This window comes from Rhizobium sp. RU20A (assembly GCF_900155885.1).
In the GTDB taxonomy this organism is placed as follows: domain Bacteria; phylum Pseudomonadota; class Alphaproteobacteria; order Rhizobiales; family Rhizobiaceae; genus RU20A.
The window spans coordinates 223,122-278,516 of the sequence record NZ_FTMB01000003.1 but is presented as its reverse complement, the minus strand read 5'-3'; the positions used below and the strand labels follow the sequence as shown (position 1 = coordinate 278,516).

The window sequence follows — 55,395 nt, the reverse complement described above, 5'->3', positions numbered from 1 at the left end:
GATGCATGTGGAGACCAGCGTGCGCGACAAGAGCCTCGACCTCGTCTCATCCTGCCGCACAGGAGCCAGCTCCTGAGAATGGCGCAGGTAGCGCCGGGCGGTTCAGGGGCTCATCGTCGTCTCGAACAATGAAAAGGCCATCGCCCGGGGAGGGCGATGGCCTTTGTTTTTCCTGTAAAATGCCCGACGTATCAGACGACATCGCCCGGGGCCGGAGCCCGTTTGCGGCCCGAGATCATCGCCGCCACCAGATTTTCATTGTGGCGGATGCTCTCGAAGACGACGCCGCACAGATGCACGGCAACGGCCCCCAGCATCAGGTTCGCCAGCGCCTCGTGCAGCTCTTCCACCCATTCGACGCCCCAATAGGCATCCGTGGTCTGCAGCCAGCCGGTCAGTGCAATGCCGCCCATGGCGAGGATGAGGACCATCACCATGAGCCCACCCAGCGGATTGTGGCCGATATAGCGGCGATCGCGGTGGCGGATCATGCTGCGCAGGTAGGACACGACCTCCACCGGGCTGCGCAGGAACTGGCGGAAGCGGGCATAGGGCGAGCCGGCAAAGCCCATGACGAGGCGAGTGGCGATGAGGCCGCCGGCAACATAGCCGGCCACCTCATGCACGTCGCGGATATCTTCCGCAGTCAGGAAGGCGACCGCGAAACTGCCGACGAGCCCCCAGTGGAAGATCCGGACCAGGGGGTCCCAGACCTTCACCGTGGCAAGGGTCTGCATGGGTCAGTCCTCGCTCTTCATGTCGACCGCCACGAAGGTCTTGGGATCGAAATAGGCTTCGACCTTTTCGCCCTTTGCATTCAACGCATAGGCCTCGTAGCAACCGTCCTCGCTGCGGATGGAGCGGACCTTCCAACCCTCTCCCTCAAGCTTGGTCTGCAGCGCCTCCCGCGGCTGCCAGTCGGTCATCGGGACGCGGCACTTTTCGGAAGCGGTGGCCGCGCCGGCCAGAAGAAGCGTGCCGACAATGGTGGAAAGGATCATCTTCATTGCAAGTCTCCATTTGTTGAGAAGAATGAGGACGTTATTTCCGTCCTTCCTGACGGCCCCCTGAAGCCCGCGCACAGAGCAAAGAAAGTCCTTGGCGCGCATTCAGCACTCCGTCAGGATCGCTCGAAACAGAACAAGGGTGGCCGGACCGTCACAAAAGTCCGAAGCCGGCAAAGAAAGGGAAAGCGGTGCGCATCCTGCTCGTCGAAGACAACGAAATCTTGGGCGATGCGGTGCGTGCCCATGTGACGGCAGCCGGCCATGCCGTGGACTGGATGAAGACCATCGCGGATGCCGAGATCGCCGCCCGCACGGCCGCCTACGGCCTCCTCCTGCTCGATCTGCGCCTGCCTGACGGCTCTGGCATCACTTTTCTCAAGGACCTGCGCGGGCGTGGCGATACGACGCCAGTCATCATCCTCACGGCCCATGATCAGCTCTCCGACCGCATCGAGGGTCTCAACAGCGGGGCCGACGACTACCTCGTCAAGCCATTCCATCTCGATGAGTTGACGGCGCGAATGCTGGCGGTGGCCCGGCGCTATGCCGGGCAGGCGCGGCCGGTCATCGTCATCGGTGCCCTTACCATTCACCCCGCCGACCGCGCCGTGCAGCTGTCCGGTGCCGATATCGTTCTTTCGAGCCGTGAATGGGCCGTGCTCGATGTTCTGGTCGCCCGCCCCGGCGCGATCATCTCCAAGCAGCAGATCGAGGAAGCGCTCTACGCCTTTGGCCAGGAGGTGGAGAGCAACACGGTGGAGGTCTATGTCAGCCGCCTGCGCAAAAAGCTCGGCAAGGACATTGTGGAGACGGTGCGCGGCATCGGCTACCGGATGGGCAAGGCATGAGAGGCCGCGATAAGAGCATGGCCCAGCGCCTCGTCGTCTGGCTGACCGCAACACTCACCTGCTTCTGGCTGGCTGCCACCGGGCTCGGCGCCTATGTGATGCAGGAAGAGTTCGGGGAAATCTTCGACAGTGCGCTGGAGGAAACCGCCGCGCGCCTTCTGCCTCTCGTGGTCGATGATCTTTTTCAGCGCAGCGACGACCAGGGCCCGCTGAACTTCCAGCAGGCGGCGCCGCTGAGCGAAGAGGAATATGTGACCTACCAGGTCCGCGATGCCAGCGGAAAGGTGCTGATGCACTCGCATGACCAGGCGCGGGAACCGTTCAACGCGCCGTTGAAGAGTGGTTTCTGGGATGGAGATGGCCACCGCGTTTATACGCTGGCGGCAATCAGCAACACGATCTTCATTCAGGTGGCCGACCCGCTCGGCCACCGCCGGGAGGCCCTGCGCGAAGGCGCGGCGGCGCTGCTGCTGCCGCTGTTCCTGCTCGTCCCCGGCAGCGTGCTGCTCGTCTGGCTCATCGTGCGCCGCGTCATGGCACCGGTGGAGGACCTGCGTGCCGCTATCGGCGTGAAGGACAGCGGAAATCTGGCCGACATGTCCGTCGACGCCCTGCCGCGCGAGTTGCAGCCGATCGTGCTGTCCGTCAACGCCCTGCTTGCCCGGCTGCGAACGGCGCTCGATGCGGAGCGCGAATTCACCGCCAACAGCGCCCACGAATTGCGCACGCCGCTGGCCGGTGCGTTGGCGCAGACCGAAGTCCTGATCGCACTTCTTGGCGATGGACCGGCCCGCGACCGCGCCAGGCAGGTCGAGCATGCGCTGACCCGCCTTGCCGGCCTGACCGAAAAGCTCCTGCAACTGTCGCGCGCGGAGGCAGGCATCGGCGCGGCAGACCGGGCAATCGATCTCCTTCCGGTCATCGATCTCGTCGTCACCGATTTCCGGCGCCGCATGGACGACCCGGGCCGGCTGGAAGTGCTGCGCGCACCGGACGCCCGCCTCTTCGAGCCCGCCGATCCCGATGCTTTCGCCATTGTCCTGCGCAACCTCGTCGAAAACGCGATACGCCATGGCGCAAGCGATGAGCCCATCACCCTTCGGATCGAGGAAGGGGCAACGATGTCAATTGCTAATGGTGGCCCTGTCCTTGCCACGGAGGAATTGGCTGCGATCCGCCGCCGCTTTGGCCGCGGTCGCACGCAGGCACCCGGCTCGGGCCTTGGCCTGTCGATCGTGGAGCGTCTGTTGCAGCAGATGAACGCCGAGCTTGTCCTGTCCTCTCCGGCAAGCGGCCGCGACAGCGGCTTCGAGGCCCGCATCCGCTTCCTGCACCGCGCCGCGGCGGTGATGGCCGGTGGTTAGGGAAACAGGGCGGGCAGCTACGCGCCGGCTCTCGACGAGGCCTATGGGATGGAACCTTGTGAGGAATGCGCCCGGTTCACCGCTCAGGTGCTGGACAGAAGCAGGCTCGTCTCGCTGTTGGATACGCCGTCGATCATCCGGACCTCGCGCAGCACCCGGTCGAAATCCGCAAGGCTCGCCGCGCGGATCGTGGCGACGAGGTCCCAGTTGCCGTTGGTGGTGTGCAGCGACACGATCTCCGGCAGGCCGCGCAGCCGGCGAATGGCTTGGTTGGTGGATTTGCCCACCACCTCGATCATCATGATCGCCTGCACGGTTTGTGCGTCATAGTCCTCGCGTACCCGCACCGTAAAGCCGAGCAACGTCCCCGTCGCCACCAGTCGGTCGAGCCGGTTCTGGACCGTCCCGCGCGCCACGCCCAGCGCCGCCGAAAGCTTCGACAACGACGCTCGCCCATCGACCCGCAGATGCGCAATGATCCGCCGATCCAGCTCATCCGGAATATATTTGCTTGTCTCCACCGGCCGCCTCGCACCGCATCCCATCAGACCCGACCCATACCCCAATTCCAACCGTCCGTCGCGCGGGAAGCTGTGTCTGCGGAAGACGGGCGGTGGCTTGGACAGCGCAAACGCGTGTCGATTGCCGGACCGTTCCGGCGTATTGACCAACGCAGACCGGAAGGAGTCAAAATCGCGGTAGAAACTTGAATTGAATGGCGGACAGGGAGGGATTCGAACCCTCGGTACGCTTTCACGTACACACGCGTTCCAGGCGTGCGCCTTAAACCACTCGGCCACCTGTCCGTATAAAGCCGCGATCGCCGGTTGGTGCGAGGCGGAAAAGCGCTGTCTTGCGCCTGTCACGGTTGGCGTGACCGGCGCGGTATATACCGAGGTGCTCTTTCGGATCAACTGATTTCTGAGAGAAATATGCGCTGTCCGCGCTTGTGCCATCGAGCAGCCTTCCGGCGGCACGGCGGACGCCTCAGCCCGTCTTGCGGCAGACCGGCGGATACCGACTGTTGGGCGTATGGGCTTGTGACGCAGCCGGGGCGAGAAGGGGCATTGCAGGAGGGACGCGGCATGCCTATCTTTGCCGGGCAGGGCGGCCTTTTCGTCGAAGATGCGGGGGAGCATCGGCATGCGGCTCATATTCAGGCTGGCAAGTTTTTTCGCCCTCGTGGCGGCGGTGCTTCTGGCGACCGTGGATGCGGTTCAGTCTGTGTCGGCCGGATCGACCATTCTGGTCCGCTTCGGTGATGTCGTAACCGGTCTCGATCCTTCGCTTCCCGGCCGGCTCGCGGCCTTTCCGGGATCCCTGGCCGGTGCCTTCGGTGAAGGCGGCGCCAATCTCGGCCGGACGGTGATGCAGTGGTTGCTGGATCGCCCGGCCGCTGCGGTGATGCTTGGCCTAGCTCTGGTCTTCTGGATCATCGGCTACCGGCGCACGCCGCGCATCACGGGCATGCCCACGGCCTGAAGGCGTGGGAAATCGCCGTCGCCCCGGGCGGGGGGCAACGGACAACAGAAGACGACAGATCAAACCGATGGCGCGGCGCGGTTTCGAGCGCCGGCGCCGAGCGCATGCGCGAGGAGCGCAGGAAGGACAGCACGATGTTTCTCAGTGACCTTTTCAATCGCAAGACCGCGATGCCGACCGCCGAGACCGCCCTGCCGGGGCGCGCCGAGCCGATCCCGACCGCCGAGCACCATTTCGTCAATGGCCGGGCCCTGAAGGGCCCGTTCCCCGAAGGACTGAAGACCATCTATCTGGGTCTCGGCTGCTTCTGGGGCGCCGAGCGCCTGTTCTGGCAGCTGCCGGGCGTCTACGTCACGGCCGTCGGCTATTCGGGCGGACTGACGCCCAATCCGACCTATCAGGAAACCACGACGGGTCTGACCGGCCACGCCGAGGTGGTGATGGTTGTCTATGACCCCGGGCAGGTCGCCCTTGAAACCCTCTTCAAAGTGTTTTTCGAAGAGCATGACCCGACCCAGGGCATGCGCCAGGGCAATGATGTCGGCAGCACCTATCGCTCCGCCATCTATACGCTTGACGATGCCGATCTGGAGGCCGCGAGAAAGGCCGCCGCCGGCTATCAGAAGGCGCTGGATGCGGCCGGTTTCGGCGCGCGGATCACGACGGAGATCGCGCCCGTCGGGCCCTTCTACTATGCCGAGCCTTATCACCAGCAATATCTCGCCAAGAACCCCGGCGGCTATTGCGGGCTCAAGGGCACGGGCGTGGAATGCGTCGGCTGAGGCCGGCGGATCGACTGCAAGGCAGGGCCTCGCGACCGCGTCGCGGGGCCTTTGCGTTTTTTTGACCGGATGAAAAAATTCCGGGTGAATTTTGCCGGGAGCCATGCAAGGATGCCGCGCGTCCGGCAGGTCTGACCCGCCGGACAGTTCCGCAGACAGGCCTCCAGAAGAGAGGTCTGCGGGAGGACCCCGCAAGATCAATAGCAACAACAGGGCTGCAAGATGAAGAAATCCCTCCTCGGACTCCTTGCCTTCTCCTTGATGTCCGCGACCGCCTATGCGGCCGACATCAAGCCGGCGATCATTTACGATCTCGGCGGCAAGTTCGACAAATCCTTCAACGAGGCGGCCTTCAATGGCGCCGAGAAGTTCAAGACCGAGAGCGGCATCGAATATCGCGAATTCGAAATCGCCAATGATGCCCAGCGCGAGCAGGCACTGCGCCGCTTTGCCGGCGATGGCAACAACCCGATCGTGATGGCCGGCTTCTCCTGGGGCGCGGCGCTTGAAAAGGTCGCCGCCGAATATCCCGACACCAAGTTCGCCATCATCGACATGGTCGTCGAAAAGCCGAACGTGAAGTCGGTGGTGTTCAAGGAGCAGGAAGGTTCCTACCTCGTTGGCGTTCTCGCCGGCCTCGCCTCCAAGACGAAGACCGTCAGCTTTGTCGGCGGCATGGACATCCCGCTCATCCACAAGTTCTCCTGTGGCTATATTGGCGGCGCCAAGTCCACCGGCGCTGATGTAAAGGTTCTCGAGGCCTTCACCGGCACCACGCCGGACGCTTGGAACGATCCGGTCAAGGGCGGCGAAATCACCAAGTCGCAGATCGACCAGGGCTCCGACGTCGTTTATCACGCCGCTGGCGGCACGGGTGTTGGTGTTCTCCAGGCGGCTGCCGATGCCGGCAAGCTGGGGATCGGCGTTGATTCCAACCAGAACGGCCTGCATCCGGGCAAGGTCCTCACCTCGATGCTGAAGCGTGTCGACGTTGCCGTCTACGACGCCTTCAAGAGCGCCAAGGACGACACGTTTGCCCCCGGCATCTCCGTGCTCGGCCTGAAGGAAGATGGCGTCGGCTTCGCGCTCGACGACAACAACAAGGCCCTGATAACGCCTGAGATGATGGCCGCAGTCGAAAAGGCCAAGGCCGACATCATTGCCGGCACCGTTCAGGTCCACGACTACATGACGGACGAAGCCTGCCCCTATTGATCGGGACGGGATGGTTCGGTTCGACACCATCAGGCCGCCGGGTGAAAGCCCGGCGGTTTTGTTTGGGGGACGCGGCCTAGTAGTGCGGCGGACGCTGCACGGGGATGGCTTCGGCCGACTGCTCCTCCAGCGTCAGGAAGCGTTCGGTCAGCCGATCCAGCTTGGCGCGCGTCTGCTCGATGACGGTCCATTGCCGGGCGATCTCCTCGGACAATTCCTCGATGACATGCGTCTGGTAGGCGACCGTTTCCTCCAGCCGGATGATCCGTTCGTCCTGCGTCTGCTGTTCGCTATCGCTCATCGCCATGCTCCGCTTTCAGGTCGCTTCAGATGACCGCTCAGGCGGCCGAGCGCAAGGTGGAAGGCGGTGCCTTTGCGATACTCTTGTAGAGGTGCACCATGAGGCCGGCTGCAAACAGCGGCGTCAGAAGGTTGACGATGGGGATCGCGAGGAAACCCGCGATGAGGAAGCCGGCAAGCGTGACGCGGCCGGCATGGCGCGCCCGCAATTCCCGGGCCGCTTCCGGCGAGAGGTGCCGCATGGCGGCGAACTCGAAGAACTCCCGGCCGAGCAGATAGCCGTTGACGACGAAGAAGGCGATGAGGTTGACGCCGGGCACCAGCAGCAGGAGCAGCGCGACGATGTTACCGAGGATAACGATGCCGAGGAATTTCGCGCCTTCGACGATCGCCGCTCCCAAGGGCATGGCGCGGCCGGGGGGAAGTGCGGGATAGTCGCGCTTTTCGATCACCTCGGCCACATCGTCGAGAAACAGGCCGGCGATCAGGGCGTTGATCGGCGCCAGCAGCAGGGCAAGGCCGAGCGCGAGGCCTATGCTGGCGAAGAGGCCGACGAAGAAGGTCACCCAGCCCGCCCATTCCGCGCCCGCCGCCGGCCAGGCGGCCGCGATCCACGGCAGGACATAGGCGTAGAACAGGCCGCGCAGCGCAAACCACACGGCGATCAGGCAGAGCAGCGTCAGCCCGATCACCTTCCAGAACACCGACCGGGTCTCGGGTGCAAAGAGATTGCGGAGCGAAAGCCGCGCGGCCGTGAGGATCATGAAGGGCTCCTTGGGTCCGGCAGGGACGGCCGGTTCGCTCAACATCTAGGAAGGCGGCGGCTCCGGCTCAAGACGGAGGACAGCCGGCGGCGCGACGTTGATGCGTCGTCGTTTCGCACGCTGCGCCCGCAGTCATTGTCGTGTCACGAGGCAAAGCCGGAGGACAAGGCTTGCTGCCCGCCCCACCGGCTGAAGGGAGTGCTCCTTGACCGTAGCCCTCAGTGCGCCTCTTCCCAGTTCATCGCGGCCCTTGCGTCCACCTTCAGCGGCACGCGCATGTCGAGCGCCGGCATGGCGGCGTTTTCCATGACCTCGGTGACGAAGGGGATGGTGCGCGCGACCTCGGTGTCTTCCACCTCGAAGATCAGTTCGTCATGCACCTGCAGCAGCATGCGGGCCGAAAGCTTTGCCTCGAGAAGCGCCGGCTCCATGCGGATCATCGCGCGGCGAATGATGTCGGCGGCCGAGCCCTGAATAGGGGCGTTGATCGCGGCGCGCTCGTTGAAGGCGCGCACCGAGGGGTTGGAGGAACGGATTTCCGGATAGTGGATGCGCCGGCCGAAGATCGTCTCCACATAGCCCTTGTCGCGCGCCGTCGCCTTGGTCGCGTCCATATAGTCGCGAATGCCGGGGAAACGCTCGAAATAACGTTTGATATAGTCGCCGGCTTCCGAGCGCTCTATGGAGAGCTGGTTGGCGAGGCCAAAGGCGGAAATGCCGTAGATGATGCCGAAGTTGATCGCCTTGGCGCGTCGCCGCACCTCGCCCGGCATACCCTCGACCGGAACGCCGAACATTTCCGACGCCGTCATGGCGTGGATGTCGATGCCGTCGGCAAAGGCCTGCCGCAACTGCGGAATATCGGCGACATGGGCGAGAACGCGCAGCTCGATCTGGCTGTAGTCGGCCGAAACCAGCTTGTTGCCGGGTGTCGAGACGAAGGCGGTGCGGATCTTGCGGCCCTCGGCGGTGCGCACCGGGATGTTCTGCAGGTTCGGATCGGAGGAGGAGAGGCGCCCCGTTGTGGTCGCGGCGAGCGCGTAGGAGGTGTGGACGCGCTTGGTGTGCGGATGCACGAAGCCGGGCAGGGCGTCGGTATAGGTGGATTTGAGCTTGGTCAGCTGACGCCAGTCGACGATCTTGCGGGGCAGGGGATGGCCTTCCGCCGCCAGGTCTTCCAGCACCTGCGCGGAGGTGGACCACTGGCCGGTCTTGGTCTTGGAGCCGCCCGGAAGGCCCATGCGGCCGAACAGGATGTCACCGAGCTGCTTGGGCGAACCGATGTTGAAGGTCTCGCCCGCCAGCTCGTAGATATCGGCCTCGAGGGCAGCGGCACCCTGGGCCAGCTCGCCGGACAGGCGCGAGAGGATCTGCCGATCGACTGTGATGCCGCGCTCTTCCATGCGGGCCAGAACCGGCACCAGCGGCCGTTCCAGCCGCTCATAGACGGACACGAGGCCATTGGCGGCAAGCCGTGGCTTCAGGATATGCCAGAGGCGCAGCGTGACGTCGGCATCCTCGGCGGCATAGGCCGTCGCGCGGTCGATCTCCACGAGATCGAAGGTGACCGCCCCCTTGCCGCTGCCGGCAACATCCTTGTAGGCGATCGGCTTGTGGCCCAGCCAGCGCTCCGACAGCGTGTCCATGCCGTGCGTCGTCGCACCTGCATCGAGAACGTAGGAGAGCAGCATCGTATCGTCGAAGCCCGCGACCTCGATGCCGTGCCGCTTCATGACGAGATAGTCATATTTGAGGTTCTGCGCGACCTTGAGGACGGAAGGGTCTTCGAGAAGATCCTTCAATCGGTCGAGCGCTTGGCCGAAGGGGATCTGCCCCTCGACCAGCTCGCCGCCCCCTAGGAGATCGCCGACGCCGTTGCGATGCCTCAGCGGCACGTAGGCGGCCCGGGTCACGAGGCCGCGCGGATCCGTGCCCTGTTCGGCAAAAGCCAGCGAAAAGCCGACCAGTTCGGCCTGCATGGGATCGAGCGAGGTCGTCTCGGTGTCGAAGGCGACGGTGCCGATCTCACGGGCCGCCGCAATCCACGTCTCCAGCGTTGCAAGGTCGCGGATCGTGGCATAGCCACTGCGGTCCACAGGCTGGGCGCCGAGCGTTTCGGCGCGGGCTGCCGCAAGCGCTGACGGGTTTTCTCCTGCGGGGGAGGCCGAAGCCGATGCGACAGGCGCAGCTCCGGTTGTCGAGACGGGGGCGGCACTTGCCTCGCCCTTGTCGAGATCGGGGCCGTGCGCTCCGGCGCCGCGCTCGACCGGCACCTGCGCGGGCTCCACCGCCTCCGCATCGGTTTCGGTGGCGGCGGCAACGCGCCGGGTCAAGGTGTTGAATTCCATGGCTTTCAGGAAGGCAACCAGCTTAGGCCCGTCCTGCGGCTCGAGGCGCAGCTCTTCGAGCGGCACGTCGATGGGCGTGTCGATCTTCAGTCGCACGAGGTCGCGCGAGAGGCGGGCAAGATCGGCATTGGCGATGATGGTCTCACGCCGCTTCTGCTGCTTGATCTCGCCGGCACGCGACAGCAGCGTGTCGAGATCGCCGAACTCTTCCAGAAGCTGCGCCGCCGTCTTCGGACCGATGCCGGGAATGCCGGGCACGTTGTCGACGCTGTCGCCGACCATGGCCTGCAGATCGATCATCTTTTCCGGCGGCACGCCCCACTTCTCGATCACCTCGGGAATGCCGATCTGCTTGTCTTTCATGCTGTCATACATGGACACGCGCGGCGTCACGAGCTGCATCAGGTCCTTGTCGGACGAGATGATGGTGACATCGGCGCCCGTCGCCTCGGCCATCCGCGCATAGGTCGCGATAAGGTCGTCAGCCTCGAAGCCCTCCTTTTCGATACAGGGCAGATTGAAGGCCCGCGTGGCGTGGCGGATCAGGCCGAATTGCGGGATGAGGTCGGCCGGCGGCTCGGGCCGGTGGGCCTTGTACTGGTCGTAAAGCGCATTGCGGAACGTCTTCGACGAGAAGTCGAAAATGACCGCGAAATGCGTCGGCGTGACCCCGACGGACGTGTCGCGTGCATCCGTCAGAAGCTTCCACAGCATGTTGCAGAAGCCCGATACCGCATTGACGGGCAGGCCGTCGGATTTGCGGTTGAGCGCGGGAATGGCGTGGAAGGCGCGGAAGATGAAGCCCGAGCCGTCGACGAGGAAGAGATGATCGCCTGTTTTCATGGGTGGAAGGGATAGCGCAGCCACCCGCCAGCGTCCATGCCGCCGGGGACTGGAAAGGCAGATTTCACCGCGGTGGCCGAATGCCTCTCCACTCACGCGAACCTTACGAATTTGTAATCGAACAGGCCGGTCCTCTTCCCTTGAAAAGCCATATTTGGCCGCACATTTCTTAAGTCAACGGCGCCGCAAACCCGCCGTCGTCTGGTACCGGCCTGTCCCCCGCCGCACCGGATGCTGGACAAAGGCCTCATCCCCCCTCTCCGGGCCTTTGTCCGTTCTTAACGAAACCGCCATGGGCTCCGCCACCCCATGGCGGTTTTCGTGTCTTCATCGCCTGCGATCCATCTTGTCTGGCAGTGGCTTCGGGCGTACCGATAGGCATGGGCTTCAAACACACCGAATCGGCGACGCATCTTGCGGGTCTCTTGGCCAAGGTCAGTGCCCGGGCGTTGCACGAGCGGGGCCAGGCGCTCGGTTTTGCGCCCGGCCAGTTCCCGGTTCTGCTGGAGCTCTGGCAGGAGGACGGCCTGACGCAGCGCCAGCTGCTGGACCGGGTCGATATCGAGCAGGCGACCATGGCCAATACGCTCGCCCGCATGCAGCGCGACGGGCTGATCGAGCGCCGCCCGCATCCGAGCGACCGCCGCGCCCAGCTGGTTTTCCTCACCGACAAGGCCCGCGCCATCGAGGAGGAGGCAAAGTCGGCGGCCCGCGCCGTTGAGGACGACCTCTTCAAGGGGTTCCGCCGCTTCGAGCGGGAGCTGCTGCTGCAATACATGCGCATGGCGCTCGCCAATGCAGAGGGCGACGAGAGCGCTGACACGGTGCGCCATCCCATCGCCCCTTAAGCGCATCGGCCGCCTTCGTTCCGCGGTTTTCTCCCGGCGCGCGCTTGTGTAGGGTCGCGCCAACAGGAAGGATTCGCCACCATGACAGCTTCGATCGACCTCACCGCCACCCTTTCCCGCGCCGATGCCAATCTTGAGGCCAGCCTCGAGCGGATGTTCGCGCTGGTTCGCATCAAGTCGATCTCCACGGATCTGGCCTACAAGGACGATTGCCGGAAGGCAGCCGAATGGCTGGTCGGCGAACTCTCGGACCTCGGCTTCGAGGCCTCGGTGCGCGACACCCCCGGCCATCCCATGGTCGTCGCCCATCAGGCCGGCCCGGCCGGTGCGCCCTCAGTGCTCTTCTACGGCCATTACGACGTGCAGCCCGTCGATCCGCTCGGCGAGTGGTCGAGCGATCCCTTCACCCCCGGCATCGTCGAACGTGACGGGCGCAAGGTCATCACGGGACGCGGCACCTCCGATGACAAGGGGCAGCTCTTGACCTTCGTCGAGGCCTGCCGTGCCTATAGGGATGTCCATGGCAGCCTGCCGGTCAGCGTCACCATTCTCTTCGAAGGCGAAGAGGAATCCGGCTCGCCGTCGCTGAAGCCCTTCCTCGAAGCCCATGCCGAAGAACTGAAGGCCGACTACGCGCTCGTCTGCGACACGTCCATGTGGGATACGGAAACGCCGTCCATCTCTGCCGGGCTTCGCGGTCTGGTTGGCGAGGAGATCGTCGTCACCGCCGCCGACCGCGACCTGCATTCCGGCTATTTCGGCGGTGCCGCCGCCAACCCCATCCACATCCTCGCCGATATCCTCGCCGGTCTCCATGCGGAAGACGGCAGCGTCACGCTGCCTGGCTTCTACGACGGCGTGGAAGAGACGCCTGACGATGTGAAAGCCATGTGGGAGACGCTCGGCCAGTCCGCCGAAAAGTTCCTCGGCCCGATCGGCCTGTCGCAGCCCTCCGGCGAGCGCGGCCGTTCGGTCCTCGAACTCACCTGGGCCCGCCCGACGGCCGAGGTCAACGGTATCACTGGCGGTTACACCGGCGAAGGTTTCAAGACGGTGATCGCCGCCCGCGCCTCGGCAAAGGTCTCCTTCCGTCTCGTCGGCCAGCAGGACCCGGCAAGGATCCGCGAGAGCTTCCGCGCCTATGTGACGGCGCGCATTCCCGCCGATTGCAAGGTCGAGTTCCACCCGCATGGTGCATCGCCTGCGATCCAGCTGCCCTATGACTCGGAACTGCTGACGCTCGCCAAGGACGCGCTCTCGGATGAATGGCCGAAGCCGGCCGTCGTCATCGGCATGGGCGGCTCCATCCCGATCGTCGGCGATTTCCAGAAGCTGCTCGGCATGGAATCGCTGTTGGTCGGATTTGCGCTTGCCGACGACCGCATCCATTCCCCCAACGAGAAGTACAATCTCAACTCCTTCCACAAGGGCATCCGCTCCTGGGTCCGCATTCTCGCCGCCCTCGGTGCCCGCACGGCCTGACGCGTGGAACCGCTCCCCGCATGATGCATTTCGCGTGAAAGGTCCCAGTAGCGATCACGCAAAAATGTGGTCGCTTTTCTTGACCTTGCGTGAGGGACGGTGGTTCCTGCGAAGAAAATCGAAGGAAACAAGCGCTAGTTTGCGGGGCGAACGGGCCTTCCTGCGCGAAGGCGTTACGGAAAGTTGGACAGGAATTTGACAGCGGAAAGACGAGCAATCGGCGTCAGCGCCGGTCAGAAGATGCTATGCGAAGGGCGTGCGGCTCACCTTCACGATCGGGAGGCCCGGCAATGCACTCGATAAAGCGCGCCTTTTGGCCGGTGGTGGGTTTCCTGGCGATCGGCTTTTCGCTCTATGGCCTTTATTTCGAACTGCGCGACATGTCATTCCATGCCTTCATGGACAGCCTGAGGGCCGTATCGGCGAAGGGCTGGATCCTCGCGATCCTTTCGACGCTTCTCGCCTATGCCGCCCTTGCCGCCTATGACCATCTGGCGCTCGCCCATCTTGGCCGGCGCATTTCGCTCGGTTTCATCACGGTCTGCTCCTTCACCACCTATGCGCTCTCCCACACGATCGGCGCTTCGGTGCTTTCGGGTGCCGTGGTGCGGTACCGTGCCTATCAGGCAAAGGGCCTCAGCCCCTCCGAGATCGGCGTCCTCGTTGCTTTCTGCTCCTTCACCTTCGCGCTTGGCACGCTGATGCTGGCGGCCTTCGTGCTGCTCATCTCGCCGGAACTCGTCGAGCGTTTTGCGGATGTCATCCCCACGGGCCTGTCGCGCACCACCGGCGTCGTCATTCTTGCCTTCCTGCTGCTCTATCTGCTCGGTAGCGTTCTGCGCCTGCCGCCCCTCAAAACGCGCTGGTTTCAGCTGCATTATCCGCGGCCCGGCATCGTTTTGCGTCAGTTCGTCATCGCCCCCATCGAACTGATCGGCGCTGCCGGAATCATCTACTTCGCGCTGCCGGAGGCGGGAAATCCAGGCTTCCTCGTTATCCTCGGCGTTTTCCTCGCCTCGTTCTCCGCAGCGCTGCTCTCCCATGCGCCGGGCGGCATCGGCGTGCTCGAACTCGTCTTCATCGCGGCCCTCCCGGAAATTCCGGCCGCGGACGTTCTGGCGGCACTGGTTATCTTCCGGCTGCTCTATCTGCTCATACCGTTCTTCATCGCGCTTGGCGTGGTGATCGGCTATGAGCGCTCGCGCTATGTTGCCGAACAGAATGGCATTTCGGGCGGCCAGACGCCGCCCTGATGCTTAACCACCCCTTAATTCGCCGCATTTAAAGTCCACCCACCGCAGCGCGGGGCCCGGGCGCGATCCGCCGCGTCCCGCAATATCGACATTCCGGCGACATCCGTGCCCGGAGGACAGCAGGGGGCACGGCCGGACAGCATGGCAGGCGGCAAGAACAAGGGACGAATCGAACCTTCCTTCGGCAGCGGCGCCGACGGCAGCGACCTGCGCGCCGACGCGGGAGACCGCGTGACAGGCTCGGGACGCGGCAAGCCTTCCGGCCGGGCACCAAAGAGGCGGGGCGAGCGCAAGAGCCGTCGCAGCAGCGGTGGCGGCATATTCGGTTTCGTCCGTCGTCTGTTCTACTGGGGCGTCGTTCTCGGCATCTGGGGCGGCATCGCGATTGCCGGCCTCGTCGTCTACTACGGCGCCAACATGCCCGCCGCCAACAGCTGGGCCATTCCCGAGCGTCCGCCGAACGTCAAGATTCTCGCCGCCAACGGCGAGATCATTGCCAATCGCGGCGCGACCGGCGGTGAGGCGATCCCGCTCGAAAACATGTCGCCCTATATTCCGCTGGCCGTCATCGCCATCGAGGACCGGCGCTTCTATTCGCACTGGGGCGTGGATCCGCTCGGCCTTGCCCGCGCCATGCTGACGAACATCACCTCCGGGCGGATGGTGCAGGGCGGCTCGACGCTGACGCAGCAGCTTGCCAAGAACCTCTTCCTCTCGCCGGAGCGCACGCTGGAGCGCAAGGTGCAGGAAGTCCTGCTCGCCTTCTGGCTGGAGCAGCACTACACCAAGGACCAGATCCTTGCCATGTATCTCAACCGCGTCTTCTTTGGCTCCAATGCCTATGGGGTCGAGGCCGCTTCGCGCCGCTATTTCAACAAGTCGGCGCGCGACGTGAACCTTGGCGAGGCCGCTCTTCTCGCCGGTCTCCTCAAGGCGCCCTCGCGCCTCTCGCCGGCCCGCGATCCGGAAGCGGCGGAAGCCCGTGCCCAGGTGGTGCTGGGCGCCATGCGCGAGGCCGGCTTCATCACCGACAGCGAGATCAAGACGGCCATGTCGCAGGCACCGACACGGGCGAAAAGCTTCTGGTCCGGCGCCGAGCACTATGCCGCCGATATGGTCATGGACCAGTTGCCCGGCATGATCGGCGAGATCAAGGAAGACCTCGTCGTCGACACCACCATCGACCCCGATCTTGAAAAGAAGGCCGAAGCCTCGATCAAGGATGTGCTGGATGCCGAGGGCGCCAAGTCGCGCGTCTCGCAGGCGGCCCTCGTTTCCGTCGATGGCACCGGCGCCATCCGCGCGCTGGTTGGCGGGCGCGATTATGCCGAAAGCCAGTTCGACCGGGCCTCCAAGGCCAAGCGCCAGCCGGGCTCGGCCTTCAAGCCCTTCGTCTATGCCGCAGCCCTTGAAATGGGCCGCACGCCGCTCTCCATCCGCAACGATGCGCCGGTGCGCATCGGCAACTGGACGCCGGAGAACTACGATCAGAAATATCGCGGCGAGGTGACCCTTGCCGATGCGCTGGCCCAATCGCTGAACACCATCGCCGCTCAACTGGTCATGGAAGTCGGGCCCAGGGAGGTCGTCAAGCTCGCCCACCGCGTCGGCATCAGTTCGGATCTGCAGGACAATGCCTCGATCGCACTCGGCACATCGGAAGTCTCGCTGGTGGAACTGACCTCGAGCTATGCTGCCTTCATGAATGGCGGGCTGAAGGCCACGCCGCACGTCATCCGCCGCGTTTCGACGGCAGACGGCAAGGTGCTCTACGAGAACACCTACGACAACCCACCCCGCGTGCTCGACCCCATCGTCGTTTCAGAGATGAACCAGATGATGGAGGGCGTCATCCAGCGCGGAACGGGCAAGAATGCCCGCCTCGACGGCTGGCCGGCGGCCGGCAAGTCCGGCACGACGCAGTCCTTCCGCGACGCCCTCTTCGTCGGCTTCACGAGCCAGCTGACGACGGGCGTCTGGTTCGGCAATGACGATGGCAAGCCGATGAAGAAGGTCACGGGTGGGGGCCTTCCGGCCAAGGCCTGGAAGGAATTCATGACGGCTGCCCACACGGGCCTGTCACCTTCGCCGATCTTCGGCACGACGCAAGTCCAGCCGCAGTTCGGCGATCCGCTGCCCGGTGGCGAACTGCCGAATGCGGAGTTGCCACCCGGCGATGTCATGAGCGACGGCTATCCGGTTGCACCGGGCGCCGAGGGTGGCGTGCTCGAAGGGCCGGTTGCCGCTGGCGATCCCGTGCCCGTTGGGCCGGATGGTGGCGGTTTTGCGCCGCCCGCCGATGTCGGCGAGACCACGGGGGCAACGCGCCGCACGACGTTGCTCGACGTCCTCCTTGGCAACTGAGACCCGAGGCCACGCACAAACTGTCACAAACGCCCGAAAGCGCTGGAATTTCGGGAAAATTTTGCTCTTTGATGAGGAAAAGCCGCCTTGCAGTCGCAAACAGCGCTCCTTATATGTCCGCAATCCACGGGCGCTTCGACGTCCGTTCACCCCGCATGATCATCCCGTTAGGGGCTGTCACAGGAATGCCTGACCGGGTTCTGACAGTCCGCTTCAAGGAGAGACTGAAATGGCAAAAGTAATCGGTATCGACCTCGGCACGACCAACTCCTGCGTCGCCGTCATGGACGGCAAGGACGCCAAGGTGATCGAAAACGCCGAAGGTGCACGCACGACCCCTTCGATGGTCGCCTTCACGGATGATGGTGAGCGCCTCGTCGGCCAGCCGGCCAAGCGCCAGGCGGTCACCAACCCGGAAAACACCCTCTTCGCCGTGAAGCGCCTCATCGGCCGCCGCTACGAAGATCCGACCGTGACGAAGGACAAGGGTCTCGTTCCCTTCAAGATCGTCAAGGGCGACAATGGCGACGCCTGGGTCGAGGCTGGCAGCAAGGCCCAGTCCCCCTCGCAGATCTCGGCCATGATCCTTCAGAAGATGAAGGAAACGGCGGAAGCCTATCTCGGCGAGAAGGTCACGCAGGCCGTCATCACCGTGCCCGCCTACTTCAACGACGCCCAGCGCCAGGCCACCAAGGATGCCGGCCGCATCGCCGGTCTTGAAGTGCTGCGCATCATCAACGAACCGACGGCTGCCGCGCTCGCCTATGGCCTCGACAAGAAGGACGGCAAGACGATCGCCGTCTACGACCTCGGCGGCGGCACGTTCGACGTCTCGGTTCTCGAAATCGGCGATGGCGTCTTCGAAGTGAAGTCCACCAATGGCGACACCTTCCTTGGCGGTGAAGACTTCGACATGCGTCTCGTCGAATATCTCGCAGCCGAGTTCAAGAAGGACAACGGCATCGACCTGAAGAACGACAAGCTCGCCCTGCAGCGTCTGAAGGAAGCCGCTGAAAAGGCCAAGATCGAGCTGTCGTCGGCGCAGCAGACCGAAATCAACCTGCCCTTCATCACGGCAGACGCCTCCGGTCCCAAGCACCTGACGATGAAGCTGTCGCGTGCCAAGTTCGAAAGCCTCGTCGACGACCTCGTCCAGCGCACCATCGCGCCCTGCAAGGCGGCGCTCAAGGATGCCGGCGTCTCGGCTTCCGAGATCGACGAAGTCGTGCTCGTTGGCGGCATGAGCCGCATGCCGAAGGTGCAGGAAGTCGTCAAGCAGCTGTTCGGCAAGGAGCCGCACAAGGGCGTCAACCCGGATGAAGTCGTCGCTCTCGGCGCCGCCATCCAGGCCGGCGTTCTCCAGGGCGATGTCAAGGACGTTCTGCTGCTCGACGTGACCCCGCTCTCGCTTGGCATCGAAACGCTCGGCGGCGTCTTCACGCGTCTTATCGAACGCAACACGACGATCCCGACCAAGAAGTCGCAGACCTTCTCGACTGCCGAAGACAACCAGAATGCCGTGACCATCCGCGTGTCCCAGGGTGAGCGCGAAATGGCGGCAGACAACAAGCTGCTCGGCCAGTTCGACCTGGTCGGCATTCCGCCGGCACCGCGTGGCGTTCCGCAGATCGAAGTCACCTTCGATATCGACGCCAACGGCATCGTGCAGGTGTCTGCCAAGGACAAGGGCACCGGCAAGGAGCATCAGATCCGCATCCAGGCTTCCGGCGGTCTCTCGGATGCCGAGATCGAGAAGATGATCAAGGACGCCGAGTCCAACGCCGAGACCGACAAGAAGCGCCGTGAGACCGTGGATGCGAAGAACCAGGCCGAAAGCCTGATCCACTCGTCGGAAAAGTCGCTGAAGGAATTTGGCGACAAGGTCACCGAAGCCGACCGCAACGCGATCTCCGAGGCGATTGCCGCCCTGAAGACCGCCACGGAAGCTTCCGAGCCGGATCTGGAAGACCTGAAGACCAAGACCCAGACCCTCATGGATGCCTCCATGAAGCTCGGTCAGGCCATGTACGAGGCCAACCAGACGGAGACGGCAGAAGCCGATGCCCGCCGTGATGCCGGCGACGACAATGTCGTCGATGCCGACTACGAGGAAGTCAAGGACGACAAGAAGTCGGCCTGATCAGGCGCTTCACGCGCAAGTGAAGGAAAAAGGGTCGCGAAAGCGGCCCTTTTTCTGTTTCGGCTCTTTGCATTCTGCGCTCCGTTAAGGTTTTTCGTGCATCAAGAATCGCTGATATGAGGCAGCCTGCCACCTGCCGGGATGAAGCGTGCGAGGGGGATGGATGCATTTCAGGATTTTCGAGACATGGCGCCTGACTGCCGCGATCCTCGTGATGCTCTATCACTTCCTTCGCTATGGCCCCGGAGACCAGTATGCGATTTCCCACATGCTGGAGCGCCTGCTGCCGCTGCTCGACATGTTCTTCATGATCTCCGGTTTCCTGATCCTGCTGCGTTATGGCGACCGGATCACGGACCGGGCGAGCTACCGTGACTTCATCCTCAAGCGCCTCGTCCGCTTCTATCCGCTCTATCTGGCAACGCTCGTCTTCTTCATCGCGGTCGGTGTCGCCGTGCATCTCGGTCTGGCGCCATCAACCCAGCCGCTGCGCTATGAGACAGCGCTCATTCCGCATAACCTGCTGCTGATCCAGGCCTGGGGCCTGACGGATCACCTGAGCTTCAACTATGTGGCCTGGTCGCTCTCGGCCGAGTGGTTCTGCTACCTGCTTCTACCAGTCTTTGTCTTTGCTATGGCGCGGGGCGGGATCGTCGGGCTCCTTCTCCTCGCCTTCGTCACCATCGCGCTGATGGAAGCGGCGATCCTTGCCGGTGTCATGCCGTTTGAAAGCTGGCTCAAGGCCGATACCTGGGGCGCCTATCGTGCCTTTGCCGATTTTGCTCTCGGTGGCGCGGTCATGCTGGCCGTCAAGACGTCTCGCCTGCGCCTTGCTTCGCCCCTGCCGGCTTGGCTTGCCTTTGGGCTTGCAATCGGGGCCATGCTGCTGCTGGCGCCGGCGGCGATCATCCTCGCTCTCCTCGCCCTGGCCATGTTCCTGGCCGCGCTCTCCGAGCGCAACAATCCGGCGGGATCGTCTGTGTTGCGTTACCTGTCGCCTGCCGGCGCCGTTTCCTTCGGCATCTATCTTCTGCACCCCGTCATCGAGACCATCCTGCTGGCCGTCGTCTGGCGAAAGCTCTCCGGCATTGGTGTCGACCTGAACTTTTACATCTACCTTGCCATGCCCATGACCATCACGGTGCTGGTCGCCATGGCATCGGATCGCTGGTTCGAAAAACCGCTCGCCAACCGCATCCTGTCGGCCATGAGCCCGCCGCGGCCTGTGGGAGCGGGCTAGTCCGCGACACAGGGCGAAAGGGCCACATTTCGCCACAAAATTCGCGATCTCATGTGCATTGCCTATGGTATCGCGCGTCAAGGTTCACTAAATCCTGAGAGACGATAATAGGGCCGCCGATGCCTTCCGCTCGGCCGCCTTCTCGACAGGATCATCAAAAGAGCATGAAACGTGACCTTTACGAAATTCTCGGCGTGTCGAAGACAGCCGACGAGAAAGAGCTGAAGAGCGCTTTTCGCAAGCTCGCCATGAAGTATCACCCGGACAAGAACCCGGGCGATGCCGAGGCTGAGAAGACTTTCAAGGAAATCAACGAAGCCTATGAGACGCTCAAGGACCCGCAGAAGCGGGCCGCCTACGACCGCTATGGCCACGCCGCCTTCGAGAACGGCATGGGCGGTGCCGGTGGCGCGCAGGGTTTCGGCGCCGGCGGCTTCTCCGACATCTTCGAGGACATTTTCGGCGAGATGATGGGTGGCGGGCGCCAGCGGCGCTCCTCCGGCGGGCGCGAGCGTGGCGCTGATCTGCGCTACAACATGGAAATCACGCTGGAGGAAGCCTTCACCGGCAAGAACGCGCAGATCCGCGTTCCCACTTCGATCACCTGCGACGTCTGTACGGGGTCTGGGGCAAAGCCCGGCACCAGCCCGAAAACCTGCACCACCTGTCAGGGATCGGGCCGCGTGCGCGCCACGCAGGGCTTCTTCTCGGTCGAGCGCACCTGCCCGACCTGCCATGGCCGCGGCCAGATCATCACCGATCCCTGCACCAAGTGCAACGGCAACGGCCGCGTCACGGAAGAGCGCTCGCTGTCGGTCAACATTCCGGCCGGCATCGAGGATGGCACCCGCATCCGCCTGTCGGGCGAGGGCGAGGCCGGCGTGCGCGGTGGTCCGGCTGGCGACCTTTACATCTTCCTGTCGGTCAAGCCGCATGCCTTCTACCAGCGTGACGGGGCCGACCTTTATTGCAGCGTGCCGATCTCCATGACGACGGCGGCACTCGGCGGCAAGTTCGACGTCACCACGCTCGATGGCACCAAGTCGCGCGTAACAGTGCCGGAAGGCACCCAGGCCGGCAAGCAGTTCCGCCTCAAAGGCAAGGGCATGCCCGTGCTGCGCTCGGCCCAGACGGGTGACCTCTACATCCAGATCCAGATCGAGACACCGCAGAAGCTGACCAAGCGACAGCGCGAGCTCCTGAAGGAATTCGAGGAAATCTCCTCCAAGGAGAACAATCCCGAATCGACCGGCTTCTTCAGCCGGATGAAGGAATTCTTCGAGTGAGATCGTTGATCTCCTGACGAGACCTGAAGCCGGGGGCGGCGCCCGCCTCCGGCTTTTTCATGTGATGATGCGGCCCGCAGACCATTCTGCCGAGCGCCGCCGACCCGGAACGACATGGCCAACAGGGTGAGCCTCAGCCGGCTGAAGCTCGGCAATTTCCGCAATTACGAGAGCCTCGCCCTCGATCTCGACGCACGCCATGTGGTGCTGACCGGGGACAATGGCTCGGGCAAGACCAACCTGATGGAGGCCGTCTCCTTCCTGTCGCCGGGACGAGGCCTGCGCCGCGCCGCCTATGGAGACGTCTCGCGTGTCGGCGGCGATGGCGGCTTCACGGTCTTTGCCGAGCTGGAGGGCATGGAGGGCAGTGTCGAGATCGGCACGGGCACGGATCCCGGCGAGGACAGCCAGAGCCGCCGCCTGCGCCTCAATGGCACGCCGGCCCGCACCGTCGAGGAACTGCTGGATCATTGCCGCCTATTGTGGCTGACGCCGGCGATGGACGGGCTCTTCACGGGCACGTCCTCAGAGCGCCGACGCTTTCTCGATCGCCTCGTCCTGTCGCTCGATCCCGAGCACGGCCGGCGCGTGGCCGATTTCGAGCGCGCCATGCGCAGCCGCAACCGCCTGCTCTCCGAGCCCGGCGCCGATCCCGTCTGGCTGACCGGGCTCGAAAAGCAGATGGCCGAACTCGGCGTGGCCATGGCGGTGGCGCGGCGTGAAATGCTGGGGCTTCTGGCCGCCCTCATCGAGCGGCGCCCGCGCGAAACACCCTTCCCGACCGCGTCCTTGACGCTCTCCGGCTTCATGGATGCCCATGCCGGCCCGGCTTTTGAACTTGAGGATGCCTATCTCGATGCGCTGCGCAGCGGGCGATACCGCGATGCGGCGGCCGGGCGAACGCTGGAAGGCCCGCACCGCAGCGACCTCGTGGTCCGCCATCTCGAAAAATCCATGGAGGCCGAGCGCTGCTCGACCGGTGAACAGAAGGCGCTTCTTGTCGGACTCATCCTCGCCCATGCCGAGCTCGTTGCCGACATCACCGGCTTTGCTCCTGTTCTGCTGCTGGATGAAATTGCCGCCCATCTGGACGAGGGCCGCCGCGCCGCCCTCTTCGACCTCATCGACGCCATCGGCGGCCAGGCCTTCATGACGGGGACGGACAAGGCGATGTTTGCGGCACTCCGCGACCGCGCCCGTTTTCTCACCGTTGCCAACGGCACCGTTTCAGGCTGAGATCGCGAGATGACCGAGACAGTTGCATACCCATCCGAGATGGCGCTGGGCGCGGAGGAAATCGAGCGTTACCGCCGCCACATCCTGCTGCCAGAAATCGGCGGTGCCGGCCAGAAGCGACTGAAGGCGGCCCGCGTGCTGGTGATCGGCGCGGGCGGGCTCGGCGCGCCGGTTCTCGCCTATCTCGCGGCCGCGGGCGTCGGCACGCTCGGCATCGTCGATGACGACCGCGTCTCGCTGTCCAATCTCCAGCGTCAGATCATCCATGACACCGGCACGGTGGGTGCGGAAAAGACCGCCAGCGCCACCGCCGCGATCGCCCGGCTCAACCCGCATGTGACGACGATCGCCTTCGAGGAACGTTTCGATGCGGTCTTTGCCGCGCAGCATTTGCCGCGTTTCACGCTTCTCATCGACGGCTCCGACAATTTCTCGACGCGCTACGCCGCCGCCGACGCGGCAGAGACGGCCCGTATTCCACTGGTTACAGGCGCCGTTGGAAGGTTCGATGGCTCCCTGACCGTGCTGAAGCCCTATGAGACGGGTGCGGACGGGCGCCAGAACCCCGGTTACCGCGATATCTTCCCGGAGGCGCCGCCGGATGGCGTCGTGCCCTCTTGCGCGGAGGCCGGCGTGATCGGCACGCTGACCGGTGTCATCGGCACGCTGATGGCCATGGAGGCCGTCAAGCTCATCACCGGTGCCGGCGAGCCGCTGGTGGGGCGCCTCATGCTCTATGACGCGCTTTCGGCCCGCTTCGAGACGATCCGCTACCGCCGCAGAGAGCGTTGACGCCTCACATCCGGTTCGGCAGCACCCGGTCTGGCGGCCGATGGCCGTCGATGAAGGTGCGGATGTTGATCACCACCTTGTCGCCCATGTCGATGCGGCTTTCGAGCGTGGCCGAGCTCATATGCGGCAGCAGGACCACCTTGCCTTCGCCTGCGAGCTTCACGAGCTTGGGGTTCACGGCCGGCTCGTTTTCGAAGACGTCGAGACCGGCGCCGGCAATCTTGCCTTCCTTGATGCACTTGATGAGCGCCGCCTCGTCGATAATGCCGCCGCGTGCGGTGTTGACGATGTAGCTTGTCGGTTGCAGGAGCGCGAGCCGCCGGGCCGAGAGCAGATGGTAGGTCGCCGGCGTCGAGGGGCAGTTGACGGAGACGATATCAACGCGGGCCAGCATCTGGTCGAGGCTGTCCCAATAGGTTGCCTCCAGCTTCTCTTCCGTATCCGGATGCACGCGTTTGCGATTGTGATAGTGGATGGAAAGGCCGAAGGCCTTGGCCCGGCGGGCAACCGCCGTGCCGATGCGACCCATGCCGATGATCCCGATCCGCTTGCCGGCGATGCGGCGGCCGAGCATCCAGGTCGGCGACCAGCCGGCCCAGTCACCCTTGCGATCGGTCAGGATGCGTGCACCCTCCGCCAGCCGGCGCGGCACCGCGAGGATCAGCGCCATTGTCATGTCGGCCGTGTCTTCCGTCAGCACGTTCGGGGTGTTGGTGACGGTGATGCCCTTGCGTGTGGCGGCCTCGATGTCGATGTGATCGACGCCGTTCGAAAAGCTTGCGATCAGCTTCATCTGCGGGCCGGCCGCCTCGATCAGGCTTGCGTCGATCCGGTCCGTGACGGTCGGAACGAGGACGTCGGCGCGCTGCATGGCATCCACAAGCTCGTCCCGCGTGCGGGGCGTATCGTCGATATTGAGCTCGGCATCGAAGAGTTCGCGCATGCGCGTTTCGACCGCGTCCGGCAGTTTGCGGGTAATGTAGACCTTCGGTCTCTTCTTGTTCGTCATGAAACCCCACAGCCCGTTGACGGGTTTTTAACCAAGATGGGTGATCGTTCTCCCCGGAAGCCGCATTTTTTAACAGACCCGTCGGGGAAGACAAACACTTCTCGTGTGTCGCCCCCCTGATCCTTGCGCGACGGTTGCCCGAGGGCCTGTCACTTGCGGCGATGCCCATTGAACGACAACGAAAACGGTTCCGTCATGCGTCGCGTCCTTCGTCTTCTCCCGCTGTGCCTCGCCTCGCTCGTGATGATCGCGCTGCCCGCCGCTGACGCGCTGGCGCAGGTGGCGAAAGGGCCGAGCGGCCTGCCGCTGCCGCGTTTCGTCAGCCTGAAGGCCAAGAGCGTCAACCTGCGCATCGGCCCAAGCATCGATTACGCTGTCTCCTGGCGCTACCTCAAGCCCGGCGTTCCCGTTGAGATCATCCAGGAATACGACAACTGGCGACGCGTGCGCGACGCCGATGGAACGGAAGGCTGGGTCAACCAGGCGCTGCTCTCCGGCAGCCGCACGGCGCTGGCTGCCCCGTGGATGCGCGGCAAGGGCGAGGGCGTCTTCGTCAACATGCGCCGCGAGCCGCAATCGACCAGCAGCATCATCGCCCGCCTGCAGCCAGGCGTGATGATTCACGTGAAGGAATGCAATGGCGACTGGTGCCAAGTCGACACGCAGGGCGTGGAAGGCTGGATCGCGCAGGGCGAGATCTGGGGCGCCTATCCGGGCGAGGCCTTCAAGTAGGCCTGCCCGAGGCGATGCGGTTCAGATCAGGCCTGCCTTGCGGGCCTCGGCGTCGAGCGGCAGCATGGGCCGTGGACCGATCTGGCCGATGACGATGCCGGCCGCGAGGCTGCCGAGCTTGCCGCATGTCGCGAGCGGATAGCCGGCCGTGTAACCGAACAGGAAGCCGGCCGCGTATAGGTCTCCGGCGCCCGTCGTATCCACCACGCGCTCCACCGGCATGGCGTCGATTTCGATGCGCTCCGTCCCCTTCAGAATCACCGAGCCCTCTTCGCTTTTGGTGACCAGCGCCATCTTGCAGTCGGCCGCAATCTTCGACAGCGCCAGCTCGAAGTCTTCGGTCTCGTAAAGCGCCAGCACTTCGGAACGGTTGGCGAAGACGATATCGACCGTGCCAGACCGCATCAGGTCCAGAAATTCGGCTCGGTAGCGGTGAACGCAGAAACTGTCCGACAGCGTCATCGAGACTTCGCGGCCATTCTCGTGGGCAATGCGCGCGGCGGCGCGGATCGCATCCTTGGCGCGCGGCGGGTCCCACAGATAACCCTCGAAATAGGTGATCTTCGCGGACGCCACCACGTCGGCTTCGACATCCTCCGGACCAAGCTCCACGCAGGCGCCGAGATAGGTGTTCATGGACCGCTCGCCGTCCTCGGTGACGAAGATCATCGAGCGCGCCGTCGGCGGCACCTGTGGCAGCGGCTCAGTCTGGAAATGTACGCCGAGGGCGCGGATGTCGTGGGCGAAGATCTCGCCGAGCTGGTCGTTGGCGACCTTGCCGAAATAGGCGGCCCGCCCGCCAAGGCTTGCAACCCCGGCGGCGGTGTTGCCGGCGCTGCCGCCCGAGGCTTCCAGCGCCGGTCCCATGCGGCTGTAGAGCAGTTCGGCCCTCTCGGCATCGATGAGGTTCATGGCCCCCTTGATGATCGCGTTCTCGGTCAGGAACCGGTCGTCGCAGCGGGAAATGATGTCCACGATCGCATTGCCGATCGTCAGAACGTCGAATTGGCTCATAAGGGAAATCCGTCGCCGTCAAAGGGGAAGTACGGTTCCCCGTCTTAACGGAATTCTCGCCAAGGGAAAGGGGCTTGGCGGAGCCGGAACGATGAGCTTGCGCTCTTATCACGGAAATCCGCGCAGTCGCCGCGGCCATCGGTGTTTCACTCGCGGGAGCTTATCCGGTAAGGCTGCTGCATCGCAAAGCTGCAGGTCCGTTCATGTCGCTCATCTTCCTCAACGTCGTCCCTCTCTTCGTGCTGATCCTTACGGGCTGGCTGATCGTCCGGTTTCGCTACCTGCCGGAGACGGTGGGGCAGGCGCTTGGTGATTTCGTGTTTCGCGTTGCGGTTCCGGTGCTGCTGTTCCGCACGATCGCGGAGGCCGATTTCTCCGATGGCTCGCCCTGGCGCCTGTGGGCCGCCTATTTCTTCGGCGTCTTCGTGACATGGACGCTCGGCAATCTTATCGCCACGCTCGGTTTCGGCCGTGATGCCCGTATCGGCGTTCTCGCCGGCGTCTCTTCGGCCTTTGCCAACACGGTTTTCATCGGTCTGCCGCTGGTATCGCGTGTTGTGGGGGAGCATGGTATCGTGGCCGTCTCCATCCTGCTTTCCGTGCATCTGCCGGTGATGATGATTGCCGGCACCATCCTGATGGAGCGTGCCGACCGCAAGGTAACCGGTGCGTCACCAAGACCGATCGTCGCAATTCTTGCGGATATCGCCCGCAATCTGGTGAAGAACCCGCTGGTCATTGGCCTCCTCTGCGGGGCAATCGTCCAGCAACTGGGGCTCGGCATGCCGGTGCCGTTAAAGTCGGTTGTCGACCAGTTGGCCGGAATGGCCGCGCCGGCCGCGCTGATTTCGATCGGCATGGCGCTCGACCGCTACGGTATCCGCGGCAATATCGGCCTTTCTGCCGCGACAAGCCTTCTGAAGCTCGCCGTCTTTCCGGCCGTGGTGCTCGTCGCCTGCCGGATGCTCGGCATTGATGCAGCCTGGACGCAGGCGCTGGTTCTCACAGCGGCGGTGCCAACGGGCGTCAATGCCTGGCTGATCGCCAATCACTTCAATGTCGGCCACGGCCTCGCCTCGTCCACCATCACGCTCACAACCGCATTCGGTGTCGTCAGCGTGTCGGCTTGGGCCTATTTTTTGCTTTGAAGACACCGGTCGCCTAAACGAAAACACCCGGCCGCAAGGCCGGGTGCATGAGAGACGTCCGATAAGATGGATCGTTTACGGCTGCGTAGCCGGAGCCTGACCTTCGGTAGCCGGAGCCTGTTCCGTGGTTGCGGGGGCCTGTTCGGTTGCAGCGGGAGCCTGTTGCGTGGTCGCCGGGGCCTGTTCGGTTGCAGCCGGGGCTTCAGCGCCTGCGGCGGGCTCGGTGCTTGCGGCGGACGCATCCGGCAGGGGAGCGGGCGTGTCGGCCTGGTTGCGCATGTAGGCGATCAGATTGGCGCGCTCATCCGGCTTCTTGATACCGGCAAAGCCCATGGCGGTGCCCGGAACGTGCTTCTTCGGCGCCTCGATGAAATAGCTGAGGTGGTCGTAGTCCCAGACGACCTTGCCACCTTCGGAGAAGGTCTTCATGCCGGCCGAATATGAAAAGCCCTCATGCGAGGCGATCGGGCGGTTGACGACGCCATAAAGGTTTGGACCGACCTTGTTCGGCCCCCCCTTGCTGATGTCATGACAGCTCGCGCACTTCTTGAACACAGTCTCGCCGGCTGCGGCATCGGCAGATGCCAGGAGCGGGCCGATCGCGACTTCCGCAGCTTCGCCGCTGGCCGCTTCACCGGCAGCCGGCGCTTCCTCGGCAATGATCGCGTACCCCGGCTTTTCCGGCGCCGGCGAATGGAAAAGGCCTTCCGAGGCGATGGACACGGACATCAGCACGAAGACCGTTCCCAAAAAGGCCCCCAAGCCCATGTTCACATAAGAGTTCATCTCAAAAAGCTCCCTTCCCAGCCGCCCGGCGCAAACACGCGGCCCATCTTGAATTCGCGCGGAACCTATGTCTTTTGGCTCCTTGTTGCAACAGGAATGGCGCCCTCCCTGTTGAGACCAATTGCCACTTCTGCCCGGATTTTAAAGGCCTGTCCATGCCGCAATCTGACAACGACAAGACCCTTGTGCTCATTCCCGCGCGAATGGCCTCGACACGCCTGCCTGGCAAGCCGCTCGCCGATATCTGCGGTGCCCCGATGATTGTGCAGGTCGCCCGTCGTGCCGCCGAGGCGAAGATGGGCCGCGTCGTGGTGGCGGTCGATGATCCTGCCGTGTTCGATGCCGTAAAATCCGCCGGCTTCGAGGTCGTCATGACCCGCGCCGACCACCAGTCCGGCTCCGATCGCATCTTCGAGGCGCTCGAGGCCGTTGATCCCGAGCACCGTGTCGACTTCGTCATCAATGTGCAGGGCGATCTGCCCACCATCGAGCCGGAGACGATCCGCGCGGTGATGCGTCCCTTCGCGGTCGCCGACGTCGATATCGCCACGCTGACGGTCGAGATCGACGACGAGGAGGAGAAGACCAATCCGAATGTCGTGAAGGTGGTCGGCGCGCCCCTTTCGGACGCCCGCCTTCGCGCCCTCTATTTCACCCGCGCCACCGCCCCCCATGGCAAGGGGCCGCTCTACCATCACATCGGTCTTTACGCCTATCGCCGCGCCGCGCTGGAGCGCTTCGTTTCGCTCGCCCCCTCCGCACTCGAAAAGCGGGAATCGCTGGAGCAGTTGCGGGCGCTGGAAGCGGGAATGCGCATCGACGTGGAGATCGTCACCGCCGTTCCGCTCGGGGTCGATACGCCGGCGGACCTCGAAAAGGCGCGCCGCATCCTCACCGCCCGGGCCTGATCGGTCCCGCCTTCGGCTTTTCCCTTCACCCATGCCCCTCTGACAAGCAGGCCACCGCCATGACAGCCAAGACCAACAGGATCGCCTTCCAGGGCGAATTCGGCGCCAACTCCGACATGGCGAGCCGCGACATGTTTCCGCAGATGGAGCCGCTGCCCTGCCAGACCTTCGAGGATGCCTTCCTGGCGGTGGAGAATGGCGAGGCCGATATTGCGATGATCCCGATCGAGAACACGATCGCCGGACGCGTCGCCGATATCCATCACCTCCTGCCGGAATCGCGCCTGCATATCATCGGCGAATATTTCATGCCGATCCGCTTCCAACTCATGGTCCTGCCGGGCGTGCGCCACGAAGAGGTACGCACCGTCCACAGCCACATCCACGCGCTCGGCCAGTGCCGGAAGATCGTGCGCGCCAATGGCTGGAAGCCGGTGATCGCCGGCGATACGGCGGGCGCCGCAAAGCTGGTCGCCGAGACCGGTGACCGCAGCATGGCCGCGCTCGCCCCGCGCCTTGCGGCCGACCTCTACGGTCTCGAGATCATCGAGGAAAATGTCGAGGATCTCGAAAGCAACGTCACGCGATTCGTTGTTCTCTCGCGCAAGGAAAGCGTCATCGAGCGCAAACGCGACGACGACCGCATCGTCACCACCTTCGTCTTCAATGTCCGCAACATCCCGGCCGCCCTCTACAAGGCGCTCGGCGGCTTTGCGACGAACGGGATCAACATGACGAAGCTCGAAAGCTACCAGATCGGTGGCAAGTTCATCGCCACCCAGTTCTATGCCGATATCGAGGGGCACCCGGATGACGCCAATGTGCGCCGGGCGCTGGAGGAACTGAAATTCTTCTCCGAAAAGGTCCGCATTCTCGGCGCCTATCCCGCCCATCCGATGCGCGGAACGCTGTGAGCAATTTTTAGGCGCCGGTAGCGCCCAGTCTCTTTTTCGATCAATCGCAAAAAGGCCGCAACCCTTAAGGATCGCGGCCTTTTTGGCGTTCGTCATTAACCCGGTACGCTGCAAATGCATGCCTAATTTGCAATCATCGCGCTGCTGATTTTTGGGCAGTTCGGCTATGTTCCGGCCATACAAGATAGAAAGAGGAAACGGCCATGAACTTCCGTACCAAGATCAATGAATTTGTCGCCCAGCGCCGCGCTGTCCGCGAACTGAACCGCCTCAGCGACCACGAGCTGGCCGACATCGGCATCTCCCGCTCGCAGATCCGCAGTGCCGTATACGGCCGCTGATACAATGCCTGCGCCGCCGGTTGGCAGCGCTAGGCGTTTAGAGGACTGAGACGCTCCTGGCCGGCTTTGCCGGCCTTTTGCGTTTCTGGAAGGCCGCCCTTCACTCGTCGATGAGGCAGACCCGCAGGCGGTGACCATCTGGATCGAGCGCGACGAAGGTCGGGCCGAATTCGAAGCGGGTCAGCGGCTGGACGAAGGTCAGGCCCTTGTCCTGCCAGTCTCGGTAGCAAGCCTCCACGGCCGCATCTCCCGCCACCATGAAGGCGATTTCGGTCGCGTCGTCGCCATGCGGATGGATCAGCGCCGTCGATGCCTTGGAAAGCAGGCCGAGCGACAGGCCGTTGTCGAAATTAAAGGCCGCATAGCCGGGCGAAAGCGCGCGGGCCGGCTGGCCAAAGAGATCGGCGTAAAAGGCAGCGCTGGCGACGGTGTCGGCGACATAGAGGATCATCAGGTTCGGTGTCATGTCAGGGTCTCCTTGGTTGGGATCCCTGGTCTAGGCCGAGCCAGTGTCAGTTTCCGTCAGCAGTCTTGTCGTCGATGCGGGCTCGCTCGTCCCGCCATTCCTTCAACAGAACCTGTCGCCGCCTTGGATAGCGCTCGCCTGTATTGACGGCTTCCAGCATGCGGTCGGCGCGAAAATGCCGGAGTTCCTGCCGCAGCTCGCACCAGCCGGCCACCACGCGCACTTCCTCGAAAAAGCCGAGCGCAAAGGGCCAGATGATGCGCTCCGAGCGCCGGCCCGACAGATCCTCATAGGAAAGCCGCACCTTCTGCTCGTTGCGGATCGCGGCGCGGAACAGGCCGATGTCGATCCGATCCTGACGCGCGCGTGGCGGACCGACGAGGAGGGTGGAGCCGTCGAGCTCCTCGCGCAGCGCCGCCGGCAGGACGGCAGCGATTTTCGAAAGCGCTTCCTCGGCCGCAACTGACAGCGAAGCATCCGCCCGCCGCGCCACCCAGCGAGAGCCGAGTACCAGCGCCTCGATCTCCTCGACGGAAAACATCATCGGCGGCAGGAGGAAACCAGGGCGCAGCACATAGCCGATGCCGGCCTCGCCCTCGATCGGCGCGCCCTGCGCCTGAAGGCTTGAAATGTCGCGATAGAGCGTGCGCAGGCTGACGCCGGTTTCCTCGGCGAGCGCACGCCCGCTAACCGGCATGCGATGCCGGCGCAGGACCTGGATCAGCGCGAGAAGCCGCTCGGAGCGCGTCATGGCCGGATCAACGCCCTCACCCCGTCCGGCCCCAGTCCAGCCAGTCGCGCATCAGCCGGTGGGCGATGGCGCCCTTGGGCGGCGGAACGGTGTGACCTTCTGCCCCGGCAACGCCGGTGACGCGCTCCAGCATGGCCGCGGTCTCCTCGCGCGTGAACCAGCGGCAATCCTCGAGTTCCTGCTCGTCGCGCTTGATCTCGGTGTTTTTTGCCTCCGCATAGCAGCCGATCATCAAGCTGTGCGGCATCGGCCAGGGTTGCGAGGCATGATAGCGCACTCGTCCGATGTGAATGCCGGATTCCTCCAGCGTTTCACGGCGCACGGCATTTTCGATGGTCTCGCCCGGCTCCAGGAAGCCGGCGAGACAGGAATACATGCCCTCCGGAAAATGATGGCCGCGGCCGAGCAGGCAGAGGTCCCGTTCGAGATCGACCGTCAGCATGATGACGACCGGGTCGGTGCGCGGAAACGAAAGATTGCCGCAGGCGGGGCACGACCGGCGATAGCCGCCGCCCTTCGGCTCCATCTGCCCGCCGCACTTGCCACAGAACCGGTTCGCCGCCGCCCAGCTGATCAGGCTGGAGGCCTGCGCGAACTGGCCGAGCACGTCTTCCGGCAGCATCTGCTGGCGATAGACCGTGCGCCCGTCCGTCAGCTTGAAATCCTTCGGCAGGTCCTCCTCCGTCAGCCCGACGGGCACGGCAAGGCGCGGCTCGCCGTTCGGCAGGAAGCCGAGCAGGATGGCCTCATCGAGATCGGGCTTGAGATCGGCAAGCTCGTAGGGCGCAAACAGCGGGTCGACGATCTTCTCGTCGTGCTTCACCACCAGCCGCCCGCCGGCGAAGGCGAAGACATGGGCGCCGGGCGTGGCGAATGCCTTTTCGAGGCAGTCCTCGGCGCGGTGCTCGGACTGGCGGTCGAGATTGTTTTCCGCAAAGGCAACCAGCGTGCTGGGCTCCAGATGCGGGTTCTGCCGGTCGAAGATGGAAAGAGGTGCGCTCATAGCCGCTCCAGAAAGTGGGTCTTCAACGTTTCGAGGGCGGCAGCGTCACGATGCTCCGGCGTGCCGAACCCCCAGACGGGGCCCGGCCAGGCGGGATCACCCTCGCTGCGCGCGATGACATGAATATGGAGCTGGCGAATGATGTTGCCCAGCGCGCCGATGTTGATCTTCGTCGCGCCGGTCAGGTCCTTCAAAAGCGTGGCGACCCGGGCGGTCTCCACAGCAATAAGGGCCTGATCCTCAGCGGTGAGGTCGAAGATCTCCGATAGTCCGGCGCGGCGCGGCACCAGCAGCAGCCAGGGCCAGCGCCCGTCGCGCATCAGCCGCAGCTCACACAGCGACAGCATGGCAACGGGCACGCTGTCGGTGGCAAGGCGATCGTCCAGTGTGAAAGTGTCCATCGCTTCCCCGCATGGTCATGGCATGAAACTGCTTCGCGCGCCTTCGCAGTTTTTTCAAGGCTCGGCTTGCATTTGCCCGCGAGATTGCCGATATGGAGCGCGGGAGGTTGGTGGTGGACGAGCCACTCGCCAACCGGGTCAGGTCCGGAAGGAAGCAGCCCCAACGAGCTCCGGCACGGGTCGCCGTGCCAGCCTCCCACCCGTTCCCGTCCTGTCGCGGGACAGTTGAAAAGCAGCCATTCGGCATGGATTCGGCAGGGGCGATGAGCGAAGACGCACCCCAGGACGCAGCGTTGGCGACGCAGACGCGGCAAAGCGGCTATCGCGTTCTGGCGCGCAAATATCGCCCCAAGGATTTCTCGGACCTCATGGTCGGCCAGGAGCCGATGGTCCGCACCCTTACCAACGCTTTCGAAACCGGCCGCATCGCGCAGGCCTATATGCTGACCGGCGTTCGCGGCGTCGGGAAGACGACGACGGCCCGTATTCTGGCCCGCGCCCTGAACTACAAGACCGCCGAAATCGACCGCCCGACCATCGACCTTCGCGTGCCCGGCGAGCACTGTCAGGCCATCATGGAAGGCCGCCATGTCGACGTGATCGAGATGGACGCCGCCTCCCACACGGGTATCGACGATATCAGGGAGATCATCGAGCAGGTTCGCTACCGCCCGGTCTCGGCGCGCTACAAGGTCTACATCATCGACGAAGTGCACATGCTCTCGACGCAGGCCTTCAACGGCCTGTTGAAGACGCTCGAAGAGCCGCCGGAGCATGTGAAATTCATCTTCGCCACCACCGAAATCCGTAAGGTTCCGATCACGGTGCTGTCGCGCTGCCAGCGCTTCGACCTGCGCCGCATCTCGGCCTCCGATCTCGTCGGCCTCTTCACGACGATCCTCGAAAAGGAAGGCGTGCCGGCGGAAGCCGAAGCGCTCGCCATGGTCGCCCGTGCGGCGGAAGGCTCGGCCCGTGACGGCCTGTCGCTGCTCGACCAGGCGATTGCTCACGGCAATGGCAAGGTGGAGGCGCTAACGGTGCGCGCCATGCTGGGCCTTGCTGACCGCGCCCGCATCGTCGATCTCTTTGAACACGTCGCGAAGGGCGATGTCGCCGCGGCCCTCGGCGAATTTGCCGCGCAATACGAGGCGGGTGCCACGCCGAACGTCGTGCTGACCGACCTTGCCGATTTCACCCATCTCGTCACCCGCATGAAATTCGTGGCGGACGCGGCGGAAGACCCTTCCCTCAGCGAAGTCGAGCGCCGCCGCGGCGCCGAGTTTGCCGCTACCGTTCCGGTCAGCGCGCTCTCGCGCATGTGGCAGATGCTGCTGAAGGGCATTCCCGAAACGGAAAATGCCTCACGCCCGGCCGGCGCGGCCGAAATGGTCCTCATTCGCCTTGCCCACGCAGCCAATCTGCCGGCACCCGAAGATGCGGTGCGGCGCCTGCTGGAGATCGAGGCCGGCGCCTCCCCGGCCGGAAACGGCGGCGCGCGTCCGTCGGGCGGCGGCGCTTCTGCCATAACGGTCGGGCAGAGCGCGACGGCACGCGCCAGCACGATGACATCCGCCGACCGCAGTCCCTCCGGCGCGCCGTCCATGATGGCCGCGGGCGAGGGCGGTCGTCCGACGCTCGTCAGCGTCGGCGAGGCCCGCGCCGAGGCCGCGCCGCGCCAGGCGGCAAAGCCGCAGCCGTCGGTTCCTGTCACCTCGGCGGCTGATATCGTCGAGCTCTGCGCCCGCAACCGCGACATCCGCATGAAGACGCTGACGCGCAACTATCTGCGCCTCGTGCGGATCGAGCCCGGCCGCCTTGAACTCAATCTCGCCGAAGATGCCCCGAAGACTTTTGTCGGCGAGTTGCAGAAGCGGCTGGAGGACTGGACCGGCATCCGCTGGATGGTCATCGTCAGCCGCGAGGCGGGGGAGGCGACGCCTGCCGAACAGGAAAACCAAGCGCAGGAAAAGCGCGTCAGCGACGCCCGGCAGGATCCGGATGTGGCGGCCATTCTCGCGAGGTTCCCCGGAGCGAAGATCACCGACGTGCGCATCAAGCGCAGCGAAGCGGAGACTGACGTCGACGGCGACGATGTGCGCCTGCCGGCCGCCGCCGAAAGCGCCGAAGGCGATATTCTGCCTGGCGACGATATCGACTTTTAGCCGGCCACATATTACCGGTTTCGAGATTTCACAGAAGGGATGACGACATGCGCGACCTCATGGGCATGATGGGTAAAGTCAAGGAAATGCAGGCCAAGATGGAGAAGATGCAGGCGGAAATCGCCGCCATCGAAATCGACGGCGCGGCCGGCGGTGGCCTCGTCACCCTGCGTATTGACGGCAAGGGCAACCTGAAGAGCCTCAAGATCGATCCCAGCCTCTTCAAGGAAGACGAGGTCGAAATCCTCGAAGACCTGATCGTGGCCGCCCACAAGGATGCCAAGGACAAGGCCGAGGCAGTCACTGCCGAAAAGACCCGCGAACTCACCGCCGGCCTGCCCATCCCGCCGGGCATGAAGTTCCCGTTCTGAGGGGGTGGGAGAGAAGGCTTTAGCGCCTTCCTGTTTGCAAGCAGTGCTCTGCCTCCTCCGTCATCCTCGGGCTTGACCCGAGGATCCATTCCGAGGTTGCGGCGTGGATGGTCGGGTCTAGCCCGACCATGATGGACAGGGAACGCCGACGGCGAGAGATTTTCCCGCAGCGGTCACCCCTCACGAAATCTTCGCCCTGATCTTCGCATTCACCGGCGTTGCCAGATAGCGGGCAAACTTCTCCTGCGGAATGCGGCCGTAGTCGTCCATGAACTCCGCCATGCCGATACGCTCGCCAGCGAAGGGCGCGTAGGTGACGTTCTGTCCCGCTTCCAGCATGCCGCCCGAAATCACACGGGTGTAGATGCCGGGACGCTCGGCCTTCAGGTAGCGCTTCACCATCATCGGATCGTCCATATGGGCGGCAAAGGTGGCGCAGGGACTGCGTGCCGACGTTGCCTCCAGGATGACATCGCCGATGGTGAAGCGGTCGCCGATCGCCACGTCGCGGTTGTCGAGGCCTGAGATGACGAGGTTTTCGCCGAAGGTGCCGGGCTCCAGCGCACGCCCGAGTTCCTGCGCCCACCACGCAAGCGTCTCCCCGCCTTCGATATAGACGGCCTGTTCGGGCCCGCCATGGTGCTTGCGGTTGATGATCGCATCGCCGACGAGCCCTTCGCTGTCCAGCATGACAGGACCCGTCACCGGTGCCTTGGCGATCCCGGTCTTGTAGCTCTTGCCGGGCAGCTTGCGGGCCTGCCCGATGCAGACGGCGAGGATTTTCATGGGTGTGCTCCAGCAGGCGATTCCTTCGCCCCACCTTATCAGGTAAAACCCGCCCCATGGCAAAACGAGTCACTGGCCCCGAAATCGAAAAACTCATCCAGCTTCTGGCGAAGGTGCCGGGCCTCGGGCCGCGCTCGGCGCGCCGGGCGGCGCTGCATCTCATCAAGAAGAAGGAGCAACTGCTGGGTCCGCTCGCCGGCGCCATGGGCGAAGCCTATGACAAGGTGCGCATCTGCTCCTGCTGTGGCAATGTCGATACCGTCGATCCCTGCACCGTCTGCACCGATCCGCGCCGCGACGCCTCCGTGATCATCGTCGTCGAGGATGTCGCCGACCTCTGGGCGCTGGAGCGCGCCGGCGCCATGAGCGCAGCCTACCACGTGCTCGGTGGCACGCTTTCGCCGCTGGACGGTGTCGGTCCTGACGATCTCAACATTCGCGGTCTCGTCGACCGGGTTGCAGGCGGCACGGTGCGCGAGTTGATCATCGCCGTCAACGCGACGGTCGAGGGACAGGCGACGGCCCATTACATCACCGACCGTCTCGAAGGCTTCGAGGTGAAGATCACGCGGCTCGCCCATGGCGTTCCCGTCGGCGGCGAGCTCGACTATCTCGACGAGGGAACGTTGACCGCCGCGCTGCGCGCCCGCACTGCTGTTTGAGGACATGCCCCGATGATGACGTCCATCCGCACCCGTCTTGCCCGCCTCGCGGGTGCAGTCGCCCTGCTGGCGACCATAGCGCTGCCGGTCACGGCCGCCGCCCAGTCGCGCGAGAACGTGGAAAAGCAGTTCCGCGCCTGGCTGCAAAGCGATGTCTGGCCGGAAGCCAAGGCATCCGGCATCTCGCAAAAGACCTTCGAGGCGGCCGCCGCGCAAATCCGCATCAACTGGGACCTGCCGGACCTCGTGCCGCCGGGTTCAAAGCCACAAAAGGACCGCAAGCAGAGCCAGGCGGAATTCTCCTCGCCCGGCGCCTATTTCTCCGAAAAGCGGCTGCAGGGCCTCGCCGCCACCGGTCGATCACTGGCGCAGGCCAATGCCGGCGTGCTGAAGCGCATCGAGAGAACCTATGGCGTGCCAAGTCCCGTGATCCTCGCCATCTGGGGTCGCGAATCCGGCTATGGACGCGCGAAGATCCCGCATAACGTCGTGGACGTTCTCGCCACCAAGGCCTTCATGTCGACGCGGCCGGAGCTGTTCCGCCGAGAACTGATCGCCGCGCTGCACATTCTCGAAAGCGGCGATGTGCGCGAGGAAGACATGCGCGGCTCCTGGGCCGGCGCCATGGGCCAGCCGCAGTTTTTGCCCTCGAGTTTCCTGCAATATGCCGTCGATTTCGATGGCGACGGCCGGCGGGATATCTGGAATTCGACGCCGGATGCGCTGGCCTCCATTGCCAATTACCTGTCGAAGAAGGGCTGGCAGAATGGCCGCGACTGGGGCTTCGAGGTGACGATCCCGGCTTCCGTCTCCTGCGCGCAGGAAGGGCCCGATCTCGCCCGCCCGATTGCCGAGTGGGCGGCAACGGGAATCCAGCGCGTTTCCGGCAAAGGCTTCCCGTCGGGCGAGCTCAAGGCCAAGGGCATGATGCTGGTGCCAGCCGGCCGCAGCGGGCCGGAATTCGTGGTGACGCCGAATTTTTATGTCATCAAGGAATACAACAATTCCGACCTCTACGCGCTCTTCATCGGCAACCTTGCAGACCGCATCGGCTCGGGCGGCGGCGCCTTTCGTGGCGCCTGGGGCAATGTCGGTTCGCTCCTGAGATCCGATGTGGCGTCCATGCAGAAGGCGCTCGAAAAGAAGGGCTACGATGTCGGCGGCAGCGATGGCCTGCCCGGCTACAAGACCCGCCGCGCCATCGGCGACTGGCAGGCGAAAAACGGCCTTCCGTCGACCTGCTATCCTTCCGAGAGCCTCAAGGGCCGCATCCGATAAGGGGCCTTTCGGCCCTTAATGCATCTCCATCTGCTGCTTGTAGCGTTCGTAATCATGCGGAATGATCGTCTGTCGCTCGATCATCCGGTGCACGCGCGGTGGCTCTGCGCCTGAATGGAGAGCACGCAGGCGCTGACCGTTTTCCGCGTCGGCTTTCGTTCGACGCATGTTGTGGCGTACATATTCGACCCAGGTCGGCACGTGGTAGGTCTCGGTCCAGATGGCCGGCTTTTCCAGATCACGCATCAGGGCCCATTGCCCCGCGCCATCGCGGATGCGGATGCGGCGGCGCTCGGTCATGGCGTCCAGGAAGTCCGGAATGTCGGTCTCGGCGATCTCGTAGTCGATCATCACGACGATCGGGCCGCTGCGGGACTTCAGGTCGAGCGGCAGGTTCGGTTCGTTGAACTGGTTGAGAGGATCAAGGTTCAGCGCCTTGAATTCCGGTAGCGCATAGCGAAGGCCGAGTGCGGCCCCGGCGATCATCGCGAAGGCGGCAATCACCAGCGAGACCGAGACGTCCTGCGCATCGGCGATCTCGCCCCAGATCCAGCTGCCGGCCGCCATGCCGCCGAACGTGGTGGCCTGATAGATGGAGAGCGCCCGCCCCACCACCCAGCGTGGAGTGGAGAGCTGGACCGTGGTGTTGAAGAGTGAGAGCGCCCAGACCCAGCTCGCCCCGGCAAGGAGAAGCACGGCGCCGGTGATCGTCGCGCTGGTGCTGATGGCGGTCACCATTGCCGCGATGAAGAAGCCGACGAAGGAGAGGCGGACGATCCATTCGCTCGTCAATTTTTCGCGCAACCGGCTACTGGTCATGGCCCCGCCGATGGCGCCGGCGCCGAAGCAGCCGAGCAGCAGGCCATAGGTCAGCGGCCCGCCCTGTACATGATCGCGCGCCACCAGCGGGAGAAGCGCGAGGATCGCGCTCGCGGAAAAGCCGAAGGCGAAGCCGCGCAGCATGACCTTGCCGATGTTCGGCGACATGTCGACATAGCGGATGCCGGCGCCGATGGCGCGGGCGAAGTTTTCACGCGGCAATGTCCGCTGTTCCGCCGGTCGTTTCCAGCCGATGAGGGCAGCGAGGATCGCGACGTAGCTGACGGCGTTGACCGCGAAAGCGCCGGCCGCGCCCGCCGCCGCGACGATGGCGCCGCCGATTGCCGGACCAAGGCTTCGGGTGATGTTGAAGCCCATACTGTTCAGCGTCACGGCGGCTGCCAGATCCTCACGTGGGACCATGTCGCCCACGGATGCCTGCCAGGACGGGTTGTTCAGCGCCGTGCCGCAGCCGATCAGGAAGGTGAAGGCGAGCAGCAGCCAGGGCGTCAGCACGTTGAACCATGCCGCGACGGCGAGTGCCGTGGAAACGATCAGCATGAAGACCTGCGCCGAAAGCATGATGCGTCGCCGGTCATAGCTGTCGGCGAGCGCCCCGGCAGCGAGCGCGAAGATCATGATCGGCAGCGTCGTCGATGTCTGTACCAGCGCCACCATGTCGGCCGATGTGGAGATCGACGCCATCATCCAGCCCGCGCCCACCGACTGGATCAGGCCGCCGAAATTGGAGGCGATGCTCGCCACCCAGATGTTGCGAAAGGTGGTGTGCCGGAAGGGGCTGAGAAGGGATCGTTGCTGGCTCATGGAAACCGCTGGGCATGTCGCTGGGGAATGTGCTTTTGACAGGCAGGACTTGGGGGAAGGTAGCGCGCTCCAGGCACGGCACAACCCTCCAAACCCCACTCTTGCCACCGATTGGGGCCAAACCTTGCAATCCCGGCAAAAGGCGCGTATATGACAGTCAAATTCTTGATCGCCAGATGAAGAGTGGGCCCCTCGGGACCCGCTCTTTTTTATTGGCCTCGCCTTTTGAAGGAGTGGCACCGTTGGAAGAAACGGTTGAGACCGCAAACGAGCCGCGGCTGGTCGAAGAGACCGGGCTCGACCGGCGCATTGCCGAAATCATCGAGCCGACGCTCGTGCAGATGGGCTTTCGCCTGGTGCGCGTGCGGCTGAGCTCGCAGAACGGCGCGACGCTGCAGGTAATGACCGAGCGCAACGACGGCACCATGACCGTGGAGGACTGTGAAGAGGTCTCCAAGGCCATCTCACCGGTTCTTGATGTGGCGGACCCCGTCGATAAGGCGTATCATCTGGAAATCTCGTCGCCGGGCATCGATCGCCCCATGGTGCGCCGTTCGGATTTCGCGCGCTGGCAGGGTCATCTCCTGAAGTGCGAGACTTCGGTGCTGGTGGAGAACCGCAAGCGGTTCCGCGGCAAGCTGGTCGCCTCCGACGACAACGGCTTCTCGCTGGAGCGCGAGCAACTCGGCTACGGCGAAGAGCCGATCGTGACGATCCCCTTCTCGGCGCTTGCCGATGCGCGGCTGATCCTCACGGACGAACTGATCCGCGACGCGCTGACGGCCGACAAGAAGGCGAAGCTCGCCCAGGCGGCCAACCAGAACGACGAAGACGACGACAGCGAAGAGTGATCCGGCCTTCCGGCAGGCGCGGGCGGCGCAGCCGGCAAAGGGCGATGACAGGATAACGGAGACGGAAAGACATGGCAGTCAGTGCAAACCGGCTGGAGCTTCTGCAGATTGCAGATGCGGTGGCGCGTGAAAAGGTGATCGACCGGGAAATCGTTCTTGCCGCCATGGCGGATGCGATCCAGAAGGCGGCGCGCTCGCGTTACGGTTCGGAATCGAACATTCGTGCCGACATCAACTCCAAGACCGGCGAAATCCGTCTCCAGCGTCTGCTGGAAGTGGTCGAGAAGGCCGAGGACTATTCCACGCAGATCCCGCTGGAACTGGCCCGCGACCGCAACCCCGACGCCAAGCTAGGCGACTTCATCGCCGATCCGCTGCCGCCGATGGATTTCGGCCGCATCGCGGCCCAGTCGGCCAAGCAGGTCATCGTGCAGAAGGTGCGCGAAGCCGAGCGTGACCGTCAGTTCGACGAGTTCAAGGATCGCGTCGGCGAAATCGTCAACGGCACGGTCAAGCGCGTCGAATACGGCAACGTCATCGTCGATCTCGGCCGCGGCGAAGGCATCATTCGCCGCGACGAGATGATCCCGCGCGAGAACATGCGCTACGGCGACCGCGTCCGCGCCTATGTCTACGACGTTCGCCGCGAGCAGCGCGGTCCGCAGATCTTCCTGTCGCGCACCCATCCGCAGTTCATGGTCAAGCTCTTCACCATGGAAGTGCCGGAAATCTACGACGGCATTATCGAGATCAAGTCGGTCGCCCGTGATCCGGGTTCGCGCGCCAAGATCGCCGTGATCAGCCGTGACTCGTCGATCGATCCGGTCGGCGCCTGCGTCGGTATGCGCGGCTCGCGCGTCCAGGCCGTCGTCGGCGAGCTTCAGGGCGAAAAGATCGACATCATTCCGTGGAGCCAGGATCCGGCCTCCTTCATCGTCAACGCCCTGCAGCCGGCGGAAGTCGCCAAGGTCGTTCTGGACGAGGATGCCGAGCGCATCGAAGTGGTCGTTCCCGACGAGCAGCTGTCGCTGGCTATCGGCCGTCGCGGCCAGAACGTGCGCCTCGCTTCGCAGCTGACCGGCTGGGACATCGACATCCTCACGGAGGCCGAAGAGTCCGAGCGTCGCCAGAAGGAATTCAACGAGCGCAGCAACCTCTTCATGGATGCGCTCGACGTCGACGAAATGGTCGGCCAGGTTCTCGCCTCCGAAGGCTTCGCCCAGGTGGAAGAACTCGCCTATGTCGATCTCGACGAAATCGCCTCCATCGACGGCTTCGATGAAGACACGGCAACAGAAATCCAGACCCGCGCCCGCGAATATCTGGAAAAGCTCGAAGCCGAACTCGACGCCAAGCGCCGCGAACTCGGCGTTGCCGACGAATTGCGCGGCATCGACGGCATGACCGGCCAGATGCTGGTGGCGCTCGGCGAGGATGGCATCAAGACGGTCGAGGACTTTGCCGGCTGCGCCGCTGACGATCTCGTCGGCTGGACGGAACGCAAGGACGGCGAAACCAAGCGCTTCGAGGGTCTCTTCTCGAAGTTCGAGGTCTCGCGTGCCGAAGCCGAGGCGATGATCGTGCAGGCCCGTCTGGCGGCCGGCTGGATCACGGAAGAGGACCTTGCCGCCGAAGCCGACGTCGAAGGTGAGGCCGAAGAGGCCGAAGCCGTCGAAGGTACGGAACAGGACGCGTGAGCGGACAAGATGGAAAGCCGGCCCCCGAAGGCATTCGGGAGCCGGATGAGGCCGGTGCCGAGCGCTCAACGCAACGCGCGGCCGGACATCGGAGAGAAGACGTGAACGATCGCACCTGCATCGTGACGCGAGAAGGCGGATCGGCTGACGATCTGATCCGCTTTGTCGCATCGCCGGACGGGCGGGTCGTTCCCGATCTGAAGCGCCAGCTGCCGGGTCGTGGCTGCTGGGTCAAGGCCGAACGCGCGCTGGTCGAAAAGGCCGTCGCGCGCAAGCTCTTTTCCCGGGCCCTGAAGGCAGACGTGATCGCGGAGCCGGCGCTTGCCGATGACGTGGAACGCCTGCTGAAAGCCCAGCTCGCCGGCATGATGAACCTCGCGCGAAAGGCCGGGCAACTGGTCAGCGGGGCGGCAAAGGTGGAAAATGCGGTGCGCGCCCTCGAGGCACTTGCCGTCTTCCACTCGACGGACGCGGCACCCGATGGGGTCCGCAAGATAGATCAGGCACGCAAGGCCATGCACTTTGCGACCGATGGTGAAACCGAAATCCCGGCCTTCCATCTCTTCGACGGCGTCGAAATGGACCAGCTTTTCGGAACTTATGCTTTTATCCATGCCGTGGCGCTTGCAGGGCAGGCGGGTGAAGGTGTAGTGAAGCGCGCAATCATGCTCGAGAAGTACCGTGGAAATGACCCGGTCCGGGCCCGTGATGGCGCTGGCCAGTCTCGTCAATGACGTGGGTCACCGGCGCAATGCCGGAAATTCGCGCCATTGAGCACAGGAATTCATGACAGGATCGGTCAGACGTGGCCGGGCCTGATCGCTAGGAACGGAACGGAATGACGGATAACAAAGACGACAAGACCCTCGGCATGGCTGGCAAGAAGACGCTGACGCTGAAGCCGTCCGGGGTACAGCAGGGGACGGTGCGCCAGGATATGGGCCGCGGCCGGACCAAGGCTGTCGTGGTCGAGACACGCAAGCGCCCGCGCTTGAACCGCCCGGAAGACGAAAAGCCGATCACGCCCGTTGCTGCAGCGCCCGCTCGCCCGGTCGAGCAGCCGCGGCCCGCCGCGCAGCAGCCCCAGCAGCCGGCGCGTCCGCAGCACCCCGTGCGCCAGCAGCCGCAGGACCGCCGCGAGGAAGCTCCGCCGCCGCGTCCGCGTGTCGGCGTCGTGCTGAACCAGTTGTCGCCGGAAGAAGTCGACGCCCGCCGCCGGGCCCTTGCCGAAGCGCAGATCCGCGACGCCGAAGATGCACGCCTGCGTGCCATCGAGGAAGCCCGCCGCGCCCGCGAAGAGGAAGAGCGCCGCGTTCGCGAGGCGGAAGAAGCTGCAAAGCGTGCCGCCGAAGAAGCTGCGCGTCCGAAGGTCGTCGAGCCCGAGCCGGTCGCCGAGGAAGAGCCCGCTGCGGCCGCTCCGACGCCCGCCGTGCAGCCGCGTTCCGCCGCTGCCGGTGCCCGCCGCCCCGACGCCGCTGGCCGTCCGGCCCCGCGTGTCGCAACCCCCGCCGACCCCGCGCCGGTGCCGGGTGCGCCTGTGCGCGGCCGCAAGGTCGATGTGGAGCAGGATGACGAGCGCAAGGGTCCGGCAACGGCTTTCCGCGGCAAGGTCGTGCGTCCCGAGCCTGCCAAGGCGCCGGTGCGTCCGAAGACCGACGAAGGTCGCCGCCAGGGCAAGCTGACGCTGACGGCCGCGCTGGACGACGAGAACTCCTCGCGTGGTCGTTCGCTGGCCGCTGCCCGTCGCCGCCAGGAGAAGTTCCGCCGCAGCCAGATGCAGGAAACGCGCGAAAAGGTCATGCGCGAAGTCATTCTGCCGGAGACCATCACCATTCAGGAACTGGCGCAGCGCATGTCCGAACGGGCCGTTGACGTCATCAAGTACCTGATGAAGGAAGGCCAGATGATGAAGCCGGGCGACGTCATCGACGCCGACCTGGCCGAAATCATCGCGACCGAATTCGGCCACACCGTCAAGCGCGTCTCCGAATCCGACGTTGAAGAAGGCATCTTCAATATCAAGGACGACGAAGGCGAACTGGTATCCCGTCCGCCGGTCGTGACCATCATGGGTCACGTCGACCACGGCAAGACCTCGCTGCTCGACGCCATCCGCAAGACCTCGGTCGTCTCGGGCGAAGCCGGTGGCATCACCCAGCACATCGGGGCCTACCAGGTCGAGCAGAACGGGCAGAAGATCACCTTCATCGACACGCCCGGTCACGCCGCGTTTACAGCGATGCGTGCCCGTGGTGCGCAGGCGACGGACATTGCGATCCTCGTCGTCGCGGCCGATGACAGCGTGATGCCGCAGACGATCGAGTCCATCAACCACGCCAAGGCGGCCGGTGTGCCGATCATCGTGGCGATCAACAAGATCGACAAGCACGAGGCAAACCCGGACAAGGTACGCCAGCAGCTGCTGCAGCACGAAGTCTTCGTGGAATCGCTCGGCGGTGAAGTGCTCGACGTCGAAGTGTCGGCCAAGAACAAGGTCAACCTCGACAAGCTGCTCGAAGCTGTGCTTCTGCAGGCCGAAATCCTCGACCTCAAGGCCGACCCGACCCGTACTGCCGAAGGGACCGTCATCGAAGCCCAGCTCGATCGCGGTCGTGGCTCCGTCGCCACCGTCCTGATCCAGAAGGGTACGCTGAAGCCCGGCCAGATCATCGTTGCCGGCGACCAGTGGGGCCGTGTGCGCGCCCTCGTCAACGACAAGGGCGAGCACGTCAAGGAAGCGGGCCCCGCCATGCCGGTCGAAATCCTCGGCCTGTCCGGTACGCCGGCAGCCGGTGACAAGTTCGCTGTCGTCGAAAATGAAAGCCGCGCCCGCGAGATCTCCGAGTACCGCCAGCGCCTGGCTCGCGACAAGGCGGTTGCCCGCCAGTCGGGTCAGCGCGGTTCGCTGGAACAGATGATGAGCCAGCTCCAGAACACCGGTTTCAAGGAGTTCCCGCTGGTCATCAAGGCCGACGTACAGGGCTCGGTGGAAGCGATCGTCGCGGCCCTCGACAAGCTCGGCACCGACGAGGTCAAGGCCCGCATCGTCCATTCGGGCGCCGGGGCCATCACGGAATCGGATATCTCGCTCGCCGAGGCTTCCGACGCCGCGATCATCGGCTTCAACGTGCGTGCGAACGCGCAGGCCCGCACCGCTTCCGAGCGTGGCGGCATCGAGATCCGCTACTACAACATCATCTACGATCTGGTGGATGACGTGAAGGCGGCGATGTCCGGCCTGCTGTCGCCCGAGCGGCGCGAAACCTTCCTCGGCAATGCCGAGATCCTCGAGGTGTTCAACATCACGAAGGTCGGCAAGGTCGCGGGTTGCCGCGTCATCGAAGGCAAGGTCGAGCGTGGTGCAGGCGTACGCCTGGTGCGCGACAACGTCGTCATCCACGAAGGCAAGCTCAAGACCCTCAAGCGCTTCAAGGACGAAGTCTCCGAAGTGCCGATGGGCCAGGAATGCGGGATGGCCTTCGAGAACTACGAAGACATCCGCGCCGGCGATACGATCGAGTGCTTCCGCGTCGAACACATCACGCGCACGCTCTGAGATCGTCACGCAAGCGGCTGCAGCCGGAACGGTCCAATACCGGCCGGCAGCATGCCGTGATACCAGAGACGGCGGACGCGCCGGCGGCTTTGCCGCCGGTCGTTCGTTTTCATGATGGTGTCCGGATCGCGTGATGAGCGCGCCGTGCACGCCTGCGATGCAGGCTCCATGACATTTCCTTAAGTCAAGACAGGTTGCGCGCCCTTATTGCGGCCGCGAATTGGAAGAAGAGATGAGCAAAGCCACATCCTCCGCGCCCTCCCAGCGCATGCTGCGCGTCGCCGAACAGGTGCGCGCCGCCATTACCCAGGTCCTCCAGCGCGGCGAGGTGCGCGATTCCGTCATCGAGACGACGGTGATCGCCATTTCCGAAGTGCGCATGTCGCCGGACCTCAAGCATGCGACCGCCTTCGTCTCGCCGCTCGGCGTCAAGGACCATGAGAAGGTGATCGAGGCGCTGAACCGCAATGCGAAATTCATCCGCGGCCGCCTTGGCCCGCAACTGCGGCAGATGAAATACATGCCGGACCTGCGCTTCCGCGACGATACGAGCTTCGACAATTACCAGAAGATCGACGAGCTGCTGCGCTCGCCCGAAGTGGCCCGCGACCTCGACCACACCGACGACGAAGACAAGGCGTAAGGCTGGGTTCCTGCCCGCGACTGCCGAGAACCATCATCAACGAGAGACACGAATGTCCAAGCCCCGCAAGCCGAAGGGCCGGCCGATTTCCGGTTGGCTGATCCTCGACAAGCCCCTCGACTACGGCTCCACCGAAGCCGTCTCCAAGATCAAGTGGCTCTTCAAGGCCCAGAAGGCCGGCCACGCCGGCACGCTTGATCCGCTCGCCTCCGGCATGCTGCCGATCGCGCTCGGCGATGCCACCAAGACGGTTCCCTATGTCATGGATGGCCGCAAGGTCTATGAATTCGCCGTCGCCTGGGGCGAGGAGCGCTCGACGGACGATCTCGAAGGTTCGGTCACGGAAAGCTCCGCCAACCGCCCGACGGAAGAGGCGATCCGTGCCCTCCTGCCGCGCTATACCGGCGTCATCAGCCAGGTTCCCCCGCAGTTCTCCGCCATCAAGATCGACGGCGAGCGCGCCTATGACCTCGCCCGCGAAGGCGAGACCGTGGACATTCCCGCCCGCGAGGTGGAGGTCCACCGCCTGACGCTGATCGGGGCGGCGCCGAACCTTGCCCATTTCGAGATCGAATGCGGCAAGGGCACCTATGTTCGCTCGATCGCCCGCGACATGGGTCGCGACCTCGGCTGCTACGGCCATATCGCGTCGCTGCGCCGCACCTTCGTCGCCCCCTTCGGCGAGGAGGACATGGTCCCGCTGTCCGATCTCGTCGCGCTGGAAAAGATCGAGGATGACGCCGAGCGGCTCGCAGCCCTCGATGAATACCTCATCGACACGGGCGAGGCCCTGTCGGACCTGCCCCACCTCGCCGTCAACGACGACCAGGCCCACCGCCTGCGCATGGGCAATCCCATCATCCTGCGCGGCCGCGATGCGCCGGCAAGCGAGCCGGAAGCCTATGCGACGGCCCGCGGCAAGCTGGTCGCCATCGGCGAGATCGCCGAGGGAGAGTTTCGGCCGAAACGCGTTTTTGCGGGCAGTTGAGGCCTGGCGCAGACGTGTTGCATTGGGCCTTTTGCCGTTGCATCCTGTGCGGAGAGCCGACCGGCGGAGTGAAGGCTGATGAGGTGGTTTTCCTGTTTCTATCCAGTGTCTGTGGGCATTGCGCTCCGGCTGGCCGCAACATTGACCACCGCATGGTTGGCTGCCCCGGCGTCTGGAATGGCAGCGTCTGACGCGGTTTGCCTGGTCGCCGATCCCTCGGGAACCCCGCTCAACGTCCGTAGCCGACCGAACGGTGACATTGTCGCCACGCTCGACAACGGGGTGAGAGTGTTGCCGTTTTCGCAGCGCATGGATCGCGGCAAGCTCTGGATGAGGGTGGAGGTACCAGGTGGTTTGACGGGCTGGGTCTTCGCATCCTACCTGGATTGCGCCTCGGGCACTCCGGCGGGGAAAGCGCCGGTGCACATAACGGCGGACGCCGCGTTCGCAGCAGACGCGGCGGCTTTGCCCGACACCTGCCTGGTCGCAGATCCTTCAAGCACCCCGCTCAACGTCCGCAGCCGGCCGAACGGGGACATTGTCGCCACGCTCGAAAACGGCGTGAAGGTCACGCCTGTCTCGCAGCGCATGGACCGTGGCAAGCTCTGGATGAACGTGGACGTACCGGGTGGCCTGTCGGGCTGGGTCTTCGCGTCCTATCTGGATTGTGCACCGGGCCTCCCGGCGGGAAAGGCACCGGTCCACATCACCGCCGAACCCGAGCCGGAGCAGAGGCCGGACGTCGGCGCCCAGCCTTCCGACTTCAAGTCCGCGCCGATGAAGCCCCGCCCGAGCCCGGGCTGACGCGGGAGCCGTTTCGTCCCGGGCGCAGGGTCCGTCGATCGGCTCACTCGCGTCCAATCCGCCGCTCTTTCCTTTTGCCTGCGAATGGTCTATAGGCACCGCCAGCTTGAGGTTCCCTGAACCTTTTGCCTCACGGCCGCTGCTGGACGACATCCCGGCTGCTGGCGACCCAAACTCCTCGAAATCGAAAGGACACACGATGTCGATCACTGCAGAACGCAAGGCCGCTCTCATCAAGGAATATGCCACGTCGGAAGGCGACACCGGTTCCCCGGAAGTCCAGGTTGCCATCCTCACGGAGCGCATCAACAACCTGACGGAGCACTTCAAGGGCCACAAGAAGGACAACCATTCCCGCCGGGGTCTCCTGGCGCTGGTGTCCAGCCGCCGTTCGCTTCTCGACTACCTGAAGAAGAAGGACGATGACCGTTACACGAAGCTCATCGCTTCGCTCGGCATCCGTCGCTAAGCTTCCTTCCGGCGGGGTGGCCCCTTGAGGCTTCCCCGCCGGCTTTCATTTCTGAGCGCGACATTCCCGCGCTCGCCCTCTGCTCTCCGATGCCCTCCAAGGGTGCGGGCGGGCGGACCCAGCAGACCGGATGGGCCGGTGCTGCGGACCAACGGATGACCCGTCATGGGGCAGGATTGCAGGACGCTTACCCGCCCGCATCCCCGCCCGGGACCGACAAAGGATGCCGCGAGGGGAGACTTCCCCGCAAGCGCCCCGCTGTCTTGCCCGTGATGCGTCATCGACAGGGGCCTGTCGGACAAGCGCAAGACCTGCGCGCCGGCTAGGCCCGCTACGAAGGACAAGACATGTTCGAAACCCATACGGTAGAAATCGAGTGGGCAGGCCGCCCGCTCAAGCTGGAAACCGGCAAGATCGCGCGCCAGGCTGACGGCGCCGTTCTCGCCACCTACGGCGAGACCGTCGTTCTGGCGACCGTCGTATCCGCCAAGGCGCCGAAGCCGGGCCAGGATTTCTTCCCGCTGACCGTCAACTACCAGGAAAAGACCTACGCCGCCGGCAAGATCCCGGGTGGCTACTTCAAGCGCGAAGGACGTCCGTCGGAAAAGGAAACGCTGGTTTCCCGCCTCATCGACCGCCCCATCCGCCCACTTTTCCCGGAAGGCTACAAGAACGACACCCAGGTCGTCGTCACCGTTGTCCAGCACGACCTTGAAAACGATCCGGACGTCCTGTCGATGGTTGCCGCCTCGGCAGCGCTGACGCTCTCCGGCGTCCCCTTCATGGGCCCCGTCGGCGGCGCTCGCGTTGGTTACATCAACGGCGAATACGTGCTGAACCCGCATCTCGACGAGATGAACGAGTCGGCCCTCGACCTCGTCGTCGCCGGCACGCAGGACGCCGTGCTGATGGTCGAGTCCGAAGCCAAGGAACTGAACGAAGACACCATGCTCGGCGCCGTCATGTTCGGCCATAAGGGCTTCCAGCCGGTGATCGACGCGATCATCAAGCTCGCCGAAGTGGCTGCCAAGGAGCCGCGCGAATTCGAGCCGGAAGATCATTCCGCTCTCGAAGGCGAGATGCTCCAGCATTTCGAAGCCGAGCTGCGCGCCGCCTACAAGAACACGCAGAAGGCAGAGCGCTACGCCGCCGTCGACGCCGTCAAGGCCAAGGTCAAGGCCCACTTCTTCCCGGAAGGTGTTGAGCCGAAGTACACCGCCGAAGTCATCGGCGCCGTCTTCAAGCACCTGCAGGCCAAGATCGTTCGCTGGAACATCCTCGACACCAAGAGCCGCATCGACGGCCGCGACCTCGAAACGGTCCGTCCGATCGTCTCGGAAGTCGGCATCCTGCCGCGCACCCACGGTTCTGCCCTCTTCACGCGTGGCGAAACCCAGGCGATCGTCGTTGCCACGCTCGGCACCGGCGAAGACGAGCAGTATGTCGACAGCCTGACCGGCATGTACAAGGAACGCTTCCTGCTGCACTATAACTTCCCGCCCTACTCGGTCGGTGAAACGGGCCGCATGGGCTCCCCGGGCCGCCGCGAAATCGGCCACGGCAAGCTGGCCTGGCGCGCCATCCGCCCGATGCTGCCGTCGGCGGAGCAGTTCCCCTACACGCTGCGCGTCGTCTCCGAGATCACCGAGTCGAACGGCTCGTCCTCCATGGCCACCGTCTGCGGCACCTCGCTGGCGCTCATGGATGCCGGCGTTCCGCTCGCAAAGCCGGTTGCCGGTATCGCCATGGGCCTGATCCTCGAAGGCGAGCGCTTTGCCGTTCTCTCCGACATTCTCGGTGACGAAGACCACCTCGGCGACATGGACTTCAAGGTCGCCGGCACGGCCGACGGCATCACCTCGCTGCAGATGGACATCAAGATCGCCGGTATCACCGAAGAGATCATGAAGGTCGCGCTCGGCCAGGCCCAGGGCGGCCGCAAGCACATCCTCGGCGAGATGGCCAACGCCATCACCGAGGGCCGCTCGCAGCTCGGCGAATTCGCACCGCGCATCGAAGTCATGAACATCCCGGTCGACAAGATCCGCGAAGTCATCGGCTCCGGCGGCAAGGTCATCCGCGAAATCGTCGAAAAGACCGGCGCCAAGATCAACATCGAGGACGACGGCACGATCAAGATCGCCTCGTCTTCCGCGAAAGAAATCGAAGCCGCCCGCAAGTGGATCCACTCCATCGTCGCGGAACCGGAAGTCGGCCAGATCTACGAAGGCACGGTCGTCAAGACCGCCGACTTCGGCGCCTTCGTCAATTTCTTCGGCCCGCGCGACGGTCTCGTCCACATCTCGCAGCTCGCCCAGGAGCGCGTTTCCAAGACGACCGACGTCATCAAGGAAGGCGACAAGGTCTGGGTCAAGCTGATGGGCTTCGACGAGCGTGGCAAGGTTCGCCTCTCCATGAAGGTCGTCGACCAGGCAACCGGCAAGGAAATCGTCGGCGAGAAGAAGGCTGACGACGCCGCTGAATAAGCCGGCGCGCCACTTTTGATCACGGGCGCGGGGCCTTACGAGGTCCCGCGCCTTTTTGCGTGAGGCTCGCGCCAACGCGATATGCCTTTCCCGCGCGGTCGCAGATCAGCGCGACATCTCTTGTTTTGACACGCGCAATGGGTTTGTCTGAAACCTTCAAACGGCGCGATCTGCCCCCAGGATGACACCATGGCCCGTGATGCACTGAAGACGCTGTTTTACCCTTTTGAAAACGGAACGCTGGCTCCGCCCGCCGCCGAAGAGAAGGTGCTGTTTCTCGGCGCCGAGGCCGGCTTCCGGCGGCCGGAAGGCTTCGAGGCGACGATGGCCTCGGTGCAGCCGCTACGCCCGCTCTACAGGGCTCTGGAGGCGGCGCGCGTCGAGGTGACGCCCGTTGTCGAGGGCGACGACTATGCAGCAAGCCTCATCCTGCTCGGCAAGCACAAGGGCGAAAATGAAAACCGCCTGGCCGAAGCGCTGAAGCGCACCGAGGTCGGCGGCCTGATCGTCGTGGCCGGCGCCAAGGAGGATGGCATCCAGCCGCTGCGCAAGCGTCTGCTGCAGATGAATATCCCGGCCGATTCCATGCCGAAATACCATGCGATCGTGCTCTGGTTCGCGAGGCCAGAAGACATCTCCGATCTTCTTGCCGCCTTCGAAGGCAGGGCTGCGATGGTGGAAGACCGCTTCGAGGCGGCGCCCGGCATGTTCTCGCACGACCGCGTCGATGCCGGATCGGAGCTTCTGGCCAGCCGTTTCCCGACCGATTTTGCTGGCCACGCCGCCGATTTCGGTGCTGGCTGGGGCTATCTCTCCGTCATGCTGGCAAAGACGGCGCCGGGCGCCAAGGGCATCGATCTCTTCGAAGCTCATCACGAGGCGCTGGAAGCGGCGCGCCGCAACATGGCTGCCAACGCCCCGAAAATGCCGGCCCGCTTCTACTGGAGCGACCTGACGGCCGAGGCGCCGCGTGATCATTACGACCTCATCGTCATGAACCCGCCCTTCCACGACGGCCATGCCACGGAGGCTTCGCTCGGCGTCGCCATGATCCGCATGGCCGCCAAGAGCCTGAAGCAGGGCGGCCGCCTCATGCTCGTTGCCAATCGCGGCCTGACCTATGAGACGGTGATGCCGGAACTCTTCAAGGAATGGGGCGAGACCTGCCGCAACGCCCGCTACAAGGTGCTCTGGGGCAAGCGCTGACCGCTCTCCCTTTCCGATCTCCAAATGAAAAGGCCGGCGAATGCGCCGGCCTTCTCATTGTATCGCTCACGATCCATCGTCCGCGCCGCAGACGGCGCCTCATCCGGTGTGGCGCTGGAAGACGAGCGTGGCGTTGGTGCCGCCGAAGCCGAAGGAGTTGGAGAGGATCGTATCGATCTTGGCGTTGTCGATACGGCTGCGCACGATCGGCACGCCCTCGAACTCCGGATCCAGCGTCTCGATATGGGCGCTTTCGCCGATGAAGCCCGCTTGCATCATCAGGAGGCCGTAGATCGATTCCTGCGCGCCGGCCGCCCCCAGCGAATGGCCCGTCAGCGACTTCGTCGACTGGATGTGCGGGATCTTGTCGCCGAAGACTTCGCGGATCGCGCCGATTTCCTTCGAGTCACCTACCGGTGTCGAGGTGCCGTGCGTGTTGATGTAGTCGACCTCGCCATCGACGGTCGCGAGCGCCTGGCGCATGCAGCGCGCCGCGCCTTCGCCCGAGGGGGCCACCATGTCGTAGCCGTCGGAGGTCGCGCCATAGCCGACGAGTTCGGCATAGATCTTCGCGCCGCGGGCCTTTGCATGCTCCAGCTCTTCCAGCACCAGCACGCCAGCGCCGCCGGCGATGACGAAGCCGTCGCGGTTGGCGTCGTAGGCGCGTGAGGCGACGGACGGCGTGTCATTGTACTTGGAGGACATGGCGCCCATGGCATCGAAAAGGTTCGACATGGACCAGTCGAGATCCTCGTGACCGCCGGCAAACATGATGTCCTGCTTGCCCCACTGGATCATCTCCGCCGCATTGCCGATGCAGTGCGCCGAGGTCGAGCAGGCCGACGAGATCGAATAATTGACGCCATGGATCTGGAACCAGGTGGCCAGCGTCGCGGATGCCGTGGACGACATGGCCTTGGGAACGGCAAACGGGCCGATGCGCTTCGGGCTCAAGTTCTTGCGCGTGATTTCAGCCGCTTCGATGATGGTCCGGGTGGAGGGGCCGCCCGAGCCCATGATGATGCCGGCGCGCGGATTGCGCTGGTAGTCGGCCTCCTCGAGACCGGCATCGGCGATTGCCTGCTTCATGGCCACATGGTTCCAGGCACCGCCCTGCGACAGGAAGCGCATGGCGCGGCGATCGACAAGCTCGGTCGGGTCGAGCGTCGGTGCGCCCCAGACCTGGCAGCGGAAACCGTATTCGGCAAAGGAAGGCGATGCGGTGATGCCGGATTTGGCCTCGCGCAGCGACGCCGTGACTTCCGCCGCATCGCTTCCGATCGAGGAGACAATACCAAGCCCGGTGACAACGACTCGTCTCATCTTGTGAACCTTTCTGATCATTGAAGCGGCGGTGGCGCCGCAGGCAGCTTCAGCCGGCGCGGGCGTCAGGCCGTCTTTTCCTTGGAGAGGCCGACGCGAAGATCGCTGGCCTGATAGATGGTCTCGCCATCGGCCTTCAGCCAGCCATCGGCCGTTCCGAGCACGAGCCGGCCGCGCATGACGCGCTTGAAATCGATGCCATATTCAAGAAGCTTCGTGTGCGGGCGAACCATGCCCTTGAACTTCACCTCGCCGGTGGAGAGCGCCATGCCGCGGCCTTCTTCACCGAGCCAGCCGAGGAAGAAGCCGGTCAACTGCCACATGCCGTCAAGGCCGAGGCAGCCGGGCATGATCGGGTTTCCCTGGAAGTGGCAGGGGAAGTACCAGTCGTCCGGGCGCACATCGTACTCGGCACGGATAAAGCCCTTGTCGAAGGCGCCGCCCGTTTCGGAAATCTCCGTGATGCGGTGAACCATCAGCATGGGGGGAAGGGGCAACTGCGCATTGCCCGGACCAAACAGCTCGCCGCGCCCGCAGCTGAGAATTTCCTCGTAGGTGTAACTGGACTGTCTGGTCGTCATGGGCCGGTATTTCCCCGCTTTCTGCTTGTCGTTACGCGGTGTTCGAACGCGGCCGGATGTATTCCCGTTCGCGTCCCACCGTCTTCATCAACGCCGTCGCATACATGATGGTCGCGTCAACGGCTAGGGGTCAATGCCTCAAGACCCCACAAATGCGGCCTTTGCCCGGCCGGGTGGATGTGTCGCTATTGAAAGCGCATGCTGCAAAAGTTATATCGGTCGTCAGGGTTGCCCGTTCAACCGGGCCGAAGGGTACATTTGCGCCGTCATGACTTGTGAAATCGCTCCAAGTGTCGAAGACCGTCTGCGGCTGAGCGGCCTGCGGCCGACGCGGCAGCGCGTGGCGCTGGCCGATCTTCTCTTCGCCAAGGGTGATCGCCACCTCACGGTCGAGGAACTGCACGAGGAAGCCCAGGTGGCCGGCGTGCCCGTGTCGCTTGCGACGGTCTACAACACGCTGCACCAGTTTACCGAGGCAGGTCTGATCCGCGTTCTCGCTGTTGAAGGTGCGCGCACCTATTTCGATACGAACGTCTCCGACCATCACCACTTCTTCGTGGAAGGTCGCGCCGAGGTCCTCGATATCCCCGTCAACAATATCGAGATCGGCAATCTGCCGGAGCCGCCCGAAGGCATGGAAATCGCCCACGTCGACGTGGTGATCCGTCTGCGCCCCAAGGCCTGAGCGCAACACCGTCTGGCGGAATGCCGGCGAGCTTTTCGGGCCTTCCTTAAAGAACATCATCCGGGTCACGAGGCGGACGCGGGTCGCCGACTGGCAGCGTCCAGCCGTAGCGCAGCGCCCCGCCGCGAATGACGAA

54 protein-coding genes, 1 tRNA gene and 1 other RNA gene (2 of these 56 running past the window's edge) are annotated in these 55,395 nt (G+C 64.2%); 36 read left to right on the top strand and 20 right to left on the bottom strand.

The features are described from left to right. Positions 1–76, top strand: the 3' end of a protein-coding gene (locus F3H41_RS11815) for a phosphoethanolamine--lipid A transferase (RefSeq protein WP_149738870.1). 1,520 nt of this gene lie to the left of the window's left edge; 76 of the gene's 1,596 nt are visible here — the last part of the coding sequence; its start codon lies off the left edge, out of view; the stop codon is at positions 74–76. Between the two features lie 115 nt (positions 77–191). Here F3H41_RS11815 and F3H41_RS11810 read toward each other — a convergent pair whose 3' ends face one another. Both F3H41_RS11810 and F3H41_RS11805 read right to left on the bottom strand, forming a co-directional pair. Further along, positions 192–737 (bottom strand): cytochrome b/b6 domain-containing protein, encoded by a 546-nt coding sequence (locus F3H41_RS11810; protein ID WP_149738869.1) that lies wholly within the window; start codon positions 735–737, stop codon positions 192–194. 3 nt (positions 738–740) lie between these two features. After that, positions 741–1,007 carry a PepSY domain-containing protein gene (locus F3H41_RS11805; protein WP_149738868.1) on the bottom strand — a complete coding sequence of 89 codons (267 nt, stop codon included), beginning with the start codon at positions 1,005–1,007 and terminating at the stop codon, positions 741–743. A gap of 188 nt (positions 1,008–1,195) precedes the next feature. Here F3H41_RS11805 and F3H41_RS11800 point away from each other — a divergent pair, with 188 nt between their 5' ends. Beyond that, positions 1,196–1,855, top strand: coding sequence for a response regulator transcription factor (locus F3H41_RS11800; RefSeq protein WP_149738867.1), 660 nt, complete (start codon positions 1,196–1,198; stop codon positions 1,853–1,855). Then, positions 1,852–3,219, top strand: coding sequence for an ATP-binding protein (locus F3H41_RS11795; protein ID WP_149738866.1), 1,368 nt, complete (start codon positions 1,852–1,854; stop codon positions 3,217–3,219). The genes F3H41_RS11800 and F3H41_RS11795 overlap by 4 nt, the downstream gene beginning before the upstream one ends. 83 nt (positions 3,220–3,302) lie before the next feature. On the opposite strand, the gene F3H41_RS11790 is transcribed toward F3H41_RS11795, so the two are convergent. Together F3H41_RS11790 and F3H41_RS11785 are read right to left on the bottom strand one after the other, a co-directional pair. Continuing rightward, positions 3,303–3,764, bottom strand: coding sequence for an Lrp/AsnC family transcriptional regulator (locus F3H41_RS11790; protein WP_149738865.1), 462 nt, complete (start codon positions 3,762–3,764; stop codon positions 3,303–3,305). A 171-nt stretch (positions 3,765–3,935) separates the two neighbouring features. Then, positions 3,936–4,025: transfer RNA gene (locus tag F3H41_RS11785), tRNA-Ser, on the bottom strand. A gap of 337 nt (positions 4,026–4,362) precedes the next feature. Between F3H41_RS11785 and F3H41_RS11780 the strand changes: the two genes are divergently transcribed. From F3H41_RS11780 to F3H41_RS11770, 3 genes are all read left to right on the top strand, one after another. Beyond that, the gene (locus F3H41_RS11780; RefSeq protein ID WP_149738864.1) at positions 4,363–4,701 is read left to right on the top strand and encodes a hypothetical protein; all 339 of its coding nucleotides are present in this window, start codon (positions 4,363–4,365) and stop codon (positions 4,699–4,701) included. A 134-nt stretch (positions 4,702–4,835) separates the two neighbouring features. After that, positions 4,836–5,483: a peptide-methionine (S)-S-oxide reductase MsrA gene (gene msrA / locus F3H41_RS11775; RefSeq protein ID WP_149738863.1), complete on the top strand. Its 648-nt coding sequence runs from the start codon at positions 4,836–4,838 to the stop codon at positions 5,481–5,483. Positions 5,484–5,705: 222 nt separating this feature from the next. Then, positions 5,706–6,698, top strand: a complete 993-nt coding sequence (locus F3H41_RS11770; RefSeq protein ID WP_149738862.1) for a BMP family ABC transporter substrate-binding protein — start codon at positions 5,706–5,708, stop codon at positions 6,696–6,698. A gap of 76 nt (positions 6,699–6,774) precedes the next feature. Here the strand turns inward: F3H41_RS11770 and F3H41_RS11765 are convergent, their stop codons facing one another. The 3 genes from F3H41_RS11765 to polA form a co-directional block, all read right to left on the bottom strand. Next, positions 6,775–6,999, bottom strand: coding sequence for a SlyX family protein (locus F3H41_RS11765; protein WP_149738861.1), 225 nt, complete (start codon positions 6,997–6,999; stop codon positions 6,775–6,777). A 37-nt stretch (positions 7,000–7,036) separates the two neighbouring features. Continuing rightward, positions 7,037–7,762 (bottom strand): sulfate transporter family protein, encoded by a 726-nt coding sequence (locus F3H41_RS11760; RefSeq protein WP_149738860.1) that lies wholly within the window; start codon positions 7,760–7,762, stop codon positions 7,037–7,039. Between the two features lie 218 nt (positions 7,763–7,980). Then, on the bottom strand, positions 7,981–10,953 hold the full coding sequence (gene polA, locus F3H41_RS11755) for a DNA polymerase I (RefSeq protein WP_149738938.1): 2,973 nt from the start codon (positions 10,951–10,953) through the stop codon (positions 7,981–7,983). Between the two features lie 380 nt (positions 10,954–11,333). Between polA and F3H41_RS11750 the strand changes: the two genes are divergently transcribed. The 9 genes from F3H41_RS11750 to moeB all read left to right on the top strand — a co-directional run bounded on the left by F3H41_RS11750 (position 11,334) and on the right by moeB (position 23,594). Next, entirely contained in the window at positions 11,334–11,801 is a 468-nt protein-coding gene (locus tag F3H41_RS11750) for a MarR family transcriptional regulator (protein WP_149738859.1), read from the top strand. Between the two features lie 81 nt (positions 11,802–11,882). Further along, the gene (locus F3H41_RS11745; RefSeq protein WP_149738858.1) at positions 11,883–13,283 is read left to right on the top strand and encodes a M20/M25/M40 family metallo-hydrolase; all 1,401 of its coding nucleotides are present in this window, start codon (positions 11,883–11,885) and stop codon (positions 13,281–13,283) included. Positions 13,284–13,573: 290 nt separating this feature from the next. After that, positions 13,574–14,536: a YbhN family protein gene (locus tag F3H41_RS11740; RefSeq protein ID WP_149738857.1), complete on the top strand. Its 963-nt coding sequence runs from the start codon at positions 13,574–13,576 to the stop codon at positions 14,534–14,536. Between the two features lie 141 nt (positions 14,537–14,677). Then, positions 14,678–16,900 carry a transglycosylase domain-containing protein gene (locus tag F3H41_RS11735; RefSeq protein ID WP_149738856.1) on the top strand — a complete coding sequence of 741 codons (2,223 nt, stop codon included), beginning with the start codon at positions 14,678–14,680 and terminating at the stop codon, positions 16,898–16,900. Positions 16,901–17,129: 229 nt separating this feature from the next. Then, entirely contained in the window at positions 17,130–19,040 is a 1,911-nt protein-coding gene (dnaK, locus tag F3H41_RS11730; protein WP_149738855.1) for a molecular chaperone DnaK, read from the top strand. 163 nt (positions 19,041–19,203) lie between these two features. After that, a complete protein-coding gene (locus F3H41_RS11725; protein WP_149738854.1) occupies positions 19,204–20,280 on the top strand; it encodes an acyltransferase in 1,077 nt (358 codons plus the stop codon). 164 nt (positions 20,281–20,444) lie between these two features. Then, positions 20,445–21,566 (top strand): molecular chaperone DnaJ, encoded by a 1,122-nt coding sequence (dnaJ, locus tag F3H41_RS11720; RefSeq protein WP_149738853.1) that lies wholly within the window; start codon positions 20,445–20,447, stop codon positions 21,564–21,566. 114 nt (positions 21,567–21,680) lie between these two features. Further along, entirely contained in the window at positions 21,681–22,802 is a 1,122-nt protein-coding gene (recF, locus tag F3H41_RS11715; protein WP_149738852.1) for a DNA replication/repair protein RecF, read from the top strand. A 9-nt stretch (positions 22,803–22,811) separates the two neighbouring features. Further along, the gene (gene moeB, locus F3H41_RS11710; protein ID WP_244616172.1) at positions 22,812–23,594 is read left to right on the top strand and encodes a molybdopterin-synthase adenylyltransferase MoeB; all 783 of its coding nucleotides are present in this window, start codon (positions 22,812–22,814) and stop codon (positions 23,592–23,594) included. 4 nt (positions 23,595–23,598) lie between these two features. Here moeB and F3H41_RS11705 read toward each other — a convergent pair whose 3' ends face one another. Further along, positions 23,599–24,603 carry a D-glycerate dehydrogenase gene (locus tag F3H41_RS11705; RefSeq protein ID WP_149738851.1) on the bottom strand — a complete coding sequence of 335 codons (1,005 nt, stop codon included), beginning with the start codon at positions 24,601–24,603 and terminating at the stop codon, positions 23,599–23,601. Positions 24,604–24,798: 195 nt separating this feature from the next. On the opposite strand from F3H41_RS11705, the gene F3H41_RS11700 reads away from it, so the two are divergent. Continuing rightward, positions 24,799–25,335, top strand: coding sequence for an SH3 domain-containing protein (locus tag F3H41_RS11700; RefSeq protein ID WP_149738850.1), 537 nt, complete (start codon positions 24,799–24,801; stop codon positions 25,333–25,335). 21 nt (positions 25,336–25,356) lie between these two features. On the opposite strand, the gene F3H41_RS11695 is transcribed toward F3H41_RS11700, so the two are convergent. Continuing rightward, positions 25,357–26,349 (bottom strand): adenosine kinase, encoded by a 993-nt coding sequence (locus tag F3H41_RS11695; RefSeq protein ID WP_149738849.1) that lies wholly within the window; start codon positions 26,347–26,349, stop codon positions 25,357–25,359. Between the two features lie 203 nt (positions 26,350–26,552). Here F3H41_RS11695 and F3H41_RS11690 point away from each other — a divergent pair, with 203 nt between their 5' ends. Next, on the top strand, positions 26,553–27,497 hold the full coding sequence (locus F3H41_RS11690) for an AEC family transporter (RefSeq protein ID WP_149738848.1): 945 nt from the start codon (positions 26,553–26,555) through the stop codon (positions 27,495–27,497). A gap of 75 nt (positions 27,498–27,572) precedes the next feature. On the opposite strand, the gene F3H41_RS11685 is transcribed toward F3H41_RS11690, so the two are convergent. Then, a complete protein-coding gene (locus F3H41_RS11685; protein ID WP_149738847.1) occupies positions 27,573–28,283 on the bottom strand; it encodes a cytochrome c family protein in 711 nt (236 codons plus the stop codon). A gap of 155 nt (positions 28,284–28,438) precedes the next feature. On the opposite strand from F3H41_RS11685, the gene F3H41_RS11680 reads away from it, so the two are divergent. The 3 genes from F3H41_RS11680 to F3H41_RS11670 all read left to right on the top strand — a co-directional run bounded on the left by F3H41_RS11680 (position 28,439) and on the right by F3H41_RS11670 (position 30,446). Continuing rightward, complete coding sequence (locus F3H41_RS11680) at positions 28,439–29,191, top strand: 3-deoxy-manno-octulosonate cytidylyltransferase (RefSeq protein ID WP_149738846.1); 753 nt, start codon at positions 28,439–28,441, stop codon at positions 29,189–29,191. Positions 29,192–29,250: 59 nt separating this feature from the next. Continuing rightward, positions 29,251–30,105, top strand: coding sequence for a prephenate dehydratase (locus F3H41_RS11675; RefSeq protein WP_149738845.1), 855 nt, complete (start codon positions 29,251–29,253; stop codon positions 30,103–30,105). 203 nt (positions 30,106–30,308) lie between these two features. Continuing rightward, positions 30,309–30,446: a DUF1127 domain-containing protein gene (locus tag F3H41_RS11670; protein WP_149738844.1), complete on the top strand. Its 138-nt coding sequence runs from the start codon at positions 30,309–30,311 to the stop codon at positions 30,444–30,446. 100 nt (positions 30,447–30,546) lie between these two features. Here F3H41_RS11670 and F3H41_RS11665 read toward each other — a convergent pair whose 3' ends face one another. From F3H41_RS11665 to F3H41_RS11650, 4 genes are read right to left on the bottom strand one after another with little or no spacing between them, the layout of a single operon-like run. Further along, on the bottom strand, positions 30,547–30,912 hold the full coding sequence (locus F3H41_RS11665; protein WP_149738843.1) for a VOC family protein: 366 nt from the start codon (positions 30,910–30,912) through the stop codon (positions 30,547–30,549). Positions 30,913–30,958: 46 nt separating this feature from the next. Further along, positions 30,959–31,663 carry a YafY family protein gene (locus F3H41_RS11660; RefSeq protein ID WP_149738842.1) on the bottom strand — a complete coding sequence of 235 codons (705 nt, stop codon included), beginning with the start codon at positions 31,661–31,663 and terminating at the stop codon, positions 30,959–30,961. A gap of 16 nt (positions 31,664–31,679) precedes the next feature. Further along, positions 31,680–32,666 (bottom strand): NAD(+) diphosphatase, encoded by a 987-nt coding sequence (gene nudC / locus F3H41_RS11655; RefSeq protein ID WP_149738841.1) that lies wholly within the window; start codon positions 32,664–32,666, stop codon positions 31,680–31,682. Next, positions 32,663–33,067 (bottom strand): HIT family protein, encoded by a 405-nt coding sequence (locus tag F3H41_RS11650; RefSeq protein ID WP_149738840.1) that lies wholly within the window; start codon positions 33,065–33,067, stop codon positions 32,663–32,665. Before F3H41_RS11650 ends, nudC begins: the two co-directional genes overlap by 4 nt. Positions 33,068–33,169: 102 nt before the next feature. On the opposite strand from F3H41_RS11650, the gene ffs reads away from it, so the two are divergent. The 3 genes from ffs to F3H41_RS11635 all read left to right on the top strand — a co-directional run bounded on the left by ffs (position 33,170) and on the right by F3H41_RS11635 (position 35,600). Continuing rightward, an RNA gene (gene ffs, locus F3H41_RS11645) (signal recognition particle sRNA small type) lies at positions 33,170–33,267 on the top strand. Positions 33,268–33,330: 63 nt separating this feature from the next. Continuing rightward, positions 33,331–35,229 (top strand): DNA polymerase III subunit gamma/tau, encoded by a 1,899-nt coding sequence (locus F3H41_RS11640; protein WP_149738839.1) that lies wholly within the window; start codon positions 33,331–33,333, stop codon positions 35,227–35,229. 47 nt (positions 35,230–35,276) lie between these two features. Then, entirely contained in the window at positions 35,277–35,600 is a 324-nt protein-coding gene (locus F3H41_RS11635) for a YbaB/EbfC family nucleoid-associated protein (RefSeq protein ID WP_149738838.1), read from the top strand. A 180-nt stretch (positions 35,601–35,780) separates the two neighbouring features. On the opposite strand, the gene F3H41_RS11630 is transcribed toward F3H41_RS11635, so the two are convergent. Next, positions 35,781–36,386: an MOSC domain-containing protein gene (locus tag F3H41_RS11630; protein WP_149738837.1), complete on the bottom strand. Its 606-nt coding sequence runs from the start codon at positions 36,384–36,386 to the stop codon at positions 35,781–35,783. 56 nt (positions 36,387–36,442) lie between these two features. Between F3H41_RS11630 and recR the strand changes: the two genes are divergently transcribed. Together recR and F3H41_RS11620 are read left to right on the top strand one after the other, a co-directional pair. Beyond that, on the top strand, positions 36,443–37,048 hold the full coding sequence (gene recR / locus F3H41_RS11625; RefSeq protein ID WP_149738836.1) for a recombination mediator RecR: 606 nt from the start codon (positions 36,443–36,445) through the stop codon (positions 37,046–37,048). A 12-nt stretch (positions 37,049–37,060) separates the two neighbouring features. Then, positions 37,061–38,326 carry a lytic murein transglycosylase gene (locus tag F3H41_RS11620; protein WP_244616171.1) on the top strand — a complete coding sequence of 422 codons (1,266 nt, stop codon included), beginning with the start codon at positions 37,061–37,063 and terminating at the stop codon, positions 38,324–38,326. A 15-nt stretch (positions 38,327–38,341) separates the two neighbouring features. On the opposite strand, the gene F3H41_RS11615 is transcribed toward F3H41_RS11620, so the two are convergent. After that, a complete protein-coding gene (locus F3H41_RS11615; RefSeq protein WP_149738835.1) occupies positions 38,342–39,970 on the bottom strand; it encodes an MFS transporter in 1,629 nt (542 codons plus the stop codon). A gap of 242 nt (positions 39,971–40,212) precedes the next feature. Between F3H41_RS11615 and rimP the strand changes: the two genes are divergently transcribed. The 4 genes from rimP to infB all read left to right on the top strand — a co-directional run bounded on the left by rimP (position 40,213) and on the right by infB (position 46,074). Then, a complete protein-coding gene (gene rimP / locus F3H41_RS11610; protein WP_244616170.1) occupies positions 40,213–40,821 on the top strand; it encodes a ribosome maturation factor RimP in 609 nt (202 codons plus the stop codon). 71 nt (positions 40,822–40,892) lie between these two features. After that, a complete protein-coding gene (gene nusA / locus F3H41_RS11605; protein WP_149738834.1) occupies positions 40,893–42,518 on the top strand; it encodes a transcription termination factor NusA in 1,626 nt (541 codons plus the stop codon). Between the two features lie 32 nt (positions 42,519–42,550). Beyond that, complete coding sequence (locus tag F3H41_RS11600; protein ID WP_149738934.1) at positions 42,551–43,252, top strand: RNA-binding protein; 702 nt, start codon at positions 42,551–42,553, stop codon at positions 43,250–43,252. A gap of 104 nt (positions 43,253–43,356) precedes the next feature. Beyond that, entirely contained in the window at positions 43,357–46,074 is a 2,718-nt protein-coding gene (gene infB / locus F3H41_RS11595; protein WP_149738833.1) for a translation initiation factor IF-2, read from the top strand. 5 nt (positions 46,075–46,079) lie between these two features. On the opposite strand, the gene F3H41_RS21275 is transcribed toward infB, so the two are convergent. Beyond that, positions 46,080–46,244: a hypothetical protein gene (locus F3H41_RS21275; protein WP_188129435.1), complete on the bottom strand. Its 165-nt coding sequence runs from the start codon at positions 46,242–46,244 to the stop codon at positions 46,080–46,082. Positions 46,245–46,306: 62 nt separating this feature from the next. Between F3H41_RS21275 and rbfA the strand changes: the two genes are divergently transcribed. The 6 genes from rbfA to F3H41_RS11560 all read left to right on the top strand — a co-directional run bounded on the left by rbfA (position 46,307) and on the right by F3H41_RS11560 (position 52,670). After that, entirely contained in the window at positions 46,307–46,717 is a 411-nt protein-coding gene (rbfA, locus tag F3H41_RS11590; protein WP_149738832.1) for a 30S ribosome-binding factor RbfA, read from the top strand. A gap of 52 nt (positions 46,718–46,769) precedes the next feature. Then, positions 46,770–47,705, top strand: coding sequence for a tRNA pseudouridine(55) synthase TruB (gene truB, locus F3H41_RS11585; RefSeq protein WP_149738831.1), 936 nt, complete (start codon positions 46,770–46,772; stop codon positions 47,703–47,705). 177 nt (positions 47,706–47,882) lie between these two features. Continuing rightward, positions 47,883–48,509, top strand: a complete 627-nt coding sequence (locus F3H41_RS11575; protein WP_210246657.1) for an SH3 domain-containing protein — start codon at positions 47,883–47,885, stop codon at positions 48,507–48,509. A 199-nt stretch (positions 48,510–48,708) separates the two neighbouring features. Continuing rightward, on the top strand, positions 48,709–48,978 hold the full coding sequence (rpsO, locus tag F3H41_RS11570) for a 30S ribosomal protein S15 (RefSeq protein ID WP_149738830.1): 270 nt from the start codon (positions 48,709–48,711) through the stop codon (positions 48,976–48,978). Between the two features lie 347 nt (positions 48,979–49,325). Next, positions 49,326–51,464 carry a polyribonucleotide nucleotidyltransferase gene (pnp, locus tag F3H41_RS11565; RefSeq protein ID WP_149738829.1) on the top strand — a complete coding sequence of 713 codons (2,139 nt, stop codon included), beginning with the start codon at positions 49,326–49,328 and terminating at the stop codon, positions 51,462–51,464. Positions 51,465–51,653: 189 nt separating this feature from the next. Then, on the top strand, positions 51,654–52,670 hold the full coding sequence (locus F3H41_RS11560; RefSeq protein WP_149738828.1) for a class I SAM-dependent methyltransferase: 1,017 nt from the start codon (positions 51,654–51,656) through the stop codon (positions 52,668–52,670). A gap of 99 nt (positions 52,671–52,769) precedes the next feature. Here the strand turns inward: F3H41_RS11560 and fabB are convergent, their stop codons facing one another. After that, positions 52,770–53,993: a beta-ketoacyl-ACP synthase I gene (fabB, locus tag F3H41_RS11555; protein ID WP_149738827.1), complete on the bottom strand. Its 1,224-nt coding sequence runs from the start codon at positions 53,991–53,993 to the stop codon at positions 52,770–52,772. Positions 53,994–54,058: 65 nt separating this feature from the next. Beyond that, entirely contained in the window at positions 54,059–54,574 is a 516-nt protein-coding gene (fabA, locus tag F3H41_RS11550; protein ID WP_149738826.1) for a 3-hydroxyacyl-[acyl-carrier-protein] dehydratase FabA, read from the bottom strand. 268 nt (positions 54,575–54,842) lie between these two features. Here fabA and irrA point away from each other — a divergent pair, with 268 nt between their 5' ends. Continuing rightward, entirely contained in the window at positions 54,843–55,259 is a 417-nt protein-coding gene (gene irrA / locus F3H41_RS11545; protein WP_149738825.1) for an iron response transcriptional regulator IrrA, read from the top strand. A 46-nt stretch (positions 55,260–55,305) separates the two neighbouring features. On the opposite strand, the gene F3H41_RS11540 is transcribed toward irrA, so the two are convergent. Continuing rightward, on the bottom strand, positions 55,306–55,395 hold the final stretch of the coding sequence (locus F3H41_RS11540; protein WP_149738824.1) for a trimeric intracellular cation channel family protein. The gene runs 546 nt beyond the window's last position; the window shows 90 of its 636 coding nt (coding positions 547–636); the start codon falls outside the window, past its right edge; the stop codon is at positions 55,306–55,308.

What these genes read in the sequence shown, in the direction of transcription:
- F3H41_RS11795 (WP_149738866.1), top strand. Translation starts at nt 1,852, where the DNA reads ATGAGAGGCCGCGATAAGAGCATGGCCCAGCGCCTCGTCGTCTGGCTG.
- F3H41_RS11620 (WP_244616171.1), top strand. Translation starts at nt 37,061, where the DNA reads ATGATGACGTCCATCCGCACCCGTCTTGCCCGCCTCGCGGGTGCAGTC.
- recF (WP_149738852.1), top strand. Translation starts at nt 21,681, where the DNA reads ATGGCCAACAGGGTGAGCCTCAGCCGGCTGAAGCTCGGCAATTTCCGC.
- F3H41_RS11765 (WP_149738861.1), bottom strand. Translation starts at nt 6,999, where the DNA reads ATGAGCGATAGCGAACAGCAGACGCAGGACGAACGGATCATCCGGCTG.
- F3H41_RS11560 (WP_149738828.1), top strand. Translation starts at nt 51,654, where the DNA reads ATGGCCCGTGATGCACTGAAGACGCTGTTTTACCCTTTTGAAAACGGA.
- fabB (WP_149738827.1), bottom strand. Translation starts at nt 53,993, where the DNA reads ATGAGACGAGTCGTTGTCACCGGGCTTGGTATTGTCTCCTCGATCGGA.
- F3H41_RS11725 (WP_149738854.1), top strand. Translation starts at nt 19,204, where the DNA reads ATGCATTTCAGGATTTTCGAGACATGGCGCCTGACTGCCGCGATCCTC.
- F3H41_RS11640 (WP_149738839.1), top strand. Translation starts at nt 33,331, where the DNA reads ATGAGCGAAGACGCACCCCAGGACGCAGCGTTGGCGACGCAGACGCGG.
- F3H41_RS11695 (WP_149738849.1), bottom strand. Translation starts at nt 26,349, where the DNA reads ATGAGCCAATTCGACGTTCTGACGATCGGCAATGCGATCGTGGACATC.
- fabA (WP_149738826.1), bottom strand. Translation starts at nt 54,574, where the DNA reads ATGACGACCAGACAGTCCAGTTACACCTACGAGGAAATTCTCAGCTGC.
- F3H41_RS11805 (WP_149738868.1), bottom strand. Translation starts at nt 1,007, where the DNA reads ATGAAGATGATCCTTTCCACCATTGTCGGCACGCTTCTTCTGGCCGGC.
- rbfA (WP_149738832.1), top strand. Translation starts at nt 46,307, where the DNA reads ATGAGCAAAGCCACATCCTCCGCGCCCTCCCAGCGCATGCTGCGCGTC.
- F3H41_RS11735 (WP_149738856.1), top strand. Translation starts at nt 14,678, where the DNA reads ATGGCAGGCGGCAAGAACAAGGGACGAATCGAACCTTCCTTCGGCAGC.
- rpsO (WP_149738830.1), top strand. Translation starts at nt 48,709, where the DNA reads ATGTCGATCACTGCAGAACGCAAGGCCGCTCTCATCAAGGAATATGCC.
- truB (WP_149738831.1), top strand. Translation starts at nt 46,770, where the DNA reads ATGTCCAAGCCCCGCAAGCCGAAGGGCCGGCCGATTTCCGGTTGGCTG.
- F3H41_RS11660 (WP_149738842.1), bottom strand. Translation starts at nt 31,663, where the DNA reads ATGACGCGCTCCGAGCGGCTTCTCGCGCTGATCCAGGTCCTGCGCCGG.
- F3H41_RS11685 (WP_149738847.1), bottom strand. Translation starts at nt 28,283, where the DNA reads ATGAACTCTTATGTGAACATGGGCTTGGGGGCCTTTTTGGGAACGGTC.
- F3H41_RS11650 (WP_149738840.1), bottom strand. Translation starts at nt 33,067, where the DNA reads ATGGACACTTTCACACTGGACGATCGCCTTGCCACCGACAGCGTGCCC.
- F3H41_RS11700 (WP_149738850.1), top strand. Translation starts at nt 24,799, where the DNA reads ATGCGTCGCGTCCTTCGTCTTCTCCCGCTGTGCCTCGCCTCGCTCGTG.
- F3H41_RS11790 (WP_149738865.1), bottom strand. Translation starts at nt 3,764, where the DNA reads ATGGGATGCGGTGCGAGGCGGCCGGTGGAGACAAGCAAATATATTCCG.
- F3H41_RS11665 (WP_149738843.1), bottom strand. Translation starts at nt 30,912, where the DNA reads ATGACACCGAACCTGATGATCCTCTATGTCGCCGACACCGTCGCCAGC.
- nudC (WP_149738841.1), bottom strand. Translation starts at nt 32,666, where the DNA reads ATGAGCGCACCTCTTTCCATCTTCGACCGGCAGAACCCGCATCTGGAG.
- F3H41_RS11690 (WP_149738848.1), top strand. Translation starts at nt 26,553, where the DNA reads ATGTCGCTCATCTTCCTCAACGTCGTCCCTCTCTTCGTGCTGATCCTT.
- F3H41_RS11770 (WP_149738862.1), top strand. Translation starts at nt 5,706, where the DNA reads ATGAAGAAATCCCTCCTCGGACTCCTTGCCTTCTCCTTGATGTCCGCG.
- F3H41_RS11630 (WP_149738837.1), bottom strand. Translation starts at nt 36,386, where the DNA reads ATGAAAATCCTCGCCGTCTGCATCGGGCAGGCCCGCAAGCTGCCCGGC.
- infB (WP_149738833.1), top strand. Translation starts at nt 43,357, where the DNA reads ATGACGGATAACAAAGACGACAAGACCCTCGGCATGGCTGGCAAGAAG.
- F3H41_RS11635 (WP_149738838.1), top strand. Translation starts at nt 35,277, where the DNA reads ATGCGCGACCTCATGGGCATGATGGGTAAAGTCAAGGAAATGCAGGCC.
- F3H41_RS11615 (WP_149738835.1), bottom strand. Translation starts at nt 39,970, where the DNA reads ATGAGCCAGCAACGATCCCTTCTCAGCCCCTTCCGGCACACCACCTTT.
- F3H41_RS11810 (WP_149738869.1), bottom strand. Translation starts at nt 737, where the DNA reads ATGCAGACCCTTGCCACGGTGAAGGTCTGGGACCCCCTGGTCCGGATC.
- nusA (WP_149738834.1), top strand. Translation starts at nt 40,893, where the DNA reads ATGGCAGTCAGTGCAAACCGGCTGGAGCTTCTGCAGATTGCAGATGCG.
- polA (WP_149738938.1), bottom strand. Translation starts at nt 10,953, where the DNA reads ATGAAAACAGGCGATCATCTCTTCCTCGTCGACGGCTCGGGCTTCATC.
- F3H41_RS11680 (WP_149738846.1), top strand. Translation starts at nt 28,439, where the DNA reads ATGCCGCAATCTGACAACGACAAGACCCTTGTGCTCATTCCCGCGCGA.
- F3H41_RS11750 (WP_149738859.1), top strand. Translation starts at nt 11,334, where the DNA reads ATGGGCTTCAAACACACCGAATCGGCGACGCATCTTGCGGGTCTCTTG.
- F3H41_RS11740 (WP_149738857.1), top strand. Translation starts at nt 13,574, where the DNA reads ATGCACTCGATAAAGCGCGCCTTTTGGCCGGTGGTGGGTTTCCTGGCG.
- moeB (WP_244616172.1), top strand. Translation starts at nt 22,812, where the DNA reads ATGACCGAGACAGTTGCATACCCATCCGAGATGGCGCTGGGCGCGGAG.
- dnaK (WP_149738855.1), top strand. Translation starts at nt 17,130, where the DNA reads ATGGCAAAAGTAATCGGTATCGACCTCGGCACGACCAACTCCTGCGTC.
- F3H41_RS21275 (WP_188129435.1), bottom strand. Translation starts at nt 46,244, where the DNA reads ATGGAGCCTGCATCGCAGGCGTGCACGGCGCGCTCATCACGCGATCCG.
- F3H41_RS11575 (WP_210246657.1), top strand. Translation starts at nt 47,883, where the DNA reads ATGGCAGCGTCTGACGCGGTTTGCCTGGTCGCCGATCCCTCGGGAACC.
- F3H41_RS11780 (WP_149738864.1), top strand. Translation starts at nt 4,363, where the DNA reads ATGCGGCTCATATTCAGGCTGGCAAGTTTTTTCGCCCTCGTGGCGGCG.
- F3H41_RS11705 (WP_149738851.1), bottom strand. Translation starts at nt 24,603, where the DNA reads ATGACGAACAAGAAGAGACCGAAGGTCTACATTACCCGCAAACTGCCG.
- irrA (WP_149738825.1), top strand. Translation starts at nt 54,843, where the DNA reads ATGACTTGTGAAATCGCTCCAAGTGTCGAAGACCGTCTGCGGCTGAGC.
- recR (WP_149738836.1), top strand. Translation starts at nt 36,443, where the DNA reads ATGGCAAAACGAGTCACTGGCCCCGAAATCGAAAAACTCATCCAGCTT.
- F3H41_RS11670 (WP_149738844.1), top strand. Translation starts at nt 30,309, where the DNA reads ATGAACTTCCGTACCAAGATCAATGAATTTGTCGCCCAGCGCCGCGCT.
- pnp (WP_149738829.1), top strand. Translation starts at nt 49,326, where the DNA reads ATGTTCGAAACCCATACGGTAGAAATCGAGTGGGCAGGCCGCCCGCTC.
- F3H41_RS11675 (WP_149738845.1), top strand. Translation starts at nt 29,251, where the DNA reads ATGACAGCCAAGACCAACAGGATCGCCTTCCAGGGCGAATTCGGCGCC.
- F3H41_RS11745 (WP_149738858.1), top strand. Translation starts at nt 11,883, where the DNA reads ATGACAGCTTCGATCGACCTCACCGCCACCCTTTCCCGCGCCGATGCC.
- dnaJ (WP_149738853.1), top strand. Translation starts at nt 20,445, where the DNA reads ATGAAACGTGACCTTTACGAAATTCTCGGCGTGTCGAAGACAGCCGAC.
- msrA (WP_149738863.1), top strand. Translation starts at nt 4,836, where the DNA reads ATGTTTCTCAGTGACCTTTTCAATCGCAAGACCGCGATGCCGACCGCC.
- F3H41_RS11760 (WP_149738860.1), bottom strand. Translation starts at nt 7,762, where the DNA reads ATGATCCTCACGGCCGCGCGGCTTTCGCTCCGCAATCTCTTTGCACCC.